This window comes from Kitasatospora sp. NPDC056531, from assembly GCF_042794375.1.
Lineage (GTDB): Bacteria > Actinomycetota > Actinomycetes > Streptomycetales > Streptomycetaceae > Kitasatospora.
Genome location: NZ_JBHTTU010000002.1, coordinates 390,475 through 446,496, shown reverse-complemented (window position 1 = coordinate 446,496; position 56,022 = coordinate 390,475). Strand labels below are relative to the sequence as shown.

General features: G+C 73.9%; 51 protein-coding genes, 2 tRNA genes and 1 riboswitch (1 of these 54 only partly in view). Of the genes, 30 read left to right on the top strand and 23 right to left on the bottom strand.

All coding sequences use genetic code 11. The features are described from left to right. Window positions 1–1,419, bottom strand: the 5' portion of a protein-coding gene (locus ACFQ87_RS04785) for an NAD(P)/FAD-dependent oxidoreductase (protein WP_380609112.1). 27 nt of this gene lie to the left of the window's left edge; 1,419 of the gene's 1,446 nt are visible here — the first part of the coding sequence; the start codon lies at window positions 1,417–1,419; its stop codon lies off the left edge, out of view. Window positions 1,420–1,896: 477 nt separating this feature from the next. Here ACFQ87_RS04785 and ACFQ87_RS04780 point away from each other — a divergent pair, with 477 nt between their 5' ends. Together ACFQ87_RS04780 and ACFQ87_RS04775 are read left to right on the top strand one after the other, a co-directional pair. Continuing rightward, the gene (locus ACFQ87_RS04780) at window positions 1,897–2,772 is read left to right on the top strand and encodes a helix-turn-helix domain-containing protein (RefSeq protein ID WP_380609111.1); all 876 of its coding nucleotides are present in this window, start codon (window positions 1,897–1,899) and stop codon (window positions 2,770–2,772) included. Between the two features lie 381 nt (window positions 2,773–3,153). Beyond that, entirely contained in the window at window positions 3,154–5,394 is a 2,241-nt protein-coding gene (locus ACFQ87_RS04775; RefSeq protein WP_380609110.1) for a sigma-70 family RNA polymerase sigma factor, read from the top strand. An 84-nt stretch (window positions 5,395–5,478) separates the two neighbouring features. Here the strand turns inward: ACFQ87_RS04775 and ACFQ87_RS04770 are convergent, their stop codons facing one another. The 3 genes from ACFQ87_RS04770 to ACFQ87_RS04760 all read right to left on the bottom strand — a co-directional run bounded on the left by ACFQ87_RS04770 (window position 5,479) and on the right by ACFQ87_RS04760 (window position 9,261). Continuing rightward, complete coding sequence (locus ACFQ87_RS04770) at window positions 5,479–6,183, bottom strand: DsbA family oxidoreductase (RefSeq protein WP_380609109.1); 705 nt, start codon at window positions 6,181–6,183, stop codon at window positions 5,479–5,481. Window positions 6,184–6,281: 98 nt separating this feature from the next. Further along, entirely contained in the window at window positions 6,282–6,803 is a 522-nt protein-coding gene (locus ACFQ87_RS04765) for a universal stress protein (protein WP_380609108.1), read from the bottom strand. 295 nt (window positions 6,804–7,098) lie between these two features. Further along, entirely contained in the window at window positions 7,099–9,261 is a 2,163-nt protein-coding gene (locus ACFQ87_RS04760) for an asparagine synthase-related protein (RefSeq protein WP_380609107.1), read from the bottom strand. Window positions 9,262–10,100: 839 nt separating this feature from the next. On the opposite strand from ACFQ87_RS04760, the gene ACFQ87_RS04755 reads away from it, so the two are divergent. The 9 genes from ACFQ87_RS04755 (at window position 10,101) to ACFQ87_RS04715 (ending at window position 20,565) form a co-directional block, all read left to right on the top strand. Beyond that, window positions 10,101–11,528: an MFS transporter gene (locus ACFQ87_RS04755; protein WP_380609106.1), complete on the top strand. Its 1,428-nt coding sequence runs from the start codon at window positions 10,101–10,103 to the stop codon at window positions 11,526–11,528. 93 nt (window positions 11,529–11,621) lie between these two features. After that, window positions 11,622–11,683: transfer RNA gene (locus tag ACFQ87_RS04750), tRNA-Ser, on the top strand. Window positions 11,684–12,114: 431 nt separating this feature from the next. Next, a complete protein-coding gene (locus ACFQ87_RS04745; RefSeq protein ID WP_380609105.1) occupies window positions 12,115–13,692 on the top strand; it encodes a TROVE domain-containing protein in 1,578 nt (525 codons plus the stop codon). A 432-nt stretch (window positions 13,693–14,124) separates the two neighbouring features. Continuing rightward, entirely contained in the window at window positions 14,125–15,360 is a 1,236-nt protein-coding gene (lhgO, locus tag ACFQ87_RS04740) for an L-2-hydroxyglutarate oxidase (RefSeq protein WP_380609104.1), read from the top strand. A 180-nt stretch (window positions 15,361–15,540) separates the two neighbouring features. Continuing rightward, the gene (trmB, locus tag ACFQ87_RS04735) at window positions 15,541–16,326 is read left to right on the top strand and encodes a tRNA (guanosine(46)-N7)-methyltransferase TrmB (RefSeq protein ID WP_380609129.1); all 786 of its coding nucleotides are present in this window, start codon (window positions 15,541–15,543) and stop codon (window positions 16,324–16,326) included. Window positions 16,327–16,442: 116 nt separating this feature from the next. Beyond that, window positions 16,443–17,783 (top strand): PrsW family intramembrane metalloprotease, encoded by a 1,341-nt coding sequence (locus ACFQ87_RS04730; protein WP_380609103.1) that lies wholly within the window; start codon window positions 16,443–16,445, stop codon window positions 17,781–17,783. 85 nt (window positions 17,784–17,868) lie between these two features. Then, a tRNA-Met gene (locus tag ACFQ87_RS04725) sits at window positions 17,869–17,942 on the top strand. Window positions 17,943–18,139: 197 nt separating this feature from the next. Further along, window positions 18,140–18,991, top strand: coding sequence for a hypothetical protein (locus tag ACFQ87_RS04720; RefSeq protein WP_380609102.1), 852 nt, complete (start codon window positions 18,140–18,142; stop codon window positions 18,989–18,991). A 407-nt stretch (window positions 18,992–19,398) separates the two neighbouring features. After that, a complete protein-coding gene (locus tag ACFQ87_RS04715; protein ID WP_380609101.1) occupies window positions 19,399–20,565 on the top strand; it encodes a hypothetical protein in 1,167 nt (388 codons plus the stop codon). On the opposite strand, the gene ACFQ87_RS04710 is transcribed toward ACFQ87_RS04715, so the two are convergent. From ACFQ87_RS04710 to ACFQ87_RS04695, 4 genes are all read right to left on the bottom strand, one after another. Beyond that, entirely contained in the window at window positions 20,562–21,005 is a 444-nt protein-coding gene (locus ACFQ87_RS04710) for a GNAT family N-acetyltransferase (protein WP_380609100.1), read from the bottom strand. The genes ACFQ87_RS04715 and ACFQ87_RS04710 overlap by 4 nt on opposite strands. A gap of 26 nt (window positions 21,006–21,031) precedes the next feature. After that, window positions 21,032–21,787, bottom strand: a complete 756-nt coding sequence (locus tag ACFQ87_RS04705) for a hypothetical protein (RefSeq protein WP_380609099.1) — start codon at window positions 21,785–21,787, stop codon at window positions 21,032–21,034. Window positions 21,788–21,897: 110 nt separating this feature from the next. Continuing rightward, window positions 21,898–22,641 carry a sensor domain-containing protein gene (locus tag ACFQ87_RS04700; RefSeq protein ID WP_380609098.1) on the bottom strand — a complete coding sequence of 248 codons (744 nt, stop codon included), beginning with the start codon at window positions 22,639–22,641 and terminating at the stop codon, window positions 21,898–21,900. A gap of 164 nt (window positions 22,642–22,805) precedes the next feature. Continuing rightward, the gene (locus tag ACFQ87_RS04695; protein ID WP_380609097.1) at window positions 22,806–23,393 is read right to left on the bottom strand and encodes a GNAT family N-acetyltransferase; all 588 of its coding nucleotides are present in this window, start codon (window positions 23,391–23,393) and stop codon (window positions 22,806–22,808) included. A 43-nt stretch (window positions 23,394–23,436) separates the two neighbouring features. On the opposite strand from ACFQ87_RS04695, the gene ACFQ87_RS04690 reads away from it, so the two are divergent. Continuing rightward, on the top strand, window positions 23,437–24,327 hold the full coding sequence (locus ACFQ87_RS04690; RefSeq protein ID WP_380609096.1) for a hypothetical protein: 891 nt from the start codon (window positions 23,437–23,439) through the stop codon (window positions 24,325–24,327). A 95-nt stretch (window positions 24,328–24,422) separates the two neighbouring features. On the opposite strand, the gene ACFQ87_RS04685 is transcribed toward ACFQ87_RS04690, so the two are convergent. Then, entirely contained in the window at window positions 24,423–25,271 is an 849-nt protein-coding gene (locus ACFQ87_RS04685; protein ID WP_380609095.1) for a M23 family metallopeptidase, read from the bottom strand. A 12-nt stretch (window positions 25,272–25,283) separates the two neighbouring features. Then, window positions 25,284–25,442: riboswitch (cyclic di-AMP (ydaO/yuaA leader) on the bottom strand. 196 nt (window positions 25,443–25,638) lie between these two features. Here ACFQ87_RS04685 and ACFQ87_RS04680 point away from each other — a divergent pair. The 11 genes from ACFQ87_RS04680 (at window position 25,639) to ACFQ87_RS04630 (ending at window position 34,657) form a co-directional block, all read left to right on the top strand. Continuing rightward, window positions 25,639–25,929, top strand: a complete 291-nt coding sequence (locus ACFQ87_RS04680; RefSeq protein WP_380609094.1) for a YiaA/YiaB family inner membrane protein — start codon at window positions 25,639–25,641, stop codon at window positions 25,927–25,929. Between the two features lie 95 nt (window positions 25,930–26,024). Next, window positions 26,025–26,849, top strand: coding sequence for an alpha/beta fold hydrolase (locus ACFQ87_RS04675; RefSeq protein WP_380609093.1), 825 nt, complete (start codon window positions 26,025–26,027; stop codon window positions 26,847–26,849). 64 nt (window positions 26,850–26,913) lie between these two features. Beyond that, window positions 26,914–27,495 carry a TetR/AcrR family transcriptional regulator gene (locus tag ACFQ87_RS04670; protein WP_380609092.1) on the top strand — a complete coding sequence of 194 codons (582 nt, stop codon included), beginning with the start codon at window positions 26,914–26,916 and terminating at the stop codon, window positions 27,493–27,495. 130 nt (window positions 27,496–27,625) lie between these two features. After that, window positions 27,626–28,747 carry a PP2C family protein-serine/threonine phosphatase gene (locus ACFQ87_RS04665; protein ID WP_380609091.1) on the top strand — a complete coding sequence of 374 codons (1,122 nt, stop codon included), beginning with the start codon at window positions 27,626–27,628 and terminating at the stop codon, window positions 28,745–28,747. A 318-nt stretch (window positions 28,748–29,065) separates the two neighbouring features. Beyond that, complete coding sequence (locus tag ACFQ87_RS04660; RefSeq protein WP_380609128.1) at window positions 29,066–30,307, top strand: ATP-binding protein; 1,242 nt, start codon at window positions 29,066–29,068, stop codon at window positions 30,305–30,307. A gap of 56 nt (window positions 30,308–30,363) precedes the next feature. Then, window positions 30,364–30,777: a roadblock/LC7 domain-containing protein gene (locus tag ACFQ87_RS04655; RefSeq protein ID WP_380609090.1), complete on the top strand. Its 414-nt coding sequence runs from the start codon at window positions 30,364–30,366 to the stop codon at window positions 30,775–30,777. Continuing rightward, window positions 30,774–31,121: a DUF742 domain-containing protein gene (locus ACFQ87_RS04650; RefSeq protein ID WP_380609089.1), complete on the top strand. Its 348-nt coding sequence runs from the start codon at window positions 30,774–30,776 to the stop codon at window positions 31,119–31,121. The genes ACFQ87_RS04655 and ACFQ87_RS04650 overlap by 4 nt, the downstream gene beginning before the upstream one ends. After that, entirely contained in the window at window positions 31,099–31,725 is a 627-nt protein-coding gene (locus ACFQ87_RS04645; protein ID WP_380609088.1) for an ATP/GTP-binding protein, read from the top strand. Before ACFQ87_RS04650 ends, ACFQ87_RS04645 begins: the two co-directional genes overlap by 23 nt. Then, entirely contained in the window at window positions 31,722–33,233 is a 1,512-nt protein-coding gene (locus ACFQ87_RS04640; RefSeq protein ID WP_380609087.1) for a cytochrome P450, read from the top strand. The genes ACFQ87_RS04645 and ACFQ87_RS04640 overlap by 4 nt, the downstream gene beginning before the upstream one ends. Then, window positions 33,197–34,312: a cytochrome P450 gene (locus ACFQ87_RS04635; protein ID WP_380609086.1), complete on the top strand. Its 1,116-nt coding sequence runs from the start codon at window positions 33,197–33,199 to the stop codon at window positions 34,310–34,312. Before ACFQ87_RS04640 ends, ACFQ87_RS04635 begins: the two co-directional genes overlap by 37 nt. A gap of 87 nt (window positions 34,313–34,399) precedes the next feature. Continuing rightward, complete coding sequence (locus ACFQ87_RS04630; RefSeq protein WP_380609085.1) at window positions 34,400–34,657, top strand: hypothetical protein; 258 nt, start codon at window positions 34,400–34,402, stop codon at window positions 34,655–34,657. 56 nt (window positions 34,658–34,713) lie between these two features. Here ACFQ87_RS04630 and ACFQ87_RS04625 read toward each other — a convergent pair whose 3' ends face one another. Further along, window positions 34,714–35,532: an isocitrate lyase/phosphoenolpyruvate mutase family protein gene (locus tag ACFQ87_RS04625; protein WP_380609084.1), complete on the bottom strand. Its 819-nt coding sequence runs from the start codon at window positions 35,530–35,532 to the stop codon at window positions 34,714–34,716. An 11-nt stretch (window positions 35,533–35,543) separates the two neighbouring features. Then, entirely contained in the window at window positions 35,544–36,032 is a 489-nt protein-coding gene (locus ACFQ87_RS04620) for a carboxymuconolactone decarboxylase family protein (protein WP_380609083.1), read from the bottom strand. 176 nt (window positions 36,033–36,208) lie between these two features. Between ACFQ87_RS04620 and ACFQ87_RS04615 the strand changes: the two genes are divergently transcribed. From ACFQ87_RS04615 to ACFQ87_RS04605, 3 genes are all read left to right on the top strand, one after another. After that, window positions 36,209–36,988: an NRDE family protein gene (locus tag ACFQ87_RS04615; protein WP_380609082.1), complete on the top strand. Its 780-nt coding sequence runs from the start codon at window positions 36,209–36,211 to the stop codon at window positions 36,986–36,988. A gap of 92 nt (window positions 36,989–37,080) precedes the next feature. Further along, entirely contained in the window at window positions 37,081–37,317 is a 237-nt protein-coding gene (locus ACFQ87_RS04610; protein WP_380609081.1) for a hypothetical protein, read from the top strand. Between the two features lie 99 nt (window positions 37,318–37,416). Further along, complete coding sequence (locus tag ACFQ87_RS04605) at window positions 37,417–38,334, top strand: undecaprenyl-diphosphate phosphatase (protein WP_380609080.1); 918 nt, start codon at window positions 37,417–37,419, stop codon at window positions 38,332–38,334. Window positions 38,335–38,403: 69 nt separating this feature from the next. Here the strand turns inward: ACFQ87_RS04605 and sigJ are convergent, their stop codons facing one another. Continuing rightward, window positions 38,404–39,288, bottom strand: coding sequence for an RNA polymerase sigma factor SigJ (gene sigJ, locus ACFQ87_RS04600; RefSeq protein ID WP_380609127.1), 885 nt, complete (start codon window positions 39,286–39,288; stop codon window positions 38,404–38,406). Between the two features lie 125 nt (window positions 39,289–39,413). On the opposite strand from sigJ, the gene ACFQ87_RS04595 reads away from it, so the two are divergent. Next, a complete protein-coding gene (locus ACFQ87_RS04595; protein WP_380609126.1) occupies window positions 39,414–39,863 on the top strand; it encodes a carboxymuconolactone decarboxylase family protein in 450 nt (149 codons plus the stop codon). 42 nt (window positions 39,864–39,905) lie between these two features. On the opposite strand, the gene ACFQ87_RS04590 is transcribed toward ACFQ87_RS04595, so the two are convergent. Then, the gene (locus ACFQ87_RS04590; protein ID WP_380609079.1) at window positions 39,906–41,159 is read right to left on the bottom strand and encodes an RNA-guided endonuclease InsQ/TnpB family protein; all 1,254 of its coding nucleotides are present in this window, start codon (window positions 41,157–41,159) and stop codon (window positions 39,906–39,908) included. 162 nt (window positions 41,160–41,321) lie between these two features. On the opposite strand from ACFQ87_RS04590, the gene ACFQ87_RS04585 reads away from it, so the two are divergent. After that, window positions 41,322–42,743, top strand: a complete 1,422-nt coding sequence (locus tag ACFQ87_RS04585; protein ID WP_380609078.1) for a PLP-dependent aminotransferase family protein — start codon at window positions 41,322–41,324, stop codon at window positions 42,741–42,743. Window positions 42,744–42,800: 57 nt separating this feature from the next. Here ACFQ87_RS04585 and ACFQ87_RS04580 read toward each other — a convergent pair whose 3' ends face one another. The 10 genes from ACFQ87_RS04580 to ACFQ87_RS04535 form a co-directional block, all read right to left on the bottom strand. Then, window positions 42,801–42,995 (bottom strand): DUF6126 family protein, encoded by a 195-nt coding sequence (locus ACFQ87_RS04580; protein ID WP_380609077.1) that lies wholly within the window; start codon window positions 42,993–42,995, stop codon window positions 42,801–42,803. A 30-nt stretch (window positions 42,996–43,025) separates the two neighbouring features. Further along, window positions 43,026–43,661 (bottom strand): helix-turn-helix domain-containing protein, encoded by a 636-nt coding sequence (locus ACFQ87_RS04575; RefSeq protein WP_380609076.1) that lies wholly within the window; start codon window positions 43,659–43,661, stop codon window positions 43,026–43,028. An 83-nt stretch (window positions 43,662–43,744) separates the two neighbouring features. Beyond that, the gene (locus tag ACFQ87_RS04570; RefSeq protein WP_380609125.1) at window positions 43,745–45,457 is read right to left on the bottom strand and encodes a pyruvate dehydrogenase; all 1,713 of its coding nucleotides are present in this window, start codon (window positions 45,455–45,457) and stop codon (window positions 43,745–43,747) included. A 192-nt stretch (window positions 45,458–45,649) separates the two neighbouring features. Beyond that, window positions 45,650–48,055 (bottom strand): glycoside hydrolase family 65 protein, encoded by a 2,406-nt coding sequence (locus ACFQ87_RS04565; RefSeq protein WP_380609075.1) that lies wholly within the window; start codon window positions 48,053–48,055, stop codon window positions 45,650–45,652. Window positions 48,056–48,356: 301 nt separating this feature from the next. Further along, a complete protein-coding gene (locus ACFQ87_RS04560) occupies window positions 48,357–49,103 on the bottom strand; it encodes an HAD family hydrolase (protein WP_380609074.1) in 747 nt (248 codons plus the stop codon). 111 nt (window positions 49,104–49,214) lie between these two features. After that, entirely contained in the window at window positions 49,215–50,015 is an 801-nt protein-coding gene (locus ACFQ87_RS04555) for a VOC family protein (RefSeq protein WP_380609073.1), read from the bottom strand. A gap of 266 nt (window positions 50,016–50,281) precedes the next feature. Beyond that, entirely contained in the window at window positions 50,282–50,731 is a 450-nt protein-coding gene (locus tag ACFQ87_RS04550) for an SRPBCC domain-containing protein (protein WP_380609072.1), read from the bottom strand. A 139-nt stretch (window positions 50,732–50,870) separates the two neighbouring features. Then, window positions 50,871–52,598 (bottom strand): LCP family protein, encoded by a 1,728-nt coding sequence (locus tag ACFQ87_RS04545; RefSeq protein WP_380609071.1) that lies wholly within the window; start codon window positions 52,596–52,598, stop codon window positions 50,871–50,873. Between the two features lie 245 nt (window positions 52,599–52,843). Then, a complete protein-coding gene (locus ACFQ87_RS04540; RefSeq protein WP_380609070.1) occupies window positions 52,844–53,122 on the bottom strand; it encodes a hypothetical protein in 279 nt (92 codons plus the stop codon). Between the two features lie 77 nt (window positions 53,123–53,199). Continuing rightward, a complete protein-coding gene (locus ACFQ87_RS04535; protein WP_380609069.1) occupies window positions 53,200–53,628 on the bottom strand; it encodes a hypothetical protein in 429 nt (142 codons plus the stop codon). A 175-nt stretch (window positions 53,629–53,803) separates the two neighbouring features. Between ACFQ87_RS04535 and ACFQ87_RS04530 the strand changes: the two genes are divergently transcribed. Together ACFQ87_RS04530 and ACFQ87_RS04525 are read left to right on the top strand one after the other, a co-directional pair. Then, a complete protein-coding gene (locus ACFQ87_RS04530; RefSeq protein ID WP_380609068.1) occupies window positions 53,804–54,379 on the top strand; it encodes a TetR/AcrR family transcriptional regulator in 576 nt (191 codons plus the stop codon). An 88-nt stretch (window positions 54,380–54,467) separates the two neighbouring features. Continuing rightward, on the top strand, window positions 54,468–55,919 hold the full coding sequence (locus ACFQ87_RS04525) for an MFS transporter (protein ID WP_380609067.1): 1,452 nt from the start codon (window positions 54,468–54,470) through the stop codon (window positions 55,917–55,919). Window positions 55,920–56,022: the final 103 nt, after the last annotated feature.

Genomic DNA, 56,022 nt, shown 5'->3' with positions numbered 1-56,022 from the left:
GGGCGGTCGGCTGGGCCCGGAGTCGAAACCCTCCTCGAAGACCGAACGCGGATGCTCCATCGCGCCGAGGGAGACCACCTCGCGGGAGAACACCCCGCCCAGCACCCAGTCCATCAGCACCCGGACCCGGCGCTCGGTGCTCGGCAGCCGGCGCAGGTGCCGGGCCCGATGCAGCCACCAGGCCCGCCGTCCAGTGAGCCGGCCGCCGCGCCGGGTGTGGGCGACGGCCCGGCCCGGGCCCAGCGAGGTCGAGCAGGCGGCGGGGCCCGGTCGGTACTCGGCGAGGCCCGGTGCGTGCGGTCCGCCGTCCAGGGCCACCGCGATGTTGCGGGCGAGCAGCTCGGCCTGGGCGAAGGCGTGCTGGGCGTTGGGTGCGCAGGGGGCGCCGTCCGCGCCGGGGTCGGGTACGGCGGCGCAGTCCCCGGCCGCCCAGACGCCCGGCAGGGCGCGCCCGTCCGGGCCGACGGCTTGCAAGGTGGCCAGGCAGCGGACCCGGCCGAGGGTGTCCAGCGGCAGGTCGGTGTCGCGCAGCAGCGGGGAGGGCCGTACGCCCGCCGTCCAGACCAGGGTGCGGGCGCCGAAGCGGCTGCCGTCGGAGAGCACGGCGACCTGGTCGACGGCGGACTCCAGGGTGGTGCGCAGCCGGATGTCGACGCCGCGTTCGCGCAGCTGGCCGAGGGTGTGCTCGGCGAGTTCGGGCGACTCCTCGGCGAGGATCCGGTCGGTCGCCTCGACCAGCACCCAGCGCAGGTCCTCGACGCGGACGTTGTGGTAGTCGCGGACGGCGGCGCGGGCCATGTCCTCCAGTTCGGCGAGCGCACCGACGCCCGCGTAGCCGGCGCCGACGAAGACGAAGGTGAGCGCGGACTGGCGTAGCGCCGGGTCGCGGGTGGCGGAGGCGAGGTCGAGCTGTTCCAGCACGTGGTTGCGCAGGCCGACCGCCTCGCCGACGGTGGAGAAGCCGAGTCCGTGCTCGGCCAGCCCGGGCACGGGGGCGGTCCGGGAGACCGAGCCGGGGGCCACCACCAGGACGTCGCAGGGGAGTTCGATCGGCGCGGGGGTCTCGCCGGGGCCCGCGGCGTCGGCCAGGGCGCGGCGGGCGGCGTGTTCGATCCGGGTGATCCGGGCGGTGAGCACCCGGCAGTCCGGCAGGGCCCGGCGCAGCGGGACGACGATGTGCCGCGGGTCGATCGACCCGGCCGCGACCTCGGCCAGCAGCGGGTGGTAGGTGAAGTAGGCCTGGGGCTCGACGACGGTGATCTCGACCTCGCCGCGTCGCAGCCGTTCTCGCAGGCCGCGCTGGAGGTGGAGTGCGGTGGCCGTTCCTGCGCAGCCGCCGCCGGCGATCAGGATCCTGATGGTGCACCTCCTGCCGATGTGACGTTTCGTCCCGGCCGCGCGGCCGGGGCTGTCCCCCATCACGCCCCCCTATGAAGGACCGGCCGGGGTGGTCTTGTCCACAGTCCGTACGGGGCGGGTTGCAACGGAAGTGACGGCCGTGGCCGGTTGTGCTTGCTGGGCGACTTTCTGACGCACTTTCGGCCGCGAAGAGCCGTGAACTATGGTCGGATTGTGTGCCGGAGCGGTTACCGCCATGACAATCGGCGGCGACGCACCGTGGAGCGGCCACTACGGCCAGTTCCAGCGTTGGCGTGAGATCCCGACTGGGGGACAGTCATCCGGGGAAGGTTAGTTCCCGGACAGGGCCCCGGACGGTGCCGACGCGCCGGGCCGGACGTGAGGGCGGCCCGGCGGCACGACCGTGGTCACCGGAACGGGACGGGCGGCACGAACGATGGTTCATCAGGTCATTTCTGACGGGCTGAGCTGCACCGGGGGGTGCAGGGGCGGGCGACGACAGGGTCCGGATTCGGACGCCTGCGGGGGAGAGTTGGGATGATGGAACAGGAGCAGGTATTGGGCCGGCCAGGCGTACCGCACACCGGACAGGGCATGGTGCCGGAGCAGCGCGGCCCGGTGGACCTGCCACCTCAGGGCGGGGTGTCGTACTCGGCCGTCCCGTACCGGGCGGAGCCGCAGTCGGCCGCCGCACCGGTGCCCGGGGCCCGGCTGCGGGTGGACGCCCGACGGAACCTGGAGAGCGTGCTGCGGGCGGCCCGGGAGGTGTTCGGCGAGTTCGGCTACGACGCGCCGATGGAGGAGGTGGCGCGCCGGGCCGGGGTCGGGGTCGGCACGGTCTACCGGCGCTTCCCGAGCAAGGAGGTGCTGGTCCAGCGGATCGCCGCCGAGGAGGTGGCCTGGCTGACCGCGCAGGCGCGGGAGTCGCTGTACGGCGGCGCCGGCGCCTGGGAGGCGCTGGCCGGGTACCTGGCCCGGGCGGTGAGCACCGGGGCCGGGCGGCTGCTGCCGCCGGAGGCGTTCCGGTACGCGGAGGAGCTGGGCCGGGTGCCCGGGCAGCGTCCGTCGGAGGCGCCGGCTGCCGTCCGCTTCGACCTGCGCGGCGAGGCGGCGCGCTCCGGTGCGGCGGTCGAGCCCTCGGCGGCGGACGCCGATCCCCGGCTGCTGCTGCAACTGCTGGCCGCCCTGGTGGCGCGGGCCGGTGCGGCGGGTGAACTGCGGCCGGGCGTCACGGTGTCGGACGTGGTGCTGGTGCTGACGGCCTCGGTGCCGGTGCACGCGGCGCGCCCCTCGGTCTCGGCGCCGACGGCGGCCGGCTTCACGGCGGTCGCTCCGCAGACGGACGGTCAACCGGCCTCCGGGCCGTCGGACCGGCTGTTGCAGATCCTGCTGGACGGGCTGCGGGCTCACTGACACCCCTCGCGGCCCGACCCTGCTGGACGGGGAGACACGGTGGACGCGTCAGACGGGGAACGGTCGACGCGCCCGACGGGGAAGGGAGTTGGGCAGCACACCGGCGCGCGGACAGGGCACGCGCGCCGGGTGCGGGCGTCGCGCGGCCCGATGCCGCACGCTGGGCGAACACGCCCGTGACGAACCTCGGAAGAGTGGGTACCGGCCGGTCCCGCTACCACCCTTCCCTGCGCTATGCCATCCTTTGCCCGTGGTTGGAGCCAATGTCCCGATGCGCGCCCTTCGCGCGCCGTCGGCGCCGTACGCCGGGGAACCGTGCGCCTACGCACTCCCGCCTGCCCTGCCACACTACGGGGGCTGTCGTGGAATCTGGGGTCCGTTGTGAGCGCCGAGGAACAGAACGACTACGGGTACGGCCTCGACTTCGGGGGCTTCTCCGGTAGTACCGCCGAAGGGTCCGCCGCGGGCCCGGGTGGCACCGGCGCCACCCAAGTGCCGGGCCCCGCAGCGGGTTCGGGCGCCGGACACGTCCCCGACCAGGCCGGGATGCCCAGCCGCGAATCGCTCTCCGCCTCGGCCGCCGCGTTGCCGCCCGGACGGGTACCCGGCCAGGCCCCGGCGGGTCTGGGCGGCGTCGCCCCCGAGGCGTTCGTCGGCGACGGCCGCCCGGCCCGTCCGACCGTGCCCGCCCCCGCCGACCCGGTGGACGGCGAGCGCCCACCCTCCGACGCCGAGTTGACCGCCCGGGTACGGGCCGGCGACGACACCGCGTACGAGGAGATCTACCGCCGGCACGTCGACTCGGTGCGCCGCTACGCGCGGACCTGCTGCCGGGACAGCTTCACCGCCGAGGACCTCGCGGGCGAGGTCTTCGCCCGCACCCTGCAGGCACTCAAGGCCGGCAAGGGCCCGGAGTTCGCCGTCCGCGCCTACCTGCTGACGGCCGTGCGCAACGTCGCCGCCGCCTGGACCCGCAGCGAACGACGCGAGCAACTCGTCGACGACTTCAGCGTGTTCGCCCAGTGCTCGGCCGCCGTGGTCGACCTCGATCTGGCCGACCCGGGCGCCGACGCCTGGGCGATGGCGCTGGCCGACCAGCGCATGGTCATGCAGGCCTACGCCGAACTCCCCGAGGACGACCGGGTGGTGCTCTGGCACACCGAGGTCGAGCGGGAGTCGCCGAAGACCGTCGCGGTGATGCTCGGCAAGACCGCGAACGCCACCGCCGTCCAGGCCCACCGGGCCCGCGACCGGCTGGCCGCCGGCTTCCTGCAGGCGCACGTCTCCGGCAGCCAGGACAGCACGTGCGAGGCGTACGCCAACCGGCTCGGGGCGTACGCGCGCGGCTCGCTGCGCAAGCGGGCCTCGGCGGAGGTCGGGCGCCACCTCAGGGAGTGCGACCGCTGCACGGCGGCCTGCCTGGAACTGACCGAGATCAACACCGGCCTGCGCGCGCTGCTGCCCGGCGGCGTGCTGGTCTGGGTCGGGGTCGGCGGGTTCAGCGCCGCCGCGGCCGCCGTGGGCGGTGCCGCCGCGGTCGGCGGTGCGGCGGCGGCCTCCGCCGGATCGTCGGGCGGTGCGGCCGGCGCCGCGGGTGCCGCAGGTGCCTCGGGTGCTTCCGGAGGGAGTGCGTTGGGTGCCGCGGCCGGCGAGGGCCTGGGCGCCGCCGCCAAGGCCGGGATCGCCGCCGCCGCCGTGGCAGTGGCCGCGGCCGCCGTCGCCGCGTACGCGCTGACCGGCTCGTCCGACCCGAGGCCCGCTGCGGCCGCTCCCCCGGCCACCTCCGCGCCGGCCGCCTCCGCGTCGGCCGCCCCCGCCCCGAAACAGCCCGCGCCCGCGGCACCCGCCCCGGCCTCGGCTCCGGCGCCCAGCAGTGCTGCCCCGGCCCCGGAGAAACCGGCGCCGCCGAGCCCCTTCGCCAGCCCGAAGCCGACACCGTCGCCCCGGCAGAGCCAGGCCCCGACGGTCACCCCGGCGCCGAAGAGCCAGCCCCCCGCGGCCAGCAGGGCGCCGGCCCCCGGGCCGACCGTCCCTGCACCGACCGTCCCGGCACCGGTCGTCCCGGCGCCGACCGTGCCGCCGGTGCCGACGCCGGAGGTGCCGGTCGTCCCGACGCCGACCCTGCCGCCGGTGCCGACCCCGACCGTGACCCCGCCCTCGCCGCCCGCGCCCACCGACTTCTGGGGCGACTCGCTGCCCGTACTCAAACCGGGCGGCAACCGGGTGCCGCCGGAGGGACCGAGCATCCGGCGGAAGGGCAGCGACAGGTTCTGGCAGCGCGACGGCGCGTGGATCCGCGGCGAGTACCTGCCGCACGCCATCACCGTGCGCGCCCCGGCGACCACGCTGATCGACCTCAACCGCGGCTGCACGTCCTTCGACGCCGTCGCCGGGGTGGACGACGCCACGCTCACCCCGGGCGGAGTGGTGTTCTCCGTCCAGGACGGCGACGGCCGCACCCTGTGGAGCTCCCGCGCGCTCGCCGCCGGGGACGACGCGGTACCGGTGCACGTGCCGCTGGCCGGGCAGAAGTCGATCAAGCTGGTGGTCACGCCGGTGCACGGGATCTGGTCGGCGCTGAACATCGCGGACTGGGCCGAGGCGCGCTTCAGGTGCTCCTGACACCCCTCGCGCGGGCCGAGGCCCGTTCCGGGAGCGTCTGACAGCTCTTGGAACGGGCCTCGGAGGGCGTCCTTCCCGGATCGCTCAGATCGCGCAGGAGCCGTCCGCGCAGGCCTCCCCGGCCGGGGCGACCTGCACCGGGGCGGGGCGGTGCTCGCCGATCTCGGCGGCGACCTGCTCCAGCACCTTGCGGAAGGTCTCGGCCTCCTGGCCGCCCTGGACCGCCCACTTGCCCTCGAACACGAAGGTCGGCACGGCGGTGATGCCCAGCTCACGGGCCTCGGCCAGCTGGGCGATGACCTCGGCGGTGCCCTCGTCGCCCGCCAGGTAGGCGGCCACCCGCTCGCGGTCCAGGCCCGCCGCCACGGCGACGTCCGTCAGCGCGGCGCGGTCGCCGACGTCCACGCCGTCGGTGAAGTGCGCCTTCAGCAGGGCCTCCTTCAGACGGCCCTGGGCCTCGGCGCCGTACTCGGCCTCGGCGAGGTGCAGCAGGCGGTGGCCCAGGAACGTGTTGGCGTGCAGGGCGGCGTCGAAGTCGTACGTGATGCCCTCGGCGAGGCCCAGCTCGGCCACCCGCGCGTCCATCGCCACCGACTGCGGGCCGTACCGCTCGGCCAGCCAGGCGCGGTGCGGGCTCGCCGTCGCCGGCGCGTCCGGGACCAGCTGGTACGGGCGGTAGACGACCTCGACGGCCTCCTTGCCCGGGAAGTCCGCCAGGGCCTGCTCGAAGCGGCGCTTACCGATGTAGCACCAGGGGCAGGCGATGTCGGACCAGATCTCGACCTTCATTTCGGGGGGCTCCAGAGGGCGTCTTGAGTCGGCTGTACGAGATGGATGAACGATGAACCATCTTGGTACATTCCCGACACCCGGGCCGTTCCCGCTGGTCAGGCCTCCACCGGCGCCGGGACCACCAGCACCGGGCAGGCCGCGTGGTGCACCGCCGCCGAACTCACCGAACCGAGCAGCAGCCGGGCGAACCCGCCGTTGCCCCGGGTTCCGAGCACCAGCGTGTGCTGCCGGGTCGACGCCTCCAACAGCACCTCGACCACATTGCCCAGCACCACGTGCAGCGACATCTCCGCCGTGAACGGCCGCCCCCGCTGCCGCAGCACGGTGGCCACCGCCCGGCGCAGCCCGTCCGCCATGCTCTCGACCAGCGTCTCCACGCTCTCCTGCACCAGCTCCGCCATCCCCGGCGGGTACCCGGCCGGCGCCGGGTTCACCACGGCCAGCACGTACAGCGGCAGACCGAACAGCTCCGCCTCCACCATCGCCCGGTCCAGCGCCCACAGCGACCCGTCCGACCCGTCGCACGCCGCCAACACCCCGGGCGGCCGCCCCGTCGGCGGCCGCCCGAGCACCGACAGCACAACGGGAACGTCCTGCCCCGGGCGCACACCGGCCACCACACACTCCCCTCACCGTGGACTCACAGCCCCGTCATCATCACCTGCCCCGTGCGACGGGCAGGGACAGCCGCGCCGAACGGCGGTGGGGGTGCCCCGGCGGCGGCGTGCGCTCCGCGGCGACCAGGCGCCGGGGTGGGGTGCGGGAGGCGGGAGGCGACCCCGGCGGGCGCCGGTGCGGCGCCTGCCGGATCAGCGGGCGCGGGCCTCGCCGAAGAGGCCCGGGTCGGACCTGGCCTCGGTGCGGGTCGGGCAGCGGCAGGCGGGGGGCTTGTCCGGGCCGGGTAGCCGCGGGTCAGGGGGTGAGGGCCGGGGGGTGGGGGTGGGGGAGGCCGGTCCAGCAGGCGCCGTGGCGGCGGGCGCGGAGGCGGCGGAGCCAGAGTTCGGTGGAGACGAGGTCGGCGAGGCCGGCGAGGGCGGCCGGGGAGAGGGGGGTGGCGGGGTCGGCGGAGTGGGCGAGGCCGGCGCGGACGGCGGGGAGGTCGATGAGGCCTGCTTCGGCGAGGAGCGGGGCGTCGAAGAGTTCGGCGAGGCCGTCGGCGGCGAGGCGCAGGCCCGCCCGGGCGGGGGCGGTGCGGTCGGGGCGGGGGCCGCGGCCCCAGTCGGGGGGCAGATCGGTGCGGCCGGCGCCGGTGAGGACGGCGTGCAGGAGGGCGTGCCGGGCGCCGGGTTGGAGGCGGACGTCGTCGGGGAGCAGCCGGGCGGCGCGGACCACCTGGTTGTCGAGGAAGGGCGCGTGCAGCCGCTGGCCGGGCTGTTCGGCGGCGTGCACGAGCGTGCGGTAGGAGCGTGCCTGCCGATAGAGGGCGTGCCGGGCGCGGTGCGCGCCGGGGTGTTCCTCGGGCGCTGGTTTGCGCGCTGCCAGGCGCAGCCGCAGGGCCACCGAGGAGAGCGCCTCGTCGGAGAGCCAGCGGGCGGCCGGGCCGGGCACGCACCAGGCGAGGTCGACGGCCGAGCGGTCGCCCGCCGTGCCGCCGCCGTCCGGGACGTGGCGGGCGGTCAGCTTGGCGGCCGCCTCGTCCAGCGCCTCGGCGTAGCGGACCCGGGAGAGCCGGTGAGCGGCCCGGACCACGGTGAGCGGGGTGCGCAGCGCGCCGGCCAGCACGCCCGCGGCGGCCCGGTCGGCGCCGGCCAGTGCGGCGACCGGGGGCAGGAGTTCGCGGGGCCGGCCGGCCCGGATCAGGTCGGCGAGCCGGGCCGGGTGGCCGTCGAGCACCTGGCGGGCGCCGTAGCCGGTGAGGTGGTCGGTGCCGCCCGCGTCGAAGCGGGCCTCGGCGCGGGCCGCGGCGATGAGTTCGGGGCCGGGCTCGTCGGTGAGCCGGCCGGACTGCGGGTCGGCGCGCAGCCCGGCGTACGGGAGGGTGTCGGGGCCGGGGTCGAGCACTGTGTGCCGCAGCCGCGGAGTGTCGGGGGCCAGCGCGAGGGTGGCGGGCGGTTCGGTCTCTCCGAGCGTGACGGCGGCCAACTGCTCGGGGGCGGAGGGTTCCTTCGCGACGGACCGGGCCCAGGAGCCCTTGACCGCACCGGTCCTGGCCCGGCCGGCCCTGGCCCCGCCGGCCCCGGCTCCGGCGGCCGCCACCGGGGCGGCGGCCGTGGACGGCACCGGCGGCAGCGGTACGGCGGCGGCGAGCAGGGCGACGGTGGCGGAGGCGGTGCCGTACGAGAGGTCGACGCCGAGCCGGGCGCGCCCGGCGGCCTCGGCGGCCGGCGCGGTGGTGCGGACCCGGGAGCGGACGGATTCCAGCAGGGTGCGGGTGAGTTCGCGGATGGCGGGCGCCTCGTCGCGCGGCTGCTCGGCGCCGGGCGGTTCGTCGTACGCGTCGAGGTACGGGCGGCCGCCGCGGATGGCGAGCACATGGCCGGGCGGCACCCGCTGGACGCCCAGGTACGGCGTGCCGGTACCGAGCGCCTCGGGCGATTCCGGGCAGGCGAGGCGGGCGGCGAGGTGGCCGGTGTCCAGCGGGGCGCCGACCAGGTCGGCGAGCGGGAGGGCGGCGGTGGCGTACGCGGTGCCGCCGGCCCAGGGGGTGTGGAAGACGGGCTGGGCACCGGCCAGGTCGGTGAGCAGCAGGGTGGAGCGGGTGCCGGCCCGCAGCACGACGGTGTAGCTGCCGGGCCAGGCGGTCAGGTGGCGGACGGCGCCGCCGCGGGCGGCGGCGAGGCCGGCAGCGAGTTCGGCGTCGCTGGCGCCGCAGTGGCCGAGGACGGCGAGCCGGCTGGTGGCGGGGGTGTCCTCGCCGGGATCGGGGGCGTTCGGGCCGGTGCTGACCGCGGCGGGGCCACCGGGGCGGAGGGAGACCAGGCGGATCTCCTCGGGCCGCCAGTCGCCCACGGCCCAGAGCGGGTTGGGGCCGGTCCACAGGGGACGCGCGGCGATCGGCGCCACCGTGGCGAGGGCCTCGTACCCGGGCGTGCCCGCTCGGGGCGCGCCCGTGCTCCAGCCCGTCAGCCACCGCATCGCGCCTCCACCGGACGAGGACCTGCACTCGCGCGGCGCGTCGGCGCCGGGCGGGCGGCCGGGTGAGGTGCCGTGGCGGCCGGCACGCGCGTCCGGGCGTGCCCTCGGGTCCGGCGCGCCGTCTGGAGACATCGTGCCACCACCGCGCGCTGCCGGGGCCGGTGTTGTCGGTTCCGCTTCCGTTTCGGCGCGCGCTTCGGGGCAGGCTTCGGCGCGGAGTTCGACACGGAGTTCGGCGCAGGCTGCGACGCGGGCTTCGGCAACGCCTTGGGCGGCGACTTCGGCGGCGACTTCGGCGGCGACTTCGGCGAGGAATGCGGAGAAGACCTGAACGGACGTTCCAGCGGGGTGGATTCGGGCGGGCCGGGCCTCCCCCTCCCCGGCCCGGACCGCCCGGGACGCCTTTGGCATGGGCATCGCGAGATGGCCGAAAGGCGTCGCCCGGCCCGGGAGGGCATCCGCATGCCCTCCCGGACCCGGCCGCCGCCCGCGGGGATCGAGGCGGCGGTTTCCCCCGGCCCGCCGGGTCCTCGACGGCGGGCCGACCCACGACCACCAGCGAATCGCCGAGCAGCCGGTCGGGCCAGGGGGCACGGCCGGGCGCACGTGAACACGGGACCGGAGCACGGCGCTCCGGCGCGCGGCGCGTCCGATCCGCTCCGGGTGGTCCGGACCAACCCCTGCGAGGGCCCTGCGCCGCGCCGCCGGGTGCGCGATCCCGCCATCCGGAATGCGGCCTCTTAACCGTCGGAACGCGTCCGACTACTCTAGGTACAGCAGCTACGGCCCGGTGCCGCCCGGGCCCCGCGCACAAGGCCGCAGGAGGTGCCGCCGCCACCATGACCGTCAGCCCACGAGGACCGAACGAACGGCTCGGCACGCTCCTGACCCTCGCCCAGATCAGCAACGCCGGACTCGCCCGCAGGGTCAACGACCTCGGCGCGCAACGCGGGTTGACGCTGCGGTACGACAAGACCTCGGTGGCCCGCTGGGTCAGCAAGGGCATGGTCCCGCAGGGGCCCGTCCCGCACCTGATCGCCACCGCGATCGGCGGCAAGCTCGGCCGGCCCGTCCCGCTGGAGGAGATCGGCCTGGGCGACACCGACCCGGCGCCCGAACTCGGCCTGGCCTTCCCGCGCGACGTCGCCGACGCGGTCCGCTCCGCCACCGACCTGTTCCGGGTCGACCTCGACCTGCGCCGGGGCCCCGGCGGGGGCCGCTGGAGCGACAGCCTGGCCGGCACCTTCTCGGTCGCCGCGTACGCGACGCCCGTCTCCCGCTGGCTGATCAACCCGGCGGACGGCTCGGTGGCGCGGGAGGTGCCGCGCTCGCCGAGCGAGAGCTCCTCCTACCGGGTCGGCCAGTCGGACGCCGCCAAGCTCCGCGAGGCCGCCCAGGAGGCCCGCCGCTGGGACTCCAAGTACGGTGGCGGGGACTGGCGTTCGTCGATGGTGCCGGAGTGCCTGCGGGTGGAGGCGGCGCCGCTGCTGCTGGCCTCGTACAGCGACGCGGTCGGCCGGGCGCTGTTCGGCGCGACGGCCGAACTGACCAGGCTGGCCGGGTGGATGGCCTTCGACACCGGGCAGCACGAGGCCGCGCAGCGCTACTACATCCAGGCCCTGCGACTCGCCCGGGCCGCCGCCGACGTGCCGCTCGGCGGGTACGTGCTCGCCTCGATGAGCCTGCAGGCCGGCTACCGGGGCTTCGCCGAGGAGGCCGTCGACCTCTCCCAGGCCGCGCTGGAGCGCAACCGGGGTCTGGCCACCGCCCGGACCATGAGCTTCTTCCACCTGGTGGAGGCACGGGCCCAGGCCAAGGCCCGCAATGCGGCGGCGTGCGCGACGGCGCTCGGCGCTGCGGAGAGCGCACTCGAACGAGCGCGCGCCGGGGACCCCGATCCGGCGTGGATCGACTTCTACGCCTACGACCGGCTCGCCGCCGACGCCGCCGAGTGCTTCCGCGACCTCGGAGTGCCCTCCAAGGTCCGGCAGTTCACCCGCGAGGCGCTGGCCAAGCCCACCGAGGGCTTCGTCCGCTCGCACGGCCTGCGGCTGGTGGTCTCGGCGATGGCCGAGGCAGAGGCGGGCGACCTGGACGCCGCGGTCGCCGCCGGCGAGCGCGCCGTCGAGGTGGCCGGCCGGATCTCCTCGCAGCGCAGCCGGGAGTACGTGGTGGAGATGCTGCGTCGGCTGGAGCCCTTCCAGGGTGAACGCCGGGTGCGGGAGCTGACGGAGCGGGCGAGGGCGGTGATCGTCGCTCCGGCGTGATTCGCGGGAGCTCCCACGGGAACCGCGGGAGCTGACGATAAATGGGATGCACCTGTGAGAGGGGCCTCGCTAAGGTCTCTCTCGTCCAGGTGCGCAGGCGGAGGTTACTTCCACTCTTAATGGGCGGGTCGCGGGTTCGAGTCCCGCCGCCGGCACTTCCGTGCCGGTGTAGCTCAGTCGGTAGAGCAGCTTCGTCACCTCAGCCGTCCTCGAACTCTGGACACCCATACGTGAATAGAATTCCGCACCTCCCGGTGCGACGGCGGCGGTTACTTCTGTGGAGTGCCCCTTTTCGGGGCGCGTTGAAGCAACCCCAAAAACCGCAGCCGAATCCATTGATCTCGGGAGGCAGCTGCGCTTCGGAGTGCCCGGTGCGCAGGCGGGGGTTACTTCGGATCTTGCGGTTCCGGGTTCAAGTCCCGGGCGTGCCGTGCGTGAGTGCGGCCGCTAGCTCAATCCGGTAGAGCACAAGGCATATACCTCCGCCGACGTCGGCCGTCCAAAGGTCGACATGATCTCGGGCACCCCTCACCGCTTCATGCCTCCCTCCCGTCGACACCACCGACAGACCGAGGGGGGCTGTTGCATGTCCAGGTTCAACGTCCGTAAGGCCAAGGCGGGTCCGAGCTCGCCGGTGACCACGACCGGGCAGCGCGGCCGCACCCACGAGGGCGGCGTCGGCTACGTCCGGGACCGCAGGTCCGAACTCTTCCTCCTGTCGATCGCCAACATGGTCGGCCAGGACACCTTCTACGAGCGCGGCGGCGACCGCGACGACCGCTACACCGCGCTGGTGCGCGAACTCGCCGTCGCCGACCCGGAGTGGACCCTCGGGCTGCTGCGCTGGCTGCGGTACGGGGCGCAGATGCGCACCGCCGCGCTGGTCGGCGCCGCCGAGTTCACCCGGGCCCGGCTGGACGCGGGCGCCCACGGCTACTCCCGGCAGGCCGTCGACGCCGTGCTGCGGCGCGCCGACGAGCCCGGCGAGCTGCTCGCGTACTGGACCTCGCGCTACGGCCGAGCGCTGCCCAAGCCGCTCAAGCGCGGCGTCGCGGACGCGGTGCGGCGGCTGTACGACGCGCGCTCGCTGCTCAAGTACGACACCGCAGCCAAGGGGTACCGCTTCGGCGACGTCCTGGAGTTGACCCACCCGACGCCGGACCCGGACAAGCCCTGGCAGGGCGCGCTGTTCGGCTACGCGCTGGACCGCCGGCACCGGCCGGAGGAGGCCGTCCCGCCCGCGGCCGTCCCGCTGCTGACCGCCAACCGCGAGCTGCTCGCGCTGCCGGTCGAGGAGCGCCGGGCGACCGTGACCGCCGAGGACGGCGCCGAGCGGCTGGCCGCCGCCGGGCTGACCTGGGAGGCGCTGGCCGGTTGGCTGCAGGGCCCGCTGGACGCCGCGGTCTGGGAGGCGATCATCCCCTCCATGGGCCCGATGGCGCTGGTGCGGAACCTGCGCAACTTCGACAAGGCCGGGGTGTCGGACGCGGTCGCGGCCGGGGTGGCCCGGCGGATCTCCGATCCGGGCGAGGTGCGGCGCTCGCGCCAGTTCCCGTTCCGCTACCTGGCCGCCTACCGGCACGCGCCCTCGCTGCGGTGGGGGCACGCGCTGGAGACGGCACTCGGCCACTCGCTCGCCAACGTGCCCGAGCTGCCCGGCCGCACGCTGATCCTGGTCGACCGCTCCGGCTCGATGTTCGACCGGCCCAGCGCCCAGACCCAGCTCAACCGGGCGGACTCGGCGGCGATCTTCGGCACCGCGCTGAAGATCCGGGCGGCCGAGGCCGACCTGGTCGAGTTCGGCACCACCAGCCGGGTGATCGAGGTCGGCCGCGGCGAGGCGGTACTGCGGGTGCTGGATCGTTTCAGCAGCCTCGGCGGCACCAACACCGCCCAGGCCGTCCGCAGCCACCACCGGGGCCACGACCGGGTGGTCATCGTCACCGACGAGCAGACCGGCTTCGGCTACCGGGGCAGCGATCCGCTCTCCGCGGTCCCGGCCGACGTCCCGGTCTACACCTGGAACCTGGCGGGCTACGCCCAGGGCCACGGCCCCAGCGGCGGCGCCAACCGGCACACCTTCGGCGGCCTGAGCGACGCGGCCTTCCGGCTGATCCCGCTGCTGGAGGCGGGGACGAACGCCGGGTGGCCCTGGGAGGCGTAGCCGACGGGGGACGGCGGTGACGCGCGGGGCCGGGGGGCCCGGCGCGGCACCCCGAGGCACGGCCGGGGGGACGGCGGTGACGCGCGGGGCCGGGGGGCCGAGCGCGACACGCCGCGGCCGGACGAGAAAGGGGGGCAGTGGCGGCGCGCGGGGTCGGGGGACCCGGCGCGCCGCCACTGCGGCCGGCGGGGAGACCGGCCGCCCGCCCCGGGGCGGGCGGCGACACACTGCCGCCCACCCCGGCGTACCGGGCACCCGGCGCGCCACCACGCGAACGGACGGGACCACGCATCCGCGCGGCGGAGCCTTCACGGGCCGACCGGCGTGCGGGGAAGCGGCTCCGCCCGACGGCACGACGCACTCTCGACCCCCACCCGTCCCCGTGGCAGCATCGGCGGCAGACGGGGACCGGGCGGCGGACAGGAGCGCGAAGTGACGGGCGAGTTCGATGTCGTGGTCGTGGGCGGCGGGATCGTCGGGCTGGCCACGGCCCATGCGCTGACCCTGGCCGACCCCGGTCTGCGGATCGCCGTACTGGAGAAGGAGCCCGGCTTCGCGGCCCACCAGACCGGGCGCAACAGCGGGGTGATCCACAGCGGCATCTACTACCGCCCCGGTTCGTACAAGGCCCGGTTCGCCGTCGCGGGTGCCGCCGAGCTGGTGGCGTTCTGCCGCGAGCACGGCATCCCGTACGAGGTGACCGGCAAGCTGATCGTGGCCACCGACGCCGCCGAGCTGCCCCGGCTGTCCGTGCTGGCCGAGCGGGGGCGGGCGAACGGCATCCCGGTGACCGAGCTGGACCGGGCCGGGATCGCCCGACACGAGCCGGAGGTCAGCGGCCTGGCCGGACTGCACGTCGGGACGACCGGCATCTGCGACTTCCCGGCCGTCGCGACGACGTACGCCCGGCTGGCCCGGGAAGCGGGCGCCGAGCTGCGGCCCGGCACCGAGGTGCGGGCGGTGGCCAGGCGGAGGGACGGCGTGACGGTCGGCACCGCCGACGGGGAGCTGCGCGCCCGGGTGCTGGTGAACTGCGCCGGGCTGCACAGCGACCGGATCGCCCGGCTGGCCGGGGACGACCCCGGCGTGCGGATCGTGCCGTTCCGCGGCGAGTACTACGAACTGGCGGAGAAGCGGCGGGACTTGGTGCGCGGCCTGGTCTACCCGGTGCCCGACCCGGCCTTCCCCTTCCTCGGCGTGCACCTCACCCGGGGCGTCCACGGGGACGTCCACGTCGGCCCGAACGCGGTGCCCGCGCTGGCCCGCGAGGGCTACGACTGGCGCACCGTCCACCCGCGCGACCTGGCCGACACCCTCGCCTTCCCCGGTACCTGGCGGATCCTGCGCCGGCACTGGCGCTACGAGGTCGGCGAGCTGCACCGCTCGCTGTCCAAGCGGGCGTTCACCGCTGCCGTCCAGCGGCTGCTGCCCGCCGTGACCGGCGCCGACCTGGTGCCGACCACCGCCGGGGTACGGGCCCAGGCGGTGGCCCGGGACGGCTCGCTGCTGGACGACTTCGCCTTCGCCGGCTTCGACCCGGAGGACCCGCGCTCCCCGCGCCGTACCGTCCACGTGCTGAACGCCCCCTCCCCCGCCGCGACGGCCTCGCTGCCGATCGGCCGCGAGGTGGCCCGCCGGGCGCTGGCCGCGTTGGAGGCGGGCGGCTGAGCCGCTCCCGGCCGGGGCCGGGCCGGACGGACCGAGCGGCCGGGAGCCGCGAACGAGCCGCGCGGCCGCAGCCCGGATGAGCCCCGTCACACACCCCGACGGGTGCCACGCACGGCCCCGTAGACTCGGGGGATTGTGACTGCCACCGCCCCGATCCCCCAGCAATCGCCGTCCGCCCGGATGTCCGCCGCGCCGGCCGCCTACCCCGCGCCGATGTACCCGCACAAGGCCACCGAGGCCCAGCACCGCGAGCGGCGCATCCGCAGCTTCCAGCCGCGCCGGGGCCGGATGACCAACGCCCAGGCGGGCGCCCTGGACCGCAGCTGGGAGACGTACGGCATCCCGATCGACGGCAGCCCGCTGGACCTGCGGGAGCTGTTCCGCGGTCTGCCGGTCACCCTGGAGATCGGCTTCGGCATGGGCGAGACCACCGCCGCGATGGCCGCCGCCGACCCGTCGACGGGCATCCTCGCCGCCGACGTGCACACCCCGGGCCACGGCAACCTGCTCGGCCTGCTGGAGCGCGACGGTTCGCAGAACGTCCGGCTGGCCGCCGGTGACGCCGTCATCCTGCTGCGCGACATGCTGCCGAACGCCTCGCTGGCCGGACTCCGGGTCTACTTCGCCGACCCGTGGCCCAAGCCCAAGCACCACAAGCGCCGGCTGGTCCAACCGTCCTTCCTCGACCTCGTGCTGCCCCGGCTCGCCCCCGGCGCCCTGGTGCACTGCGCGACCGACTGGGAGCCGTACGCGGAGCAGATGCTGGCCGTGCTGTCCGCCTCGCCGGAGCTGGAGAACCTGCACCCGGAGGGTGACGGCACCGGCTGGCTGGAGCCCGCGGACCACCCGGACGGCAGCATCCCCGGCTACGCACCGCGACCGGACTGGCGACCCGTCACCAAGTTCGAGCGCGCCGGGATCGCCAAGGGCCACGTGGTGCACGACCTGCTGTTCCGCCGCCGCTGAGCCCTCGGCCGCCGTTCGAACAGGCGGCGGCCGACTGAGCGGCCGGTCGTGCGACCGGCGGACGGTTCGTCCCGAGTCCTCCCGACGGGCTGCTGCCGTGGCCTACCCTGTGCCGCATGGGCAGCCCGTCCGGCGGCGGGTTCCGGACCCGCGGACGCGCCGCCGCCGACGTACCGGGGACGGTCCCGCGCACCGGCGGCACCCGGACCATCCCGGGGCCCCGGGGGCGCCGGGCCCACCAGCTGCTGCCCCGGCCGGGTGGCGCGTTGCCGCCGGCCGGCTCCGCCGCTTCCACCTCTCCCGCCTCTCCCGCCTCTCCCGCCGTGACGAGCACGTCCGCGCCACCACCGGGTCGCGGCCGCTCGATGGCGCTCTCCTCGGTCACCGCGACCGCCGTACTGATCCTGATCGGCTGCGGGGTGCTGATCCTGCACCTGGTGCAGCGGCAGACCGGCACGGTCGGACTGCTGGTCGGCCTGGGCCTGGCGATGGTGCCGCTGCCCTTCGTGCTCGGCGGCCTGGCCTGGCTCAACCTGACCGCCCGGGTGCCGCTGCGGCACACCGTGTTCTGCCTCGGCTGGGGCGCCTGCGCGGCCACCACGGTCGCGATCCTGGCCAACAACTGGACCGCCGACTACCTGACCACGCACCCGGGCCGGCTCGGTGAGCTGCTCGGCGCCGGGATCGCCACCCCGCTGATCGAGGAGAGCGCCAAGGCCACCGCCCTGGTGGTGCTGCTCCTGCCGCTCGGCCAACGGCTGCGCTGCCACGGCCGCCGCACCGGGCGCCCCTGCGCGCCGCTGCTGCAACGGTCGCCCGCGCCCCGGCGCCCCCGCCCGTACGAGCGCCGCCCGGCCGGACCGCACGCCCGAGGCCGACTGCGGCTGCGCCCCTACCTTCGGCCGCTGCCGTACCTGTGCCCGGCCCCGCTCTCCGGCGGCACCCCGCACCGCCGCTCCCGGCCGCGCACCCTGGCCGCCGGAGTGGTGCTCGGCGGGATGACGGCCTGCGGCTTCGCCTTCGTCGAGAACGTCCTCTACCTGGGCCGGGCCTTCACCACCGACCAGCGGAACCGGCTGGACAACATCGGCCTGGGCGACCGGCCCAGCCTGCGGGACTTCGACAGCACCGTGCAGACCTTCGTGCTGCGCGCCCTGCTCTCCCCCTTCGCCCACCCGCTGTTCACCGCACTCACCGGGATCGGCCTGGCCGTCGCCCTGACCACCGGACGGCGCTGGCTGGCCCGGCTGGCCGCGCCGGCCGGGCTGCTGCTGGCGATGGTGCTGCACGGCACCTGGAACGCCGCGGCCGACCTGGGGACGGACGGGTTCCTGGTGGTCTACGGGGTGCTGATGGTGCCCTGCTTCGTGGCGCTGGTCTGCTTCGCGGCCTGGGCGAGATCCCGGGCGACCCGGCACGCCTCGCGGCGCGGGCGGCGGGCGGCCGGGGCGGTCTGAGAGCCCTGCTCGGCGCCGCCGGCTCAGGCGCCCGAAGAACCGATTTCCCATCTCGGCGACTTCCACGTATTGTTGTGTTCACCGACGCGGGGTGGAGCAGCTCGGTAGCTCGCTGGGCTCATAACCCAGAGGTCGCAGGTTCAAATCCTGTCCCCGCTACTCAGTAGCCGAAGGGCCCGGAGGATTCTTCCTCCGGGCCTTTTGCGTTCCCGGGTACGGGCAGAGCACGTTCCTGCCACGAACCTGTAACAGGGGCCGGATCCAAGATCTGCTGTCCGGGGCCTCCCCCATACTGCTGAGGAAAAATTCATCCAGTTGGGGGCGGCAGGGCCGTGCCCCGGGACAGGAACCATCTCATGCTGTCGAAGCGCCTGGTCAGCACCGCCGCGATCTGCCTTCTGCTCGGAGCGGGCACCGCCGCCTGCGGCGACAACAAGGACAAGTCCGCGGACAAGGCCGCCGCGCCCGCGACCGCCGCCGCGACCACCGCCGCCGCGACTCCGACCGCTACGCCGACCCCGACCCCGACCGTCGCGCCGCTGGACACCGACAAGCTGACCGCGCAGGAGATCGAGAAGCAGGCCAAGGACGCGTTGGCCGCCGCCACCGCCTTCAAGATGTCCGGCACCATTGCCGACGTAGACGGCAACATGGACATGGACCTGGCCATGGACAACAAGGGCCAGTGCAAGGGCACCATGTCCCTGCCGGGCATGGGCAAGATCGAGATCATCAACGATGGCAAGGCCTCCTACATGAAGGGGGACAGCGCCTTCTGGACGGCCATCAGCAGCAAGAACGGCGGCAAGGACGGCGGCAAGGTCGCCGAGCTCCTCAAGGGTCGTTACCTGACCGGGTTCGACAGCGACCCGCAGATGAAGATGATGACCAGCTTCTGCAGCCTCACCGACTTCAGCAAGCAGATCACCGACGGCAAGACCAACAAGGCCGAGAAGGGCTCTCCGGGCAACATCAACGGCCTGAAGACCTTCAGCCTCAAGGTCACCGACGACTCGGGCGAGCTGTCGACGCTCCACATCGCCACCGAGGGCAAGCCCTACCCGGTCCGGATCGAGACGGACTCGGCCAAGGACGGCAAGACCACGATCAACCTCACCGACTTCGACAAGCCGCTGACCGTCCAGGCCCCGCCGGCCGACAACACGATCGACTTCTCGAAGTTCAAGGACCAGATCAAGACCGCCTGAGCAACGGCCGCGAATAATCCGTTGCCCTCCCGACAGGGGGCTGCCTACAGTGGCGGCACACTGAAAGGAGGTGATCCTGAATTGAGTTCCATCAGGATGCGTGAGGTGGCTGCTCGCTAGAGCCGCCCCTGCCTGCGCAGGGTGAGGCCCCTGGCCTCCGGCAGGCGAAATCCACAGCAGTCACCCAGCCCGCGGGCTCACCGGAACATCCCCGGTGCCTCGGTGCCAGGCCAGTGCACGGGCCGGCATCGAGGAGCAGCCCGCGGGCTGTCTGTGTTTTCAGGGCCGGTCCCGTCGTAGCGGAGGCGCCCCCGGGCCGTTCCCGTGGTGGGACCGCGGCGCTAGAGTCGGCGCGGCCCCACCACAGGAACGACGGGGCGCAGCGGAGCGGACACTGGGGGTGGGCGATGGCGAAGGCGCGACGGGTCGGCACGTCGGCGCTGCGGACGGCGCAGCGGGCGGCCGCCGGGGTGCTCGGCGGGACGGGACTTCTCGGGCTGCTGCTGTTCGCACTCGGCCGGGAGCACGCCTGGCAGGCACTCGGCGGCGGGCTGGTGGTGGCCGGGGCCTCGACGGTGGTCGGCGGTGCGCTGGGCTTCCTGTTCGGGGTGCCCCGGGTGAAGAGCGGCTCCGGCGAGCCGCAGGGCTCGTACGCGCCGAACACCAACCTGGAGCAGGTGTCGGACTGGCTGACCAAGGTGCTGCTGGGCGTCGGGCTGACCCAGCTCGGTTCGCTCGGTGAGCGACTGCACCAGCTCGGTACGGCGCTGGCGCCCGCGCTGGGCGGGGAGGACGCGGCGGTGCCGTTCGCGGCCGCGCTGGTGCTGTACTTCCTGGTCCTCGGCTTCCTGGCCGGCTGGCTGGTGACCCGGCTCGCGCTGCCGCAGGCGCTGACCGACGCGGACCAGGCGCTGGACCTCTTCCTGGCCGGGCAGGACCGCGACCGGCACGGCGACAAGGTGGGCGCGGACGACCTGCGGGTGCGCGCGATGCAGCACCTCGGGCTGCTCGGCGGCAGTGCCGAGCAACCGGCGGCGCTGGCAGCGCAGTTGCCGCCCTCCTCGGGCTCCCCCGCCGGACCGGAGGGCGTGGTCGCCGAGGTCCGCTCCACCGCGAAGCGCTCGGCGCTGACCGTCGACCAGGTGCGGGACCTCTTCGCGGACGGCTCCGAGGGCCGCCGGATCCAGGCGCTCGCACTGATGCAGGGCGACCCGTCACTGGCGGACCTGCCGTGCGTGCTGGACGCGATCGAGCACCCGCGCTCGGGCTTCGAGCAGTACCACGCGCTGCTGGCCGCGCGGGGCCTGCTCTCCCGGCTGCCCGGCACCGAGGCGCAGCGGCTGCGGGACGCGGTGGCGGCGCAGTTGGTCGACCCGCGGGGGATTCCGTACGGGTCGGACCGCAGTTGGCTGGCGGAGAAGATCCTGTCCCGGCTGCAGGTGGCGGCCTTCGTCCCGGCGCAGGCTTCGCCGCCTTCGTCGACGGCCCGGCCCGCTCCGTCGGCACCGTCGGCACCGCCCGCTCCGTCGGCACCGTCGGCACCGCCCGTTCCGCCGGTCGGCGACGACTCCTAGACGGTGAAGCGCAGTTCGGGCTGCTCCCAGGGGGTCTTGGCCCGCGGCGGGCGGGTACCGGTGCGCTCGGCGCCCAGCTGCCGGTAGAAGCCCTCGGCGGGCGGGTGCGAGACGACCTTGACCGCCGCGATCCCGGCCTCGCGGGCGCGGTCGAGCATGTCGGCGATCAACTGCCGTCCGATGCCGAGCCCCTGGGCCTCGTCTGCGACGAACATCAGGTCCAGCTCGGCCGGTTCGCGGATCAGCGCGTAGAAGCCGAGCAGCCGGTCGTCGTCGGTCACGGCCATCCCGACCTCGTGGCGCTCCACGTAGTCGGGCGTCACGACGTAGCCGTCGATCATCGCGAAGTACGCGCCGCGGTAGGCGCTGGAGGCCTGGATCAGCGCGGTGAGCCGGTCGGCGTCGGCCGGCGCGGCGGGCCGGATCGTGGTCTCGCTCATGCGAGCGAGTATAGGAACGAAATGGCCTAGTGACTATTACCGATCCGACTGCCGCCGAGCTCCCGGCGGCGGTGGTCGGCGGCCCGCAGCACCAGCACCCGGCGGGTGCGGCCGTCCCCGCGGGGGACGCGGCGGACCTCGCTGGATATCCGGTGCTCGCCGAGCGCGTACCGCAGCCGGTCGAGGTGCCCGCAACGGCGCCCGTACCCGTCGTACAGCGGCTGGACGCGGACCTCGCCGTCCGCGGCGGTGACCCGGACCAGCTCGGCCAGTGCGGCCAACTGATGCTCGGGGCCGAACAGTTCAGGGTAGGCGAAGAGCAGGTAGCCGCTCAGGGTGAGGGCGAAGGTGCCGTCCGCGAAGGGCAGTCGGGGCAGCGCAGCGGCCACGTACCGCTGGGGGTGGGCGGCCGAGTCGGCGGTGAACAGTCGGCGGGCGCGGTCCCAGCTGCGCAGGTAGCGCTCCGACCGGCAGCGGCCGGTCGCCGGGTACAGGTGCGGGCGGGCCGCCATCGCGGCGGCCATCGAGCCCCGGGCCGCCAGGGCGTGGTCCGCCACCTCGGGCAGCGGCAGGGCGTACGCCGGGTCGGCGGCGATCACCCGGCAGCCCAGCTCGCGCGCCTCGGCGGCCAGGCCCGCCGCGCCGCCGGGGCAGTCCAGCAGCGGCCCGGGCAGGGCGGCGAGCAGGGCGCGGGTGAGGCCGAACGTGGCGCAGTACTCGTCCAGCGGACGGGAGGTGATCAGGATGCCGGGGTTCGGCGCGGAGGTCCGTGCGGCGGCCACCCGGCCATCCGAACACGGGCCGGCCCCGACCGCATCCGGAGCGCGGTCGGGGCCTCGAACGGTGGATCGGGCCCGCACGGCGGGCCGGCGGGCCCGGACGGCGGGCGGGTTCAGCGCCCGAGCAGGCCCAGGGCGGCGGCCCGGTTGACATTGGTCAGGCCGCGGACCAGCCTCGCGGTGAGGAAGACCAGCAGCACCCCGGCCATCGAGAACGCGGCGATCTGCCAGGTGCCCTCGACGTAGTAGACGTGCCGGACGTGGTCGCTGTCGGTGAAGTCGAACAGCTGGTAGCCGCGCCAGTGGGTGTAGGTCGGGAAGACCCAGTGGTAGAGCGGGTAGAGCGCCATCGCCCAGCCGAGCAGCAGGAACACCAGCGTCATGGCGAAGCTGAACACCGCCCACGGGAACATCACCACCTGGTACAGCACGGCCTTCCAGCCCGCCGCGTCCGCCAGCCGCGCGGTGATCGCGCCCCAGCCACCCGGACGGACCTGGCGCACCGGCGCCGGCCCGGGCACGTCCAGGCCGAGCATGCCGCGCACCCGGGCCCGCTCCAGCCGGCCGAAGCCGCGGGAGACGATGGTCAGGCCGGCCAGCACCGGCAGGCCGAGGACGGTGACGAAGGTGCCGAGGCCGAAGCAGAACATGGTGATCGCGACGGTGAAGGCGGCGATCGCCACCGGCAGGCCGGTGAGCGCGTAGCCGATCTCGCGGTAGTAGTGCGCGGAGAACGGCGCCCGCCAGAAAGCCGGCGGCTGCTCCGTCCGGCGGGCCCGGACGGGGCGCGGGCCCTCGTCGTCGTGACCGCCCAGGACGTCCCACTCGTGGTCCAGCGTGCTTCGGCTGCTGCTCATGTCCCGGCCCCCGGCCCCTCGATCTCGCGGTCGTTCGTACTCGCTGACGTCGTCCAGTCTGGTCGAACCACAGGTCGGGGGGTATCCGGGGGACCGGCGGATCGGGGGTGGGGTTAACCCCCCGTCCGGTCCGCTACCGGCTCGCTTCCGGTCCGCTTCCGGGATCAGGACGAAGCGAAGGGGGCGGACGGGCCCGGCCACTCGTCGACGAGCAGCGAGTACAGGTACGAGTCCGACCAGACGCCGCCCTTGTACAGGTCGTGCCGCACCCGCCCCTCCAGCTGGAAGCCGAGCCTGGTGAGCACCTTGGCGGAGGGCTTGTTGTCCACGTCGACCCGGGCGGCCAGCCGGTGCAGCCCGAGCGGGCCGAAGGCGAGCTCGCAGAGCAGCCCGGCGATCTCGCCCGCGTAGCCGCGGCCCCACACCCCGCGGCTCAGCACGTAACCGAGGTGAGCGGAGCGGTACTTGCCGAGGGTGAGGCTGGCGTGCGCGATCGGCAGCGCGTCCGCCGGGTCCTCGGCGCCCTCCCGCCGGACGACGGCGAGGCGGTAGGTGTCCCGCTCCTCGGCCATCGCCTCCTCCAGGTACAGCTCGATCTGGTCGGCGCAGGTCTCCCGGTCGCGCGGCTCGAAGGGGAGGTAGCGGGTCACCTCCGGGTCGCTGTACAACGCGTACAGCGCGTCCACTTCCTCCGGGGTGTGGTGGTACTCGCGGATGGCGAGCCTGGGGCCGGTGAGGCGTACGGGGACCATGGCTGCCGACCCTACCCCCCGTCCGACGGCTACCGTTCGGAATATGAACGACGAAGACCTGCGGCTCGCCCCGCGCACCAGGGCCGCCGACCTGCTCGACTGGGCGGCCGAGCAGGACCGCGCGCCGGTGGCCGAGCAGCCTCTGCGCACGGTGCTGGCGCTGCTGGAACTGGGCGAGGGCAGGATGCACGACGGCTGGCCCGAACTGACCTCCGACGCGGTGGAGCACCTGCTGTACGAGCGGCTCCACCTCTACGTCCAACCCGCCCCGGAGGCGGACCCGCTCGCGTACGGCAACGCCGTGCGGCTGTTGATCGACCACCAGCGGGCGGCGAAGCGGCTCAACGCCAAGCGCCAGGAGCGGCTGCACGCCGAGGCCGAGTGGCAGGGCGAGGTCGCGGCCGGGCTGCTGCGCCGCGCCGACCTGGTCACCTGGCCGCGGCTGTACGCGGTGCTGCTGCATGCCCACGGCGTGGACACCGCGGACGGGGCGGCGGTGCGGGACTGGCTGGCCGGCTTCGCCGGGCTCGACGAGGAGGAGCGGCTGGCCGGGTTCGAGGCGCTGGTGGCGACCGGCTGGCTGGACGAACCGGACGAGCAGGGCTGGGGGCCGGGCCGGGTGCTGTCGGTCGGCATGGCCACCGACGGCGCGCGGCGACTGCTGGAACAGGGCCTGATGCGGCGCAGCTACCGCAACCTGGCCGAGCTGAACGCGCTGGGGCGGCCGATGCCGGACGAACTGGCCGGGGACTTCGGGGAGTTCGAGACGGCGGCGGCCGAGGTCGCGCTCGATCTGATCGGCGGGTGGACGGTGCCGGGGCTGCCGCGGCTGCTGGTGGAGGAGTTCCCGGAGCTGGCGCCGGAGCCGGGGGCGGAGGAGATCGACGCCTACCTGGCGCAGCTGCCGGCGGAGTCTGCGGAGTCTGCGGAGTGAACGGCCGAGGGCCCCGGGTGTCCGGGGCCCTCGGGCGTCGCGTCGGAGGCTCCCGGTTCTCGTCGGGGCTCCCGCCAGGAGTTCAGGGGTTCCCGTCAGGGGTTGAGGCCGCGCTGCTGGAGCCAGGTCTCCGGGTCGACCGGGGCGCCGCCACCCGGGCGGACCTCCAGGTGCAGGTGCGGGCCGGTGACGTTGCCGGTCGCGCCGACCTTGCCGATCTGCTGGCCGGAACCGACCGCGCCGGAGCCCTTGATGATCGAGGAGAGGTGGCAGTACCAGATCTCGGTGCCGTCGGGCAGGGTCTCGACGATCCGGTAGCCGTACGCGCCGGACCAGCCAGCCGAGGTGATGGTGCCCTGGCCCACCGCGTAGACCGGAGTGCCGGTGTCGGCGGCGAAGTCCAGGCCGGTGTGCAGGTGGGCCCAGTAGCGGGCGCTCTGGCCGTAGTGGGCGGAGAGGTTGTAGTCCTTCACCGGCAGGGTGAGGGCAGCGGCCTTGGCACGCTCGGCCTCGGCGGCGGCGCGCTTGGCGTCGGCCTCCTTCGCGGCGGCCTTCGCCTCGGCCTCCTTCGCCGCCTGCAGGCGGGCGCCCTCCTCGGCGGCGGTGCGCTGACTGTCGGCCTGCTGCTGGATGCGGGCGGCGAGCGCGAGGCCGGGGTCGGCGGCGAGGGTGACCGGGGCCTCGTCCGCGGCCTCGACGGCGGGCGCGGCGGCCGGGGTGGCGGAGGCGAAGCCGGTGGCGCCCAGGGTGGCGGCGACGGCGGTGACGCCGAGCAGCGGGGAGGCCCCGCGGGTCTGACGCGGCATCCGGTGGCGGTTGGCCTCGGCCTCCGGAGCGAAGTCGTCGGTGCCGAGCGACTCGGTCCCGTCCGTGCCGGGGTGGTCGAGGAGCTGGGTACCGGCTGCGGGGCCGGCCGGGTGTGCCGGGGTGTGCGTCGACGCCACGGAGGCGCGCTCCTTTCCTTCCTTCGCGCCTACCGGGTTAGCTGACGGGTTCGGAGCAGGAAGGTCTCCTACGGCCGGGCCGGGGCCCCGCCGATTCACCCCAAGGAACGTGGTTCCCCGGCTCCCTGACCTGCCCGGAGGCCGGTCGGCGGGATTAGGCGACGGCGCACGGTGCCGTCTGGGTACGGCGTTGACGACCGCGCTGCGTTATCAAACGTTAATCCTAGGAGGCCCTGATTCCAAGCCATCCGTCCGGGACGGCTGGGGGGCAGGTGGTCGGACGTCAACGAACGACCCATCATTCGCCTAGTCCATCTGAGTACTCCTACTCATGTGCGGCCCGGCCGCGCCGCCGCATCCTGACGCCATGAGCGCACCGATGCAGTCACGCACCACGGCCGCGTACTACGTCCAGGCCGTCCTCTCGTTCGCGATCTCCGGCGGGGCCCTCGCCGTCGGGATCGCCTACCTGCCCGTCGGCGGGTGGACCAGGGCCTTCCTCGGGATCGGCCTCCTCTACACCGTCACCTCCGCCTTCACGCTGGCCAAGGTGATCCGGGACCGACAGGAGTCCTCGGACACCGTCGCCCGGGTCGACCAGGCCCGACTGGAGAAGCTGCTCAGCGAGCACGATCCGTTCCGGGCCGAGGGGGTCTGAGCCGTTCCCGGGACACCGGCAGAAGGGGTTGACGGCTAAGGCTATTAGCCATAGCTTTATGGCTATCGGCAGCACCGACCCCGTGGAGGACCACCGTGAACGGCACCGTCACCCCGAACACCCAGTACCTCGACGTCCCCGGCGGCCGGATCGCCTTCGACGACACCCGGCAGGGCGACGGCACCCCCGTCGTCCTGCTCCCCGGAATGCTCGACAGCCGCCGCGCCTACCGGCACCTGCACCCGCTGCTCACCGCCGCCGGGCGCCGGGTCATCACCATGGACGTGCGCGGCTTCGGCGAGTCCTCGATCGTCTGGGACGACTACAGCCCGGCCGCCGTCGCCACCGACGTCCTCGCCCTGCTCGACCACCTCGGCATCGAGCGGGCCGTCCTGGTCGGGCAGTCCTACACCGGGGCGACCGTGGTCAAGCTCGCCGGGGACGCTCCCCAGCGGGTCGCCGGAATCGCGCTGATCGACGCCTTCGTCGAGCACCGGGCCAACGCCCTGATGCGCGGCGTGATGGCCGTCATGGGCACCGCGATGGTCCACTGGCCGGCCGTCTGGGGTTTCTACCTGCGCAAGATGGCCTTCCCCGGCCCCCGACCCGCCGACCTCGACACGTACGTGGCCGGGCTGGTCGCCGCCCTGCGCACCCCCGGGCGCAAGACCGCCACCCGCGGACACGTCGCCGGGGACTCCGCGCCGATCGGCTGGTGCGCGGCCGCCCGCTGCCCCTCGCTCGTCCTGATGGGCAGCAAGGACCCCGACTTCCCGGACCCGGCGGCCGTCGCCGAGCGCCAGGCCGCGGCGCTCGGCACCCGGAAGGTGATGATCGAGGGGTCCGGCCACTACCCGATGGCCGACAACCCGCAGGCCGTCGCGGACGCCCTGCTGCCCTTCCTCGCCGAGCTCGCCTGAACCCGCCGAGCCCGCCGAGCCCGCCGAGCCCGCCGAACCGCAGCCGTACGGAGAAACCGAACCCATGCCCCGAGTAGGACTGACCCCGGACCAGGTCGTCGACCACGCCCTCGCCCTCATCGACGAGCAGGGCGCCGAGGCCCTCACCCTGGCCTCCGTCGCCGCCCGCGCAGGAGTCGCCACTCCCTCCCTGTACAAGCACGTCAGCGGCGGCCTGACCGAACTGCGCCGGCTGATCGCCGTCCGGGTCACCGAGGAACTGGCCGACCGGCTCGCCGAGGCCGCGGTCGGCCGCAGCGGCGACGACGCCGTCACCGCCGTTCTGCGCGCCTACCAGGCCTACGCCACCGAACACCCCCACCGCTACACCGCCCTCCCCCAGGCCCCCCGACCCGACGACGACCTCACCCGCGCGGCCACCCGCCTCGTCGGCGTCATCATCGCCGTCCTCCGCTCCTACGGCCTCGACGGCCCCGAGGCCATCCACGCCGCCCGCACCGTCCGATCCCTCGCCCACGGCTTCGCCTCCCTCTCCATCACCGGCGCCTTCCAACTCGCCGAAGACCTCACCACCACCCACAACCGCCTCATCACCACCCTCACCACCGGCCTCCACGCCTGGCCGAAGGCGGAAGAGGAGGAGTAGGAAGCCGGGCCCGCCGACTTCTGGTGCGAAGCGGGTGGGGGCTGGGGGGGTGGTGGGGGTGGACGGGCTAGTGTGGCGGGCTGACTGGTGGTCATGACAGGGGACCGCCCACGCTTGGCGGAGGTCCCGGGTGCCCGCACTGATGGCGAGGGTGCGGCGGTGGTACGGGCGGCTGCTGGACGGGGACATACGGGCGGGGCGGGTGGCGCTGGGGGTGCTGCTCGCGGTGACGGTGGTGCTGGGGGTGCTGCCGATCCTGATGCCGTACGGGTGGCCGCCGTCGGCGCTGGTGCTGCCGGTGGTGGGTGGCGGGCTGGTGCTGCGGCGGGGGCAACTGCTGGTGCTGGTGTGCGCGGCGCTGGCGGGCAGTGCGCTGGGGGCGGTGGTGCAGGACCCGCGCGGGGTGCGGCTGGGGGTGACGGTGGTGCTGGCCGCGACGGGGGCGACGGTGCTGTCGGCGAACCGGTTCCGGCACCGGCTGGGGCTGCGCGGCACCCAGGGCGACACGATGCTGCTGGAGCTGGCCGAGCACAACCGGACGCTGGCCCGCCTCCCGGAGCGGCTGCTGGACTGGCACTTCGACAGCGAGCTGGCCCCGGCCGGTGGCGCCTCCTTCTCCGGGGACTTCCTGCTCTGCGCCCACCGCCCGGAGGAGGACCTGCTGGAGCTGGTGCTGGTGGACGTGTCGGGCAAGGGCAGTCGGGCGGCCGCCCGGTCTACCCACCTGTCGGGCGCCTTCGCGACGCTGCTGGGCCGGGTGCCGCCGGAGGCGTTCCTGCCGGCCGCCAACGACCACCTGGTCCGGATGGGCTGGGAGGACGACTTCGCCACCGCCGTCCACCTGGCGCTGCACCCGGCGACCGGCCGCTACCGGCTGTTCAACGCGGGCCATCCGCCGCCCGTGCGGTACTGCCGGAGGAACGGCTGGCAGCCCTCCGAGCACGGCGGCCCGGCGCTGGGCCTGGTGCCGGGCGCGCCGTACCCGCCGGTGTCCGGGCGACTGGGGTACGGCGACTCGCTGCTGCTGTTCAGCGATGGCCTGGTGGAGGTGCCGGGCCGGGACCTGGACGAAGGGGTGGGCCGACTGTTGGCCGCAGCCGAGCCGGAGGTGCGCACGCACCGGCCGCAGCAGCAGCTGGTCCGGGGCGCGGCGAGCAGGCTGGTGCACACCGTGGCGCAGGACGTCGCGGACGACCGGACCCTGGTGCTGGTACGGCGGCTGGGTACGGCCGGTCCGGCCGTGACCGGTTGAGCCGCACCGGGCCGCAACGGGTAGCGCCGGTCCAGGCCGGACGACGTGGCGCTGCTGCCGCACCGGACCCCGCCCGTTCCGCAACACCGTGCACACACGCCCCTCACATCCCAGAACGTGAATCAGCCATCACCCGTACCGTCGACCCGGGTCGGAAGACCCTGGACGAACGATCGCGGACCTCGACGGACTCACGGGATCGGGGTCGAACGACGCTGGATTGACGGCGTATTGACTCGATATTGACGAGATCCGGTCACTTGGCGAGATCCGTTCACACCTACGTAGGATCATCACCCTAGAATTCGCGGCGTGACGATGACTCAGTGGTCCGTAACGGCAACCGGCGTACTCGCCGTCCTCGCCCTCCTGGCCGCCGCGCGGTACCACGCCGTGTCCGTCACCCACCGCGGCCGGGCCGACCGGCTGCAGGACGAACTCACCCGGCTCCAGGACCAGCTGACCGCCGAACTCTCCCGCCGGGGCGCCGACCTGGCCGCCGTCCAGCAGGAGCAGGAGCTCACCGCCTCCACCCAGCGGGCCTTCCTCAGCGTCGCCCGTCGCATCCTCGTCATGGCCCACGACCAGCAGGCGCTGCTCGACGAGATGGAGCGCACCCACGACGACCCGGCCCTGCTGGAAGGCCTGCTCAAGGCCGACCACGCCGCCGCCCAACAGGCCCGGCTGGCCCAGACCCTGGCCGTCCTGTGCGGCGCCCGGGCCGGACGGCACTGGCCGGAACCGGTCACGCTGGAGGACGTGGTGCGTGGCGCCCAGTCGCGGATCCTGCCGTTCCAGCGGGTGGTGGTCCGCAGCCGGATCGAGACCGCGGTGGTCGGCGCAGCCGCCGAGGCGCTGATCCACGCCATCGCCGAGCTGCTGGACAACGCCACCCGCTACTCCCCGCCCAGCACCCAGGTGTTCGTCACCCTGATGCCGGTGCACAACGGCGCGGTGATCGAGATCGACGACGGCGGCGTCGGCATGCCGGAACAGGCCGTCGCCAAGGCCGCCGCCGCGCTCGCCGGCGGCAGCGCCCTGGAGGTCTCCCGGCTCGGCGAGGTACCGCAGTTGGGCCTGGCCGCCGTCGGCCGGCTCGCCGAGCAGTACGGCTTCCGGGTCACCCTCAGCTCGGCTCCCTCACCGTACGGCGGCGTCCGCGTCGTCATACTGCTGCCGAACGCCCTGCTCACCGAGCCGCTGCCGCCCACCGTCCCCGGCCTCGGACCGGACGACCGGGCGTTCAGCCCCGACCCTTGGCCGGCCACTCCCGCCGACCACCCGACGGCCGGCCACCCGACGGCCGGCCACCCGTTGGTGGAGACCCCACCCACCGGCCGGCCACCCGCCACCGGCGACACCCCGCCGCCACTGCCCCGCCGGAGCCACCGGCGCGACCGCGCGAACCGGCCCGCCCAGCACGCCGCTCCCCCGCCGCCCACCCCGCCGTACCGCTCGGCCCAGGACGCGCAGGCGTTCATGGCGATGTTCCAGGCCGGCACCGCCAGCGGCCGATCGGCCGCCCGGGCCAGGGCCCAGACCCCGCCCGACCCGCACTGACCCTTCCCGCCCTGCTTCCCCCCTCCCCCGACTTCCCCAGCCCTCCGGAGAGTTCCATGACCACCACCCCTGATCTCGGCTGGCTGCTCGCCGACATCATCGCCGTCCCGCAGGTCCAGCACGCCGTCGTCGTCTCCAACGACGGCCTGGAGATCGGCCGCAGCGCCGACATCCCCCGCGAGGACGCCGAACGGCTCGCCGCCGCCTGCTCCGGACTGCAGTCGCTGGCCCGCGGCGTCGCGGCGGGCTTCGGCGGACCGGGCAGCGCCACCCGCCAGATCATCATCGAGTACGGCGGCGGCTACCTCTTCATCGTCGCCGCCGGGGCCGGCGCGCACCTGGCCGTGGTGACCAGCGAGGCGGTGGACGCCGGGCTGGTCGCGTACCAGATGCAGGTCCTGGTCGAGCGGATCGGAACCCACCTCACCAGCCCGCCGCGGGTCGACCACGCGGCGGGGGGCCACCGGTGAACGGGCCCGTCCGGCCCTACGTCATCACCGGTGGGCGCAGCCGCCCCACCCGGGCCGACCTGGCCATCGAGAGCCTGGTCAGCGCGTTATCCGGCCCCCCGGAACTGCCCGAGCACGTTCTGCTCAACCGCGAGCACCGGCGCATCCTCGGGCTCTGCCACAGCCTGCTCTCCGTCGCCGAGGTGGCGGCCCACCTGGGGCTGCCGCTCGGCGTCGTCAAGGTGCTGGTCGGTGACCTCTGGGACCTCGGCGCCGTGCAGGTGCTCCCGCCCGTCCCGCAGGCCGAACGCCTGCCCACAACCCTCCTGGAAGAGGTGCTCGTTGGCCTCCGCCAACTCCGCTGAAGCCCCCGCCGACGTACCGGCCGAGCCGCAGTACCTCCCGGCCTCGGTGCAGGGCGCGGTGAAGATCCTGGTCACCGGCCCGTTCGGGGTCGGCAAGACCACCCTGGTCGGTTCGCTCAGCGAGATCACCCCGCTGCGCACCGAGGAGACCATGACCGCCGCCAGCAGCGGCGTGGACGACCTGACCGGGCACAGCGGCAAGACCACCACCACGGTCGCGCTGGACTTCGGCCGGATCACACTCAACTCCCGGCTCGCGCTGTACCTGTTCGGCACGCCCGGGCAGCAGCGGTTCTGGCCGCTGTGGGACGACCTGTCCCGCGGGGCGCTGGGCGCCATCGCGATGGTCGACCTACGGCGGCCGGACGAGAGCTTCGACGTGCTCGGCCGGCTGGAGGAGCAGCGCATCCCCTTCGCGGTGGCGGTCAACACCTTCCCGGACACGCCGACCTACCCGGAGGAGGAGCTGCGCTCGGCGCTGGACGTGCTGCCCGAGGTACCGATCCTCTACTGCGACGCGCGTGACCGGCGGCAGTCCTACGACCTGCTGATCGACTTCGTGGACCACCTGCACCGCAGCTCCCTGCTGGAGCTGCAGCGATGACCGCCCCCGAGCCGCCGCGGGCCGCCGGCTGCCCGGTCGCGCACGGCGGCGCCTCCAGCGGCGCGGCGTACGGCGGGGCCCCGAACGGCGCAGCCGCGTACGGCGGCGGGCTGCCGGTCGGCGTGCCGCTGACCCCGCTGTACGGGCAGGCCGTCGCCGACGACCCGCACGGCCTGTACGCCCGGCTGCGCGAGCGCTACGGGCCGGTCGCGCCCATCGAGCTGGAGCCCGGGGTGGAGGCCTGGCTCGTCCTCGGCTACGGCGAGCTGCTCGAACTCACCCGCAACGAGGCCCTGTTCTCCAAGGACTCGCGGCACTGGCGGGTGCCCGCCGAGGGCCGGCTCGCCCCCGACTCGCGGCTCCAGCCGATGACCACCTGGCGGCCCACCCTGCTCAACCTGGACGGCGCCGAGCACCAGCGGCTGCGCGCCGCCGTCTCGGACACCCTGGCCCAGATCGACCACCGGCAGCTGCGCGAGACCACCGAGGCCGCCGCCGACGGCCTGATCGACGGCTGGGGCCCGGACGGCACCGCCGACCTGATCGGCCAGTACGCCCGGGCGCTGCCGCTGTTGGTCTCCACCCAGCTGGTCGGCCTGCCCACCGGGGCCGGGCCGCGGATGATCGAGCTGATCAGCCACTTCGTGGACAGCGGGCCCGAATCGGTGCGCGCCGCCGGGGAGTTCCAGGAGATCCTGGCCGACCTGGTGCGCCGCCGCCGCTCCGCGCCCAGCGCCGACCTCACCTCCTGGCTGCTCGCCCACCCGGCCGGGCTGACCGACGAGGAGGCGGTGCACCACCTGGTGGTGCTGATGGTCGCGGGCAACGAGACCTGCATCAACTGGATCGGCAACACCCTGCGGCTGCTGCTGACCGACCGGCGCTTCCGGGCCACACTCACCGGCGGACGGCTGACCGTCTCCGACGCGCTGGAGGAGGTGCTCTGGCGCGACCCGCCGACACAGAACTTCCCCGGCCGCTGGGCCACGGGCGACACCGTGCTCGGCGGCCAGTACATCAGCGCCGGCGACATGCTGGTGCTCGGCCTGGCCGCGGCCAACGCCGACCCGGCCGCCCAGGGCGCCGCATCCGCCGCCCAGGGCTCGCTCGGCGGCAACCGGGCGCACCTCGCCTGGGGCGCGGGCCGGCACGTCTGCCCGGCCCAGCACCCGGCGCGGATCATCGTCGAGACCGCCGTCGAGACCCTGCTGCACCGTCTGCCGGACCTCCAACTCGCCGTCCCGGCGGGCGAACTGGCCTGGCGGCCGTCCCCGTGGTCGCGGGCGCTGGTCGCCCTGCCGGTGCTGTACAGCGCCTTCACCCCGCCCCGTCCGCCCGCCCCCGAGAGGTCCGCATGGACACCCCCGACGGCTCCCCCGGAGCCCGCCCCGAACCCGTCCGGCTCGACCCCTTCGGCCGTGACCAGCACGGAGAGAACGCCCGGCTCCGGGCAGCCGGCCCAGCGGTCCTGGTGGAACTCCCTGGCGGGGTGGTGGTCTGGGCGATAACCCACCACGACGCCCTGCAGTCGCTGCTGGCCGACCCCCGGGTCGGCAAGAACGCCCGGCTCTGGACGGACTTCCGGGAGGGGCGGCTGCCGGAGGGCTGGCCGCTGCTCAACTTCGTCACCGTACCGGGCATGGTCACCGCCGACGGTGAGGACCACCGGCGGCTTCGCGGGCTGGTCAGCCAGGCCTTCACCCCGCGCCGAATAGCCGCGCTGGCGCCCGCGATCGAGGCCCGGGCGGTCGCGCTGCTCGACTCGCTCGCCGAAGTGGCGAAGCAGGAGGGCGGGTTCGACCTGCGCGAGCACTTCGCCTACCCGCTGCCGATGCAGGTGATCGGCGAACTGCTCGGCCTGGCGGTGGAGCAGCAGGACGAACTGCACGCACTGTCCGACACCCTGGTCTCCAGCTCGGCCACCCCGGCCGCGGCCGTCGCCGCCCAGCGGGACCTGAACGCGCTGCTGGCCTCGGTGGTGGCGGCCAAGCGGGCCGAGCCCGGCGACGACCTCACCACCGACCTGATCGCCGCCCGGGAGGCCGGGGAGGGGCTCAGCGAGGCCGAACTCGTCGGCACCCTGCTGCTGATGCTGGTGGCCGGGCACGAGACCACGCTCAACCTGATCACCAACGCGGTACGGGCCCTGCTCGCCCACCCCGACCAGCTGCGGCTGGTCCTGGACGGCGCGCACCCGTGGTCGGCGGTGGTGGAGGAGACGCTGCGCCACGACTCACCGGTCGGCCAGTTCCCGCTGCGCTACGCGAGCGAGGACATCGAGGTCGGCGACGTGGTGATCCGTCGCGGCGAGGCGCTGCTCGCCTCGTACGCGGCGGTCGGACGCGACGCCGGGCACTACCCGGACGCCGACCGCTTCGACCTGACCCGGCAGCCCGCCCGGCACCTGTCGCTGGGCCACGGCCCGCACTTCTGCCTCGGCTCGGGGCTGGCCCGGCTGGAGGCGGAGACGGCGCTGCGGCACCTGTTCGAGCGGTTCCCGGAGCTGGCGACGGCGCCGGGGCGGGTGAACGAGCCGATCGGGTCGTTCGTCAGCAACAGCGTGCGGACGCTGTGGGTGACGGCCTGAGGGTTCGGCCTGAGGGTTCTGGGCGTTCAGGGGTGACGGTCCGCGCCACCCGGTTACCTGAGGGCGGCCCGGGTCGTTCGGCAGGGCATGAAGAAACTCGCCACCCTGGCCGCCCTCACCATGGCGGGCCTCGCCCTCGCCGCCCCGGCGGCCTCCGCCACCACCCAGACCGCCAGCTCGCCGGACGCCACCGGCGGCATCACCGACGGTCTCAACCTGTCCCCCGCCGACCTCGCCCTCCGGACCGCGAGCAAGCTCCCGGTGGTCGGGCACACCGCCGACGAGGTGGAGGCCGTCGGCACCAACCAGATGTCCCACCCGGGGCTCAGCGGACAGATCGGCTGACGATCGGGTGACCGGCTGACCGACCCCCGTCCGGTCAGCCGGCCGCCCTCCGCCGCTCAGCCCTCGGAGAGGGCGTTGAGCTCCTGGTAGGTCAGTCCGCCGTTCAGGCAGGTGTACGTTCCGCTCGCGTACACCTCCTCGGCCGCGCGGCGGACCGCCGCGTACGCCACCTTGCCCAGGCCGGGGCCCAGGCTGATCCGGGCCACGCCGAGCTTCGCCAGTTCGGCGACCGACGGGGAGCCGGGGGCGGCCAGCACGTTCAGCGGGGCGGGGACGGCCGCGACCAGGGCCGCGATGGTCTCCGGATCGGCCACGCCGGGGACGAACACGCCGTCCGCGCCCGCCTCGACGTACATCCGCAGCCGGCGGACCGCCTCGTCGAACCGGCCCCCGGGCTCGCCCAGGCCGCGCAGGAACACGTCGGTGCGGCCGTTGACGAACAGGTGCACGCCTGCGGCCCCGGCGGCCGCCCGGGCGGCCGCGATCCGCTCGGCGGCCTGCTCCGGGGTGTACTCGGCGTCCTCCAGGTTCACGCCCACCGCACCGGTGGCGAGCAGCGCGGCGACCGTCTCGCCGACCCCGGCCGCGGTGTCCGCGTAGCCGCTCTCCAGGTCCGCGGTGACCGGCAGGGCGACCGAGCGGACCACCTCGGCGGTCCGGGCCAGCACCTGGTCGCGGTCGGCGCCGCCGGCGCCGCCGCCGTCCGGGCTGCCGAGCGACCAGGAGACGCTGGCGCTGGCCGTCGCCACCGCCTTCGCCCCGGCCGCGGCCACCAGCCGGGCGCTCGCCGCGTCCCAGACGTTGGCCAGCACCACCGGCTCGCCGGGACGGTGCAGTTCCTTGAGCAGCCGGGCCCTGTCCTGCTGGGTGGTCATCTCGGCTCCGCTCACTTCGCTGCCGGGCTCATGCGGGTGGACACGCCGATCCGGTTCCAGGCGTTGATGGTGGCGATCAGGGCGATCAGCTGGGCGAGTTCGGTCTCGTCGAACTGCGCGGCGGCCTCCTGGTACACCGCGTCCGGCACGTGGCCCTGGGTCAGCAGGGTGACCGACTCGGTGAGGGCCAGCGCGGCGCGCTCGCGGGCGGTGAACCAGGGGGTCTCCCGCCAGGCGGGGAGAGAGACCAGCCGGTGGTCCTGCTCGCCGTTCTTGCGGGCGTCGGTGGCGTGCATGTCGATGCAGAAGGCGCAGCCGTTGATCATCGAGGCGTGCACCTTGACCAGCTCGGCGATCACCGGGTCGACGCCCTGCCGGGACGCCCGGTCCACGGCGATCATGGCCTGGTAGTACTCGGGCGCGAGCCTCGGCATCGCGAGGCGCTGCTCCGGCGCCGGCACCGGGCCGTCGGTCGTGTTCGGGGTCTCGTTCGTCGTCATGACTACCAGCGTAGGAGCGCAGTGGCCTGCCGTCCTGGTGCATTCGGCGCCGGGTTCCTTGGGCCATTTCCGGCGCACGAACAGGAGTGCGATGATCCCTGAGGGGGTTCCCACCGGGATCCACGGCAGGGCTCCGGCAGGACTCCGACAGGACGAGAGTAGGGGGAGACGGGACCGTGTGCACGGCGTTCGTCAGCATCGAGCCGGGGGCGGCGGTACCGGTGCTGCTGCTGTCCGTCCGGGACGAGTACCTCGGGCGCGGCTGGCTGCCGCCCGACCACCACTGGCCGGACCGGCCCGGGCTGCTCGGCGGGCTGGACCTCGCGGCCGGCGGCACCTGGCTGGCCATCGACCCGGCCCGGCGCACCGCCGCCTGCCTGCTGAACGGCTTCGGCCCGCTCGCCCCCGCCGACGCCCGGCTCAGCCGTGGCGAACTGCCGCTCACCGCCGTCCGGCAGGGCGGGATCGGGCACCTCGACCTCACCCCGTACGACCCCTTCCACCTCGTCCAGGTCGGCCCGGACGGCGCCCGGGTCACCAGCTGGGGCGGCGGACGGCTGGAACAGCACGAACTGCCCACCGGCCTCAGCGTGGTGGTCAACGACGGACTGGAGGGGACGGCCGCCAACCGCACCGCCTCCGAACGGATCCGGACCCTGATGGCCGCGCGCGCCGACCACTTCCGGGCCCGCTTCGCCGCCGCGCCCAGACCGGAGCCGACCGCCGACGGGACGGCCGCCGGGGCCTGGGGCGCGTGGCTGCCGATCATCACCGGCGACGGGCTGGCGCTGGACGAGGGCGCGGCGCTGATCCAGCGGCGGGACTTCGGCGACGGGCGGATCTGGGGCTCCTCCTCGATCTCCCTGCTGGCCCTCGGACCGGAGCTGCTGCGCTACGACTTCGCGACCGCGCCGGCGCCGGCGGACGGGTCGGGGTGGCAGCAGGTGGTGGCATGAACCGGGCGGCGCGGAAAAGGACTTGAACCTGACGCTGCGGTAGGCGGCATCGTGGGCGTCTGTCGACCCCTCGCCCCCGAAGGAGGCCAGCGATGCCCACGACGCCCACCCCGCCCGCGGCGGACCGCTCCCGCCGCCCCTGCGCCCTGCTGCCCGCCGTCCTCGCCGTCACCCTGCCCCTGGTGGGCGCCCCGCTCACGGTGACCGCCGGAATGCTGATCGGCGGCGCCGTGCACCAGGTGGTTCCGGCCAACGCCGTCCCGGGCGCCGTGACCGCGGTGCTGGTCCGGCACCTCGGGGCCGGTGTCGCCCAGACGTACGCTCGATGAACTTCTGGCGGCAAGGCTGCCGGGCGTCTACATGCCGGTAGTAGCTTCGCGGAGGCCCCCGGAATCGGCGGGCCGCAGCCCCCCGAGCGAAGGTGCGCGATGTCCACCCTGACCTACCCGGAAGCGATAGGCGTCGGCCTGCTGCAGGGTGTGACGGAACTCTTCCCGGTCTCCAGCCTCGGCCACAGCATCCTGCTCCCCGCCGTGATCGGCGGAAAGATCCAGCAGGACCTCGACATGACCGCCGACGGCTCCTCCTACCTCGCCGCCCTGGTCGCCCTGCACCTGGCCACCGCGCTCGCCCTGGTGGTCTTCTTCTGGCGGGACTGGGTCCGGGTGGTCAGCGGCCTGATCAGCTCCGCCCGGCACCGCCGGGTGCAGACCCGGGACGAGAGGCTCGCCTGGCTGCTCATCATCTCCACCATCCCGGTCGGGGTGGCCGGCCTGGCCCTGGAGAAGGCGCTGCGGCACGCGCTCGGCAAGCCCGTCCCGGCAGCGGTCTTCCTCGCCCTCAACGGGCTCGTGCTGCTCGGCGCCGAGCGGCTCAAGCGCGGCGGCACCGGCCGCCGCCGGGCCGGGCACGCCGCCCCGATCGACGAGCCGGGCCTGGACCCGGCGATCGCCTCCGACGCCCGGCTGACCAAGCTCAGCTTCGGCCAGGGCGCCTTGATCGGCGCTGCCCAGATCCTCGCGCTCTTCCCCGGCATCAGCCGCTCCGGCGTCACCATGAGCGCCGGCATCCTGCGCGGACTGCACCACGAGGACGCCGCCCGCTTCTCCTTCCTGCTCGCCACCCCGGTCATCCTGGCCGCCTCGGTGCTCAAGGTGCCCGAGCTCTTCAAGCCGGAGAACTCCGCCGTGCTCGGCCCCGTCGCCGCGGGCAGCGTCGCGGCCTTCGTCGCGGGCTACATCTCGGTGCGCTTCCTCACCAAGTACTTCGAGACCCGCAGCCTGACGCCGTTCGCGGTGTACTGCTTCCTGGCCGGCGTCGGCAGCGCCCTTTACCTGTCGATCTGAACACCTGTCGATCTGAGTCCTCACGTCCGACGGGCCGTCCGGCAGGTTGCCGGACGGCCCGTTCCGCGTCTACGCGGTGAGGCCCAGGGTGGCCAGGCGGGTCGGGTCGGTGAGGATGTCCATCGCGGCGATCCGACCGTCGTGGATGGTGAAGGACATGACCGACAGCGGGCGGCCCTCGGCGAAGGAGACCACCCCCGGCGAGCCGTTGACCAGCACCAGGCGCCCGTCGGCGGCGAAGCGGGCGAAGGTGATCGCCTGCGAGGCGACGTCGGCTGCGCCGCGGCGAAGCACGCTCGGCACCAGCGTCCCGCCGTCGGAACGGGCCACCACCCCGGGGTCGAGCAGGGTCAGCAGGGCATCGAAGTCACCGCCCCGGGAGGCAGCCAGGAACGCCTCCACCACCTCGCGCTTGCGGGCGTTGTCGGAGTCGGCGGCCGGGGTGGCGCCCTGCACCCGGCGGCGGGAACGACTGGCCAGCTGGCGGGTGGAGGCCGAGGTGCGGCCGAGCACCTCGGCGATCGCGTCGAAGGGCACGTCGAACATGTCGTGCAGCACGAAGGCCACCCGCTCCGCAGGGGAGAGCGTCTCCAGGATCACCATCAGCGCGATCCCGACCGAGTCCGCGACCAGGATCTCGTGCACCGGGTCAAGCGCCGCCAGCCCGCTGACCACCGGGTCCGGTAGCCGTACCTGCCCCTCCTGCTCGGGCAGCAGGTCCTCCCGGCGGGAGGCCCTGGAACGCAGCTGGTCCAGGCAGACCCGGCCGACCACGGTGGTGAGCCAGGCCCCGAGGTTCCTCACCTCGCTCACGTCACTGCGGCTCAGCTTCAGCCAGGCCTCCTGGACGGCGTCCTCGGCCTCGGCCACCGACCCGAGCATCCGGTAGGCCACGGACCGCAGTTGGGGGCGCTCGGCCTCGAAGCGCTCGGCCAGGGAATCGGCTCGGGAAATTTCCTCGCTCACGTGTCACATCCTCGCGTCGGGATCCGTCGGATCAGTGACGGACGCTAACCGAACAACAGGAGACCGTGGTGAACACCGCTTCCACCGGCACCGACAGCACCACCACCGCCCGCATGAAGAACCCCGCCCTGGTCCTGCCGGACGCGATGAAGGGCATCCAGAACATCTACAAGGCCGTGTACCAGGGCGGTGTCTCCCCGCAGCTCCTGGAGCTCGTCCACCTGCGCGCCAGCCAGATCAACGGCTGCAGCGCCTGCGTGTTCGCGGGCGTCCAGGGCGCCAGGAAGCACGGCGAGACCGACGAGCGGCTGCACGCCGTCGTCGCCTGGCGCGAGGCCCCGTTCTTCACCGACGAGGAGCGCGCCGCCCTCGAACTCACCGAGGCCGCCACCCGGATCGCCGACCGCACCGGCAAGGCCGTCCCGGACCACATCTGGGACGCCGCCGCCGACCACTTCAACGAGGAGCAGCTCTCCGCGATCATCCTGATGATCTCGCTGACCAACTTCTTCAACCGCCTCAACACCACCGTCGAGGAGCCCGCCGGCGCCACCTGGAACTGACCGGCGACAGGCGAGAATGGAGCCCTTGACATCCTCCCCCGGCTAAGGCCGGGGGATTCCTCCCGCGCCTGCGACACGGACACCCGTGGGTCGCAGATCGCCGAGGCGGGTTCCCCGTTCAACGGGCCGTGCCTGACGCGGGATTGCCACGCCGGGTCTTACCAGCCCTCCAGGGGCGTTTAGCCTGTCCGCCTGCCCGGCGGCCAGGATGTTTCGAGCAGCGTTGAGGTCACGGTCATGCAGTACCCCGCACTCCGGGCAGGCCCACTCGCGGACCGCGAGCGGCTTGGGTCCGTCGCGGTGTCCGCAGTCCGAGCAGAGCTGGGAGGACGGGAACGCGCGGTTGACGACGTGGATGGTGCGCCCGTAGCGGGCTGCTTTCTCTTCGAGCAGTCGCCGGAAGGTGGACCATCCGGCGTCGTGGACGGACTTGGCCAGACGGCCCCGGGCAAGGCCGCGCACGTTCAGATCCTCCAGGTAGAGGGCTTGGTTCTCGCCGATCAGCCTGGTGGTCTGCTTGTGCAGCCAGTCCATGCGGGTGTCGGCCACCTTGGCATGGGCCTTGGCGACCTTGCGCCGGGCCTTGGCCCGGTTCTTCGACCCCTTGGCCTTGCGGGACAGCTCCCGCTGCGCGGCCTTGAGCTTCTTCTCCGCCTTGCGCAGGAAGCGCGGGTTGTCGATCACTTCGCCAGTCGACAGGACGGCGTAGGTGGCCAGCCCGAGGTCGATGCCGACCTCGGCATCGACCTCGGGCAGGTGGTCCGGTTCCACGTCCACGACGAAGCTGGCGTGGTACCGGCCGGACGGGTCCAGCACGATCGTCACGGACGACGGGTCAGTGGGCAGCGCCCGGGACCACTTGACCCGCACATCGCCGATCTTCGCCAGGTTCAACTTCCCGTTGGACCGGATGCGGAACCCGTTGCGGGTAAACCGGAGCGACTGCCGGGCATCGCGCTTCGACTTGAACCGTGGCAAACCGACCGGCCGACCTGCGCGCTTGCCGGACACCGAGTCGAAGAAGTTCCGGTAGGCGGTGTCCAGGTCCCGAAGGGACTGGATCAGCGGGTCCACACCGACCGAAGCGAGCCACGCCCGCTCAGCCGTCCTCTTCGCCGCCGTGATCACCAGCTTCTGCAGATCCGTGCCCTTGGGGTACGCAAGTCCGTTCTTCCGGGCTTCCTTCCGTACCTCGAGAGCGTCGTTGTACACCACCCGTGCACATCCGAACGTCCGGGCAAGCGCCTCGCGCTGACCCACCGTCGGGTAGATGCGATAGCAGTACCTCAGATGCACACAATCAACCTACCGAAGGCCACTGACACAATGGCTCCCGTCAGAACCTCCGAAGATCGCTCCGCCACTTCGCGGCTCCGATCCAAGGACCCTCCCCACCCTCCGGGCGGGGGGACCCCTATCTTCCCGGCCGGAAGGCCGGGGCATCCTGGGAGATCAAAGGTGAACGGCTCCTGGACCTCCTTCGGCGGCGACCTGCACCTGGACCTCACCGAGCGGCGCGCCGCCGGCACCGGGCTGCGGGCCGCCCTGGAGGACGCCCTGCGGGAAGCCGTCCAGGCCGGCCGGCTCGCCCCCGGCACCCGGCTGCCGTCCTCCCGGGCCCTCGGCGAGGACCTCGGCATCGCCCGCAACACCGTCGTCGAGGCGTACGGCCAGCTCACCGCGGAGGGCTGGCTCAGCTCCCGGCAGGGCTCCGGCACCACCGTCGCCCGGCGGGCCGCACCCTCGCCCGCCGTACGGCCGGCCCGGCCGCAGACACGGCGGCGGACCGTCCGGCACGACCTGATGTCCGGGCGGCCCGACCTCTCGCTCTTCCCCCGCACCGCCTGGCTCGCCGCCGCCCGCCGCGCCCTCGCCACCGCGCCGCACGAGGCCCTCGGTTACGGCGGCCCGCTCGGCCGGATCGAACTGCGGGAAGCACTCACCCACTACCTGGCCCGGGTCCGCGGCGTGCGCACCGACCCGGACCACCTGCTCATCTGCAACGGCGTTCAGCAGGGCCTCGGCCTGCTCTGCGCCGCCCTGCGGGAGCGCGGGGCCCGCTCGCTCGCGGTCGAGGAGTACGGGCTGCCGCCGCAGCACGCCGTCGTCCGGGCCACAGGGCTGACCACCGCCCCGCTGCCGCTCGACTGCGAGGGCGCACAGGTCGATCGCCTCGGTCCCCGCAACGGCGCCGTGCTGCTCACCCCGGCCCACCAGTACCCCACCGGCGCCCCGCTGTCCGCCGACCGGCGGGCGGCCGCGGTGCGGTGGGCGCGCGAGCAGGACCGGTACGTGATCGAGGACGACTACGACGGGGAGTTCCGCTACGACCGGCAGCCGCTCGGCGCGATGCAGGCGCTCGACCCGGAGCGGGTGGTGTACGCGGGCACCGCCGCCAAGAGCCTCGCCCCCGGCCTGCGGCTGGCCTGGCTCGCCCTGCCGGACGCGCTGGTCGAACCCGTCGCCCGGCTGAAGGTGCTGGCCGACACCATGTCCCCGGTGCTCGACCAGCTGACCCTCGCCGAACTGATCACCTCCGGCACGTACGACCGGCACGTGCGGCGCTGCCGCCTGCACTATCGGCGCCGCCGCGACCGGCTGGTCGCGGCCCTCGCCGAACACGCCCCGCACGTCCAGGTCACCGGTATCGCCGCCGGCCTCCACGCCGTCCTCCAGCTCCCGCCCGGCTCCACCCCCGAGCCCGAGCTCCTGGCCTGCGCCGAAGCCGCCGGCCTGGCCCTCAGCGGCCTCGCCTGGCACCGCGCCGGCCCAGCCGACGAGGCCGCCGCGCCGGCCCTGGTGATCGGCTACGCCACCCCACCCGAACACGCCTTCCCGGCAGCCCTGGACGCCCTGTGCGACCTGCTGCGCCGGGCATGAAGTGGGGATCCGCCGCCCCTCCCCGAGGAGTGGAGGGCTCCGCAGCCTCCGCGCCGACTACTTGTTGCGGCTGCCCAGTTCGAACAGCAGGATGATGAACCCGGCGAAGACGTGGATGCCCGCGGTGTAGATCACCAGGCGGTGGTAGACCCGCTTGTTGGCCCACTTGCCGGCATCCATGGTCTTCGGACCGGTGGGGGTGTCGGCGACGGCAGCGGTCGTGGTGGTGATGGTGGTGGTGGGATCGGCCATGGGGATCTCCTCCAGGGGCCTGACGATGGGTCAGTGGGTCGCTGCGGGGCCGCCGCCGAGGCAGAGTTCGCCGCCGGGGCTCTGCAGCAGGGTGTGGATGAAGAGCAGTTCGACGCCGGTGTCGGACTCGGCGGCGATGCAGTGCGGGGTGAGCGAGTCGTAGTGGGCGGAGTCGCCGGGGGCGAGGTGGTGGACGCGGTCGCCGAGGGTCAGCCGGAGTTCGCCCCGCAGGACGTACAGCCACTCCTCTCCGGGGTGGACCCGGACCACCGCGTCCTGGACGCCCGGCGGGACGTGCACCCGCAGGGCCTGCATGGCGCGGCCGGGGGCGCCGGCCCGGCGGTAGCCCCAGCCGCCGGCCCGGCCCGGCTCTATGGCGCCGCCCCGGACCACCGGGTCGGGCTCGGCCATCGTCTCGCCGAGCAGCCCGGAGACCGAGGTGCCGTAGGCGCGGGCGAGGCCGAGGAGGACGGGCAGGGAGGGCTGGCGGCGGCCGGTTTCCAGCCGGGACAGATAGGCTGGGGAGAGCCCGACCCTCGCCGAGGCGACCTCCAGGGTGAGCCGGCTGCTGAGCCGGTGTTCACGGAGGCGGGCGGCGAGGCCGGCGACTTCCTGGTCGTCGAGCTGGTCGCCGGTGGCGGGGGTGCCGCTGGGGCTGGTGGTCATGTGACCAGTGGACACCTCGCCTGCCGCACGGGCAAGGCTTTTGCCTCAGGGGCAAAGTCCGCCCGAATGCCCCTCCGCCCCGCTCACGGCCGGGGAATGTTGCGCAGATTGCTGCGGGCCAGGTCGATCATCCGCCCGACGCCGCCGGAGAGCACCGTCCGCCCGGCCGCCAGCGCGAAGCCCTTCAGCTGGGCGGCGGTGATGTACGGCGGGATGGACAGCGCGTTGGGGTCGGTGACCACGTCCACCAGGGCCGGGCCGGGCCGCTCCAGCGCCTCCGCCAGGACCTCCCGGACCCGGGCCGGCTCGGCGACCCGCTTGGCCGGGATGCCTATGGCCCGCGCGATGCCCGCGTAGTCCACGTCGCCGTTGTCGATCTCGAACTCGGGGTAGCCGGAGACCAGCATCTCCAGCTTGATCATGCCGAGCGCGCCGTTGTTGAACACCACCGTCTTCACCGGCAGCCGGTGCTTGGCCACCGTGAGCAGTTCGCCGAGCAGCATGCCGATCCCGCCGTCGCCCGCCATCGCGATCACCTGCCGTCCGGGGCAGGCGAGTTGGGCGCCGATGGCGTGCGGGAGGGCGTTGGCCATCGAGCCGTGCAGGAAGGAGCCGATCACCCGGCGGCGGCCGTTCGGCTGCAGGTAGCGGGCGGCCCAGACGTTGTTCATGCCGGTGTCCACGGTGAACACCGCGTCCGGGGCGGCCACCTCGTCGAGCACCGAGGCGACGTACTCGGGGTGGATCGGCAGGTGCTTCTCGATGTCCCGGGTGTAGGCGCCGATCACGTCCTCCAGCGCCCGGCAGTGCTTCCTCAGCATGCCGTCCAGGAAGGAGCGGTCCTTCTTCTCGTCCAGCAGCGGCAGGACGGCCCGCAGGGTGGCCGCGACGTCCCCGTGCACGGCCAGCTCCAGCGCGGTGCGCCGGCCCAGCCGGGTGGCGTCGTGGTCGACCTGGACGGTACGGGTCTGCGGCAGGAAGGAGTCGTACGGGAAGTCGGTGCCGAGCAGCAGCACCAGGTCGGCGGAGTGCAGCGCCTCGTGGCAGGCGCCGTAGCCGAGCAGGCCGCTCATGCCGACGTCGTACGGGTTGTCGTACTGGATCCACTCCTTGCCGCGCAGCGAGTGCCCGATCGGTGCCTTCAGCGCCTGCGCGGCCTCCGTCACCTCGTCGTGCGCCCCGCGCACCCCGGCGCCGCAGAACAGGGCGACCCGGCGGGCCGCGTTGAGCAGCCGGGCGAGTTCCTGCACCTGGGACCAGGGCGGCGCGGCGACGGCCTGCTCGGTGAGGAAGTGGCTGGTGCCGGTCGGCCCGGCGGCGGGGTGGGCGGCGACGTCCCCGGGGAAGGCGAGCACCGAGACGCCGTGCGAGCCGATCGCGTGCTGGATCGCGATCCGGAGCAGCCGGGGCAGCTGGGCGGGGGTGGAGAGCATCTCGCACCAGTTGCTGCAGTCGGTGAACACCCGCTCGGGGTGGGTCTCCTGGAAGAAGCCGGTGCCGATCTGCCCGGACGGGATGTGCGAGGCGAGCGCGAGCACCGGCAGGCCGCTGCGCTGGGCGTCGTACAGGCCCTGGATGAGGTGGGTGTTGCCGGGGCCGCAGGAGCCGGCGCAGACCGCGAGGCGGCCGGAGAGCTCGGCCTCGGCGGCGGCCGCGAAGGCGCCGGCCTCCTCGTTGCGGACGTGCACCCAGCCGATGCCCTCGGCGCGGCGGATCGCGTCGACGATGGGGTTGAGGCTGTCGCCGACGACGCCGTAGACCCGCTCCACCCCGGCCTGCCGGAGCACCTCCACCATCTGTTCGGCCACGCTCGCCACGGGAGTACTCCTTCGGTCGCCGCAGGACACCTGCACCCTCCGACGGGCCGTGGAACGGCGCACCCGGGGTGGGACGAACGGGTGAGGGCGACGGACGGGCGAGGGCGACGGACGAGGGCCCGCTCCGCGCGACGGGAGCGGGCCCTGAGCGGCCCCGGGGTGGTCCGGCGGCTACTCCGCCGCCAGGTGGTCCTGTTGCCCCAGCTTGCCCGCGGCCAGCCCCGCCTGGGGCTGGCGGCGGGCCGGCTCACGGCCGGGGGGCTGGGCGCAGCGTTCCTGGGCGGGCGGGGCGGTGGTGGGCAGGGTGACCGGGAAGCCGGCCTTGACCTGCACCGCCTCGCCGTCGTGCCGCAGGTGGATCACCTCGCCGCGACGCAGCGTGTAGGTCGTCCCGTCGTGGGTGATCTGCACGCCGAGCAGGTGCCCGCGCACCAGCAGCGAGAAGCTGAGCTTCATCAGCCCGGAGGGCAGCCGGGGCCGGAAGCTGAGCGTCTCGCCGTGGTCGCGCAGGCCGCCGAAGCCGGCCACCAGGGCGATGCAGGCGCCGGCGAGCGAGGCCATGTGGAGGCCGTCGCGGGTGTTGCCGCCGAGGTCGTGCAGGTCCATCAACGCCGCCTCCGCCGTGTAGTCGTAGGCGAGGTCGAGTTGGCCGACCTCGGCGGCGATGACGGCTTGGGTGCAGGCGGAGAGCGAGGAGTCGCGGACGGTCAGCCGCTCGTAGTACGCGAAGTTGCGGGCCTTCTGCTCGTCGGTGAAGGCGTCGCCGCGCACCTGCATGGCGAGCACCAGGTCGGCCTGCTTGACCACCTGCTTGCGGTACAGGTCGAAGTACGGGAAGTGCAGCAGCAGCGGGTACTTCTCCGGCTCGGTGTTCTCGAAGTCCCAGAGCTGGTGGTGGGTGAAGCCGTCGGCCTGCGGGTGGACGCCGAGGTCCGCGTCGTACGGGATGTACATCGCGGCGGCGGCGTCGCGCCAGGCGGCGGTCTCCTCGGTGTCGACGCCGAGGGCGCCGGCCTCGCGCGGGTGGCGGACGGCGGCCTCGGCGGCGGCGCGCAGGTTCGTCTGCGCCATCAGGTTGGTGAAGACGTTGTTGTCGGCGACGGCGCTGTACTCGTCGGGGCCGGTGACGCCCTCGATCCGGAACTTCCCGGCGACGTCGTGGTGGCCGAGCGAGCGCCACATCCGGGCGGTCTCCACCAGAAGTTCGAGGCCGTACTCGCGCTCGAACTCCTCGTCCCCGGTGGCCCGGACGTAGCGGGCGACGGCGACGGCGATGTCGGCGCCGATGTGGAAGGCGGCGGTGCCGGCCGGCCAGTAGCCGGAGCACTCCTCGCCGCGGATCGTGCGCCAGGGGAACACCGCGCCGGCCAGGCCGAGTTGGGCGGCCCGGTCGCGGGCGAGCGGGAGGGTGGTGTGCCGCCAGCGCAAGGCCTGGTTGACGGCGCTGGGCAGGCAGTAGGTGAGCACCGGCAGGACGAAGGTCTCGGTGTCCCAGAAGCTGTGCCCGTCGTAGCCGGGGCCGGTCAACCCCTTGGCGGGGATGGCCCGTTCCTCGCTGCGGGCGCCGGCCTGCAGGACGTGGAAGATGCCGAACCGGACGGCCTGCTGGAGTTCGACGTCGCCCTCGATCTCGACGTCGCTGGTCTTCCAGAACTCCCTGAGGAAGTCGGCCTGTTCGGCGACCAGGCCGTCCCAGCCGGTGTAGCGGGCGGCGGTCAGCGCGGCCTCCACCTGGTCCCCGACGGCGGGCAGCGAGCGGGTGCCGGACCATCCGTAGGACATGAACTTGACCAGCCGCAGCCGCTGCCCGGCCCCGAGCACGGTGGTGACGCTGATCCGGCAGTGGCCGGCCTCGGCCTCGGCGACGGTGTCGAGCTTCTCCGGGCCCTCGATGACGTGGTCCATCCCGGCCGCGACCCGGATGCCGCTGAAGCGGGTGCGGTGCACCAGGACGGCCTTGGTGCCGCTGGCGTGATGCGCCTCGGCCTGCAGCGGGGCCTCCAGGACGGCGGCGGCGCGCGGGTCGCCCTCGGGGCCGCCGGGCAGCTGCTCGTTGGCGACCAGCTCGGACTGGAGCACGATCCGCACCGGCCCGTCCACCGCCTCGACGCTGTACTCCACGGCGGCGATGGCGCGCTGGGTGAGCGAGACGAGCCGGGAGGAGCGCACCCGGATGGTCCGCCCGGCCGGGGACATCCACTCGGCCTCGCGGTGCAGCATGCCCTCGCGGAAGTCCAACCAGCGCTTGTGGCTGAGGAGTTCGCCGTAGCGCAGGTCGAAGGGCTCGTCGTCCACCAGCAGGCGGATGATCTTGCCGTTGGTGACGTTGATGACGCTCTGGCTGGACTCGGGGTAGCCGTACCCGCCCTCGCCGTACGGGAGCGGGCGCAGTTCGAACACGCCGTTGAGGTAGGTGCCGGGCAGGCCGTGCGGCTCGCCCTCGTCCAGGTTGGCGCGCAGGCCGATGTGGCCGTTGGACAGGGCGAAGACGGATTCGGCCCGGGCCAACGCAGCCAGGTCCAGGCCGTGTTCGGTGATCTGCCACGGGTCGACCGTGAAGTTGTCCGCAGGACTCATGCGCCCACCTCGCTACGCTCGGCAGGGGCATTCGCCCACACGCACCTCTTGATGACTCGCTCGCTCTGCTCACTCATGCGCCCACCTCGCTACGCTCGGCAGGGGCATTCGCCCACACGCACCTCTTGATGACTCGCTCGCTCTGCTCACTCATGCGCCCACCTCGCTACGCTCGGCAGGGGCATTCGCCCACACGCACCTCTTGATGACTCTCCCCCAGCCTTCGGCCGGGGGGACCCCCATGCTCCGCTCACTCATGCGCCCACCCCGCTACGCTCGATGACTCGCTCGCTCCGCTCGCTCATGATGTGCCCCCCAGCAGCTCGGAAAGGTCGTCGACGACCACGGTGGCGCCGTCGCGGCGCAGTTCGGCGGCCTGCCCGGTGCGGTTGACCCCGACCACCGCGCCGAAGCCTCCGGCCCGGCCGGAGGCGACCCCGGCGAGCGCGTCCTCGAAGACGACTGCGTGCGCGGGGTCGACGCCGAGCTCGCGGGCGGCGTACAGGTAGGTGTCGGGGGCGGGCTTGCCGGGCAGGCGCTGCTCCTTGGCGACCACGCCGTCCACGATCACGTCGAACAGCTCCAGGATGCCCGCCGAGCGCAGCACGTCCCGGCAGTTGGCGCTGGAGGAGACCACCGCGCTGGGCAGTCCGAGCGCGCGCAGCCGGTGCACGTAGGCGACCGAGCCCTCGTAGGGCTCGACCCCCTGCTCTCGGATCAGCCGCAGCACGGTGTCGTTCTTGGCCCGGCTGATCCCCTGCACGGTGCGGGCGTTCGGCGGGTCGTCCTCGGCCCCCTCGGGCAGGTCGATGCCCCGGCTGTGCAGGAAGGCCCGGGTGCCGTCGAGGCGCGGGCGGCCGTCCACGTAGGTGTCGTAGTCGTTGACGGCGTCGAAGGGGACGAACTGCCCGCCGGTGCGGGCGGCTTCGGCGCGCAGGAAGGCGTCGAAGGTGTCCTTCCAGGCCGCGGCGTGCACCGTGGCGGTCTGGGTGAGCACCCCGTCGAGGTCGAAGAGGAAAGCGCGGATGTCGTCCGGTAGCCCCAGCATGGGTGCAGTCTTACCCGGGAACACGGGGGAAGCCGCCCATTCCCGGCGGCGCGTCGCGGGAAGGGCGGCTTCCGGTTGCCGGGCCGTCGTGGCCGCCCCGGCCCGCCGTCACTACGGCGAGTCGGGCATCTGCGCCTCGGGCGCCTGGATCACCGAGAAGACGGCGCCCTGCGGGTCCCGGACAACGGCCATCCGGCCGGACTGCATGTCGAACGGCGGCTGGATCACCGCACCACCGGCCTTGACCAGGGCGTCCACCACGGAGTCGGTGTCGTCCACCGAGAAGTACGTCATCCAGTGCGAGGGCGTGCCGGCCCCGAGGTACCCGGGGATCTTCTGCATGCCGCCGACGGTGCGGTCGCCGACGTTCAGCGAGAAGTAGCCGTCCATGCCCTGGATGGTGGCCGGGCGCAGTCCGAGCGCCGGTTGGTAGAAGCGGCCGGCCGCGTCGGTGTCGGTGGTGTTGAGCTCGTTCCAGACCAGCGCGCCGGGCTCGTTGACCACGCCCGCGCCGATGAAGTCCATCGCCTGCCAGACGCCGAACACCGCGCCGGTCGGGTCGGCGGCGACCATCATCCGGCCGATCGTGCCGATGTCCATCGGCTCGTAGAGGATCGTGCCGCCGGCCTCGGCGATGGACCGGTTGGTCTGGTCGGCGTCGTCCGAGGCGATGTAGGTGGTCCAGGCGACGGGCGGCACCGGCTGGCCCTCGGGCGCGGACTGCGTCATGATCCCGGCGACCGGGCGGTCGTTGAGCGTGCACACGGCGTAGCCGCCGTACTCGGCCGGGCCGATCTCGCCCTGCCAGCCGAACAGGTCGCGGTAGAAGTCGAGCGCGGCCTGCTGGTCGCTCGCCATCAGGTCGATCCAGCACGGGGTGCCGGGCTTGTACGGATCGGTCACTACGGGCATCGTTGGGCCTCCCGGAGGCGGTGGTGGCCGGCTGTGGTGTGTCGGTCGGGCGGCGGCCCGGCCGGGACCGGTACCACCGTCCGCGCGGACGGTGGTACGACGGCGGTACACCGCCCACCTTCGGCCCGCCGCCGCGTTCTCGCCACCGGACGGCGCCCTGGCGGGCGACCGGCGCCCCGACGGCTGCCGTCACCGGCGCACGGACCGGTGCACGGGCTGGCGCACGGACCTGCGAACAGACCGACGCTCGGACCGGCCACCGGGGCTCACTCGGGGTCGTGCCGCTTGGCGGTGACGAAGTACGGCTGCACCTTGCCGCTCTGCGCGTAGTCCTTGAGCCGGACCAGCAGTTCGGCCCAGGTGCCGGCCACCATCGGCACACCCTCCTCGCTGCCCGGCTGCCAGCCGCCGTGCCGGAACAGCAGCCGGGTGCGCTCGGGCTCGTCGGGCTGGTCGGCGAGGTCCCAGCTGATCCAGGTGCCCGCCCAGTGCGGCGGGAAGGCTCCGGCGTTGGCCCACACCACCCGCTCCAGGTCGGCCCGCTCGCGGCGCAGCCGGAAGGGCTCGGGGACGCCGGGGAAGTCGAAGAGCAGCACGTCGTCCTCGCGGTCCACGGTGGTCGTCCACCAGCTGGTCAGCCCGTCGTGGGTGTTGAGCGCGGCAAGGACGACGGCCCGGGGCGCGGCGATGTCGATCTGCATGGCGATCTCGGGCATGGGGTCCGCCTTTCGGTGCCGTGGTGGTCCCCTCTCGGGGCGCACGGGCCCCAGGCCCACCATGGCACGACCCCCGGGCCCACGCGCCCCGGAGGGCGCCGGTCCCGGGGGTCGTCCCCGCGCCGTCCGGTGGTGGCGGTCAGCCGCCGCTGCCGTAGGTGGTGTTCGCGCAGATGTCGTCGTCCGCCGAGCGGGCGTCGTTGGTGACGGTGGTCGGCAGCGGCTGCGGGGCCGCCGGGGCGCCGGGGGTGGCGGCGGAGCCCGTCCCACCGGGCGCGAGGCCCGCGGCCGCCGCGAAGTCCTGGCCGACGATCACCGAGATGCCCCGCGCGCTGCTGGGCTCCAGGCTGGCGCCCGGGAACAGTGCCGCGACCTTCTCGGCGTTCGCCTTCTGGCTGGAGCTGTACTCGATCGTGGTGGTCTTCTGCTTGGTGCTCGCCGCCTGGCCCGCCGTGCTGGCGGTGAACTTGGCGGTCTTCAGCTGATCGGTCGCCTTGCCGGCCAGGCCGTTGACGGTCGTCCCGTTGTAGACCGCCACCTTGATCGAGGAGTTGGTGGCGTCCCCGGCCGGGGCGGGCGGGGTGCTGGCCGCGGCCTGCGACGGCGCGGCGCTCGTGCTGGCAGGGGCGTCCGGCTGCTGGCCGGTGGCGTTCTGGCCGTCGATGGTCTGGTCGGCCTTGAGGGTCTCCCAGAGCTTGTTGGCGTCCGGCTGGACCAGGTCGATGTTGGCGTCCTGGGTGCGGTAGCGCCAGGGCGCGGTGACGAACTTGAGGTCGTGCATGTCGATGTTCTTCAGCGACAGGCCGAAGGAGAGCAGCTTGTCCGCGGAGTCCAGCCCCGGGTCGACGGTCAGCGACTTGGTCGCCGCGTCGGCCAGCGGCAGCAGGTTGGTGGGGCTCAGCCCCTCCTTCTTCATCTTGGTGGCGAGCGAGCTCATGAAGGCCTGCTGGCGCTTCATCCGGCCGATGTCGGAGCCGTCACCGATGCCGTGCCGCAGTCGCACGTAGTCGAGCGCCTTCTGGCCGTCGACGGTCTGCTTGCCCTGCGGCAGGACGAGGTCGCCCTTCTTGTGCAGGTTGGGGTTGATGTCGCCCTCGTAGATCGGCTTCGGCAGGCAGATGTCCACGCCGTTGACGGCCTTGGTCATCGCGGCGAAGCCGTTGAAGTCGACCACCATGGTGTGGTCGACCCGGATGCCGGTGACCTTCTCCACGGTGTTCTGGGTGCAGGCCGGGTTGCCGCTGTCGCTGCCGCCGACCGAGAAGGCGGCGTTGAACAGGTCGTTGCCGCCCTTGGTCCACTTGCCGTTGGGCAGCTTGCACGGCGGGATCGGGACGATCGTGTTGCGCGGGATCGAGATGCCCACGGCGTGCTTGTGGTCGGCGTAGACGTGCAGCAGGATCGTGGTGTCCGAGCGGGCGCCGCCGTCCTCGCCGCCGCCGAGGTCGGAGTTGTTGCCGCCCCGGCTGTCGGAGCCGATCAGCAGCACGTTGACCGGCTTGTTGCCGTCCGCGTCGGCCTTGGCCTCCGGCGGGCGGTCGGTGGATATCGCGTCCGCGTCGAAGGACTTGATGTTGGCGTTGAGCTTGAAGTAGATCGCGCCGCCGGCGCCCGCGATCAGCACCAGCACGCCCGCCGCCGACCAGGCGACGATCTTCTTCACGTTCTTCTTGGGCTTGGCGTTCTTGCGCGCCGCCGCCCGGCCGCCGCCCGCGGCCCCGGAGCCGCCGCCGCCCTTGCCCTGCGCGGACCGGCGGGCCTCCGCCCGGCCGCCGCCGCTGCGCGGCCCGGGCACGGAGCCCGTAGCGCCTTCCGTCGTGGGCACGTCCTCGCCCCGAGCCGGGCTCTCGCCCTTCCGACCTGACATGCGCGTACCTTTCACCGACGGAAGCGACGCCCCGGACGATCTGGCGCACCGCACACAGAAGAGACGGACGAGGCCCCTCCCAGGTTGCACGTACGAAGGTCGGCACAGACCGACCATCGTGGCTTCCGATCATATTGAGAGCGAAGACGATCACAGCCCTCAGGTACACCTACAATCCCCGGCACCACATGGCGGTTTGCCGACATACCACCTGAAAACGCCTGATTCGGACAGGCCTGCGCCGCCTAGAAGGCGTAGGGGATCACGCCGTCGGACCGGGCCTCGACCTCGGGGCCCCGCATGGCCGGATCGGCCGCCGGGTCGCCCGTCACGGGGGGCGGCGGGGGGTGCCAGGCTCGTCGGCGGCGGCGCCGGCGAACGAGGGCGCCCGGGGTGACGGTGACGTGGCCCGCCGTGACGACGGCTGACTCGGTGGCGGTGACGCCGCGGCGGGCGGCGATCCGGTCGGCGGCGTCGGCGCAGCCGAACACCTGCTGGATCCGGTCAAAGCGATTGGCCGTCACATCGCTGGCCGTAGAACTGCTTTGAGGATCGGTCGGACCACTCCGCCAGGGCTCTGGACCGACCCCGGCCGGAACGGTCAGGCGCCCTGGCGCACCTTGACGCCGCCGACCAGCGAGTAGGAGCGGACCTTGACCACCGGGCCGCCGGGCTCGCCGGTCACGCCCTTGCTGCGGCCGCCGAGCAGGGAGAAGCCGCTCACCTCGACCGTGGTGCCGGCCGGGACGGTCAGGTCGACGCCCCCGAAGACCGAGAAGGCGTCCACCTCGGCCGAGGCACCCCCGGGGTAGGTCAGCTCCGCGCCGCCGACCAGGGCCGCCTTGACCAGGTGGGTCGGGGCGGCGGGCAGCGCGGCCTCGGTGTGGTCGAGCTTGGCGCCGCCGACCGCGGCGACGTGCACCGTGCGCTCGCGGGCCTCGAACTCGCCCCGGTGCTTCAGGCCACCCAGCAGGGCGACGCTCCACTCGGTGCGACGGGCCGGGGTCGAGGTGCTCTTCGTGATCTCCATGACCGCTACGCTACGGCCGGCCCCTGAGGCTGCGTCAGTGTCGGCGGGCACCCGTCCGACATGACATCCGTCATGGTCCGCGGGTGCCGGAGCCCAGGTGGCCGCCTTTCGGCCGGGTGCGCGCGATCTGACGGAGTTTTTGACAAGCCTGACAAGAACTGCCACGATCCTCACCATGGCACGCCCGAGGAAGTTCGACACCGAGGCCGCGATCGACGCGGCCATGAACACCTTCTGGACCAAGGGGTACACCGCGACCTCGACCGACGACCTGGCCGAGAGCACCGGCATGCTGCGCGGCAGCCTGTACAACGCCTTCGGCGGCAAGCGGCAGCTGTTCGAGCTGGCACTGCGCCGCTACCGGGAGGGTGGCGCGGGCGGCGACCGCACCATGTCGGACGACCAGCCTCCACTGGAGCGCATCCGGCAGTTGCTGCGCACCGGGGTGGACCAGGCCGCGGCCGACCACCGGGGCTGCCTTGCAGTCAACACCGTCACCGAACTGGCGCTGCGCGAGCCGGAGTTGGCGGAGCTGGCGCGCCAGGCGTTCGTCCCGCTGGAGGCCCGGCTGACGACGGCGGTCGAAGACGGCCGGCTCCGCGGCGAGATCCGCTCGGACCGCCCCGCCCGCGTGCTGGCCCGCCAGGTGATGGCCGCCTTCCACGGACTGCTACTGCAGGCCAAGGCCGGCTTCGAGTCCGAGTCGCTGCACGCGACCATCGACGCCGTCGTCGACGACCTGCGCCCCTGAGCCTTCCCGCCGGGCGACCCCGGCGCTTTTTCCGCCCGAGTTTTTGGCACTTTCACCAATAACTGCCCTCACCGGAGGCCGAACCCCGATGTCCGTCCTGTCCCGCCCGCTCCGCCTACCCCTGCTGCCCGTCATCCTGGCGGCCTTCTTCATGTACGGCTTCGACGGCAACGTCGTGAACGTCGCCCTGCCCGCCATCCGCAGCGACCTCGGCGCCGGTCAGGCCGCGCTGGAACTGGTCGTCGCCGGCTACGTGTTCAGCTACGCCACCGGGCTCGTCCTCGGCGGACGACTCGGCGACATCCTCGGCCACCGGCGGATGTTCCTGTCCGGGATGGCCGCCTTCACCCTGGCCTCCGTCCTGTGCGGACTGGCCCAGTCCCCCACCCAGCTGGTGCTCGCCCGACTGTTCCAGGGCCTCACCGCCGCCGCCATGGTGCCCCAGGTGCTCGCCCTGATCACCACCGCCGTCCCCGCCGAGGGCCGGCCGCGCGCTCTGGCCTGGTTCGGCGTGACCGGCGGACTCAGCGGTGTCTGCGGCCAGCTGCTGGGCGGCGTCCTGCTCGACGGCGACCTCCTCGGCCTCGGCTGGCGCGCGGTCTTCCTGGTCAACCTGCCGGTCGGGCTGATCGTCCTCGCCGTCGCCGCCACCGTCCTGCCGCGCTCCACCACCGGCCGCCGCCCCGCCCTGGACGGCATCGGCGTGCTCGCGATCTCCGGCTCGCTGGCCCTGGCGCTCGTCCCGCTCGTGCTCGGCCGGGAGGCCGGCTGGCCGCTCTGGGCCTGGGCGATGCTCGCCGCCGCCGTTCCCGCCTTCCTGGCCGCGCTGCGCTGGGAGCACCGCCTCGCCGGCCGCGGCGGGCAGCCGCTGCTCGATCCGGAGCTGTTCCGCGGCCGGGTCTTCCGGACCGGGCTGGCCGTCAACGCCGCCTTCATGGCCTTCTTCGCCGGGTTCGTCTTCGTGATCAGCCTCACCGTGCAGACCGGCTTCGGCTACAGCCCGCTGCGCTCCGGACTGGTCTTCACCCCCATGGCCGTCCTCGCCATGGTCGCCTCCCTGACCGGCAAGCGCCTGATCCCCCGCTACGGGCTCCGCGTCCCCGTCGTCGGCGGGGCGGTCACCGCCCTGAGCCTGCTGCTGACCGCACTCGCCCTGCAGACCGACGGCGAACGCCACGCCCTCCCCTGGCTGCTGACCACCATGGGCCTGATGGGCATCGGCAACGGCCTCGTCCTCCCGTCCCTGATCGGCGCCCCGATGGCCGGCATCACCCCCGAGCGCGCCGGCACCGCCTCCGGCACCCTCTCCACCACCCAGCAGTTCGCCGCCGTCACCGGCGTCGCCACCATCGGCGGCACCTACTTCGCGGTCCTCGACCACCACACCCACGCCACCGCCGCGGCCGCCGCCACCTGGCTCGCCCTCGCCGCTGTCCTCGTCATGATCGCCCTCACCCTCCGCCTCTCCCGTGCCACCAAGGCCCCGGCCCCCGCCCCGACCCCGCGCACCCCCGCCCGTACCCTCGCGACCAGGAGCTGACCGCGAACGGATCGGGCCCTGGGGGGGGGGGGGTGCCCCCCACCCAAGAACAACCTCCTCGGGGGGGGGGGGAAAAAGGGGGGAGGGCCGGAGCCGCGGCCCC

Bases quoted from the DNA above. Each gene is read 5' to 3' on its own strand.
- ACFQ87_RS04640 (WP_380609087.1), top strand. From the start codon at position 31,722: ATGACCGCCCCCGAGCCGCCGCGGGCCGCCGGCTGCCCGGTCGCGCAC.
- ACFQ87_RS04620 (WP_380609083.1), bottom strand. From the start codon at position 36,032: ATGACGACGAACGAGACCCCGAACACGACCGACGGCCCGGTGCCGGCG.
- ACFQ87_RS04530 (WP_380609068.1), top strand. From the start codon at position 53,804: ATGGCACGCCCGAGGAAGTTCGACACCGAGGCCGCGATCGACGCGGCC.
- ACFQ87_RS04670 (WP_380609092.1), top strand. From the start codon at position 26,914: ATGCCCCGAGTAGGACTGACCCCGGACCAGGTCGTCGACCACGCCCTC.
- ACFQ87_RS04710 (WP_380609100.1), bottom strand. From the start codon at position 21,005: ATGAGCGAGACCACGATCCGGCCCGCCGCGCCGGCCGACGCCGACCGG.
- ACFQ87_RS04580 (WP_380609077.1), bottom strand. From the start codon at position 42,995: ATGGCCGATCCCACCACCACCATCACCACCACGACCGCTGCCGTCGCC.
- ACFQ87_RS04690 (WP_380609096.1), top strand. From the start codon at position 23,437: ATGAACGACGAAGACCTGCGGCTCGCCCCGCGCACCAGGGCCGCCGAC.
- ACFQ87_RS04680 (WP_380609094.1), top strand. From the start codon at position 25,639: ATGAGCGCACCGATGCAGTCACGCACCACGGCCGCGTACTACGTCCAG.
- ACFQ87_RS04560 (WP_380609074.1), bottom strand. From the start codon at position 49,103: ATGCTGGGGCTACCGGACGACATCCGCGCTTTCCTCTTCGACCTCGAC.
- ACFQ87_RS04535 (WP_380609069.1), bottom strand. From the start codon at position 53,628: ATGGAGATCACGAAGAGCACCTCGACCCCGGCCCGTCGCACCGAGTGG.
- ACFQ87_RS04565 (WP_380609075.1), bottom strand. From the start codon at position 48,055: ATGAGTCCTGCGGACAACTTCACGGTCGACCCGTGGCAGATCACCGAA.
- trmB (WP_380609129.1), top strand. From the start codon at position 15,541: ATGTCCGCCGCGCCGGCCGCCTACCCCGCGCCGATGTACCCGCACAAG.
- ACFQ87_RS04700 (WP_380609098.1), bottom strand. From the start codon at position 22,641: ATGAGCAGCAGCCGAAGCACGCTGGACCACGAGTGGGACGTCCTGGGC.
- ACFQ87_RS04730 (WP_380609103.1), top strand. From the start codon at position 16,443: ATGGGCAGCCCGTCCGGCGGCGGGTTCCGGACCCGCGGACGCGCCGCC.
- ACFQ87_RS04720 (WP_380609102.1), top strand. From the start codon at position 18,140: ATGCTGTCGAAGCGCCTGGTCAGCACCGCCGCGATCTGCCTTCTGCTC.
- ACFQ87_RS04595 (WP_380609126.1), top strand. From the start codon at position 39,414: ATGAAGAACCCCGCCCTGGTCCTGCCGGACGCGATGAAGGGCATCCAG.
- ACFQ87_RS04630 (WP_380609085.1), top strand. From the start codon at position 34,400: ATGAAGAAACTCGCCACCCTGGCCGCCCTCACCATGGCGGGCCTCGCC.
- ACFQ87_RS04575 (WP_380609076.1), bottom strand. From the start codon at position 43,661: ATGACCACCAGCCCCAGCGGCACCCCCGCCACCGGCGACCAGCTCGAC.
- ACFQ87_RS04660 (WP_380609128.1), top strand. From the start codon at position 29,066: ATGACTCAGTGGTCCGTAACGGCAACCGGCGTACTCGCCGTCCTCGCC.
- ACFQ87_RS04610 (WP_380609081.1), top strand. From the start codon at position 37,081: ATGCCCACGACGCCCACCCCGCCCGCGGCGGACCGCTCCCGCCGCCCC.
- ACFQ87_RS04550 (WP_380609072.1), bottom strand. From the start codon at position 50,731: ATGCCCGAGATCGCCATGCAGATCGACATCGCCGCGCCCCGGGCCGTC.
- ACFQ87_RS04545 (WP_380609071.1), bottom strand. From the start codon at position 52,598: ATGTCAGGTCGGAAGGGCGAGAGCCCGGCTCGGGGCGAGGACGTGCCC.
- ACFQ87_RS04780 (WP_380609111.1), top strand. From the start codon at position 1,897: ATGATGGAACAGGAGCAGGTATTGGGCCGGCCAGGCGTACCGCACACC.
- ACFQ87_RS04605 (WP_380609080.1), top strand. From the start codon at position 37,417: ATGTCCACCCTGACCTACCCGGAAGCGATAGGCGTCGGCCTGCTGCAG.
- ACFQ87_RS04755 (WP_380609106.1), top strand. From the start codon at position 10,101: ATGACCGTCAGCCCACGAGGACCGAACGAACGGCTCGGCACGCTCCTG.
- ACFQ87_RS04760 (WP_380609107.1), bottom strand. From the start codon at position 9,261: ATGCGGTGGCTGACGGGCTGGAGCACGGGCGCGCCCCGAGCGGGCACG.
- ACFQ87_RS04570 (WP_380609125.1), bottom strand. From the start codon at position 45,457: ATGGTGGAGGTGCTCCGGCAGGCCGGGGTGGAGCGGGTCTACGGCGTC.
- ACFQ87_RS04555 (WP_380609073.1), bottom strand. From the start codon at position 50,015: ATGCCCGTAGTGACCGATCCGTACAAGCCCGGCACCCCGTGCTGGATC.
- ACFQ87_RS04655 (WP_380609090.1), top strand. From the start codon at position 30,364: ATGACCACCACCCCTGATCTCGGCTGGCTGCTCGCCGACATCATCGCC.
- ACFQ87_RS04715 (WP_380609101.1), top strand. From the start codon at position 19,399: ATGGCGAAGGCGCGACGGGTCGGCACGTCGGCGCTGCGGACGGCGCAG.
- ACFQ87_RS04770 (WP_380609109.1), bottom strand. From the start codon at position 6,183: ATGAAGGTCGAGATCTGGTCCGACATCGCCTGCCCCTGGTGCTACATC.
- ACFQ87_RS04625 (WP_380609084.1), bottom strand. From the start codon at position 35,532: ATGACCACCCAGCAGGACAGGGCCCGGCTGCTCAAGGAACTGCACCGT.
- ACFQ87_RS04695 (WP_380609097.1), bottom strand. From the start codon at position 23,393: ATGGTCCCCGTACGCCTCACCGGCCCCAGGCTCGCCATCCGCGAGTAC.
- ACFQ87_RS04525 (WP_380609067.1), top strand. From the start codon at position 54,468: ATGTCCGTCCTGTCCCGCCCGCTCCGCCTACCCCTGCTGCCCGTCATC.
- ACFQ87_RS04745 (WP_380609105.1), top strand. From the start codon at position 12,115: ATGTCCAGGTTCAACGTCCGTAAGGCCAAGGCGGGTCCGAGCTCGCCG.